The organism is Neorhizobium populisoli (assembly GCF_019430945.1).
GTDB lineage: Bacteria > Pseudomonadota > Alphaproteobacteria > Rhizobiales > Rhizobiaceae > Neorhizobium > Neorhizobium populisoli.
The window spans coordinates 633,086-679,691 of the sequence record NZ_JAHYCB010000004.1 but is presented as its reverse complement, the minus strand read 5'-3'; the positions used below and the strand labels follow the sequence as shown (position 1 = coordinate 679,691).

The 46,606-nt window shown below is 61.6% G+C and carries 37 protein-coding genes and 1 riboswitch (1 of these 38 only partly in view); of the genes, 17 read left to right on the top strand and 20 right to left on the bottom strand.

What is annotated here, in order from left to right; translation table 11 throughout:
• The first annotated feature begins 198 nt into the window (after positions 1–198).
• The gene (locus KX729_RS14240) at positions 199–1,212 is read left to right on the top strand and encodes an IS30 family transposase (RefSeq protein WP_219743108.1); all 1,014 of its coding nucleotides are present in this window, start codon (positions 199–201) and stop codon (positions 1,210–1,212) included.
• Positions 1,213–1,485: 273 nt separating this feature from the next.
• Here KX729_RS14240 and KX729_RS14235 read toward each other — a convergent pair whose 3' ends face one another.
• Entirely contained in the window at positions 1,486–3,534 is a 2,049-nt protein-coding gene (locus tag KX729_RS14235; protein ID WP_312991021.1) for a response regulator, read from the bottom strand.
• A 291-nt stretch (positions 3,535–3,825) separates the two neighbouring features.
• Positions 3,826–4,758, bottom strand: a complete 933-nt coding sequence (gene kdgD / locus KX729_RS14230; RefSeq protein WP_219743146.1) for a 5-dehydro-4-deoxyglucarate dehydratase — start codon at positions 4,756–4,758, stop codon at positions 3,826–3,828.
• 319 nt (positions 4,759–5,077) lie between these two features.
• Between kdgD and KX729_RS14225 the strand changes: the two genes are divergently transcribed.
• Positions 5,078–6,226, top strand: a complete 1,149-nt coding sequence (locus tag KX729_RS14225) for a mandelate racemase family protein (RefSeq protein WP_219743107.1) — start codon at positions 5,078–5,080, stop codon at positions 6,224–6,226.
• A gap of 959 nt (positions 6,227–7,185) precedes the next feature.
• On the opposite strand, the gene KX729_RS14220 is transcribed toward KX729_RS14225, so the two are convergent.
• The 11 genes from KX729_RS14220 to KX729_RS14170 form a co-directional block, all read right to left on the bottom strand.
• Positions 7,186–8,244, bottom strand: a complete 1,059-nt coding sequence (locus KX729_RS14220) for a dienelactone hydrolase family protein (RefSeq protein ID WP_219743106.1) — start codon at positions 8,242–8,244, stop codon at positions 7,186–7,188.
• The gene (locus tag KX729_RS14215) at positions 8,241–8,990 is read right to left on the bottom strand and encodes a FadR/GntR family transcriptional regulator (RefSeq protein ID WP_219743105.1); all 750 of its coding nucleotides are present in this window, start codon (positions 8,988–8,990) and stop codon (positions 8,241–8,243) included. Before KX729_RS14215 ends, KX729_RS14220 begins: the two co-directional genes overlap by 4 nt.
• Positions 8,991–9,016: 26 nt before the next feature.
• Complete coding sequence (locus tag KX729_RS14210; protein WP_219743104.1) at positions 9,017–9,775, bottom strand: ABC transporter ATP-binding protein; 759 nt, start codon at positions 9,773–9,775, stop codon at positions 9,017–9,019.
• On the bottom strand, positions 9,772–10,614 hold the full coding sequence (locus KX729_RS14205) for an ABC transporter ATP-binding protein (RefSeq protein ID WP_219743103.1): 843 nt from the start codon (positions 10,612–10,614) through the stop codon (positions 9,772–9,774). The genes KX729_RS14210 and KX729_RS14205 overlap by 4 nt, the downstream gene beginning before the upstream one ends.
• A 10-nt stretch (positions 10,615–10,624) precedes the next feature.
• Positions 10,625–11,530 (bottom strand): ABC transporter permease, encoded by a 906-nt coding sequence (locus KX729_RS14200; RefSeq protein WP_376775961.1) that lies wholly within the window; start codon positions 11,528–11,530, stop codon positions 10,625–10,627.
• Position 11,531: 1 nt separating this feature from the next.
• Positions 11,532–12,548: an ABC transporter permease gene (locus tag KX729_RS14195; RefSeq protein WP_219743102.1), complete on the bottom strand. Its 1,017-nt coding sequence runs from the start codon at positions 12,546–12,548 to the stop codon at positions 11,532–11,534.
• 66 nt (positions 12,549–12,614) lie between these two features.
• Positions 12,615–14,219, bottom strand: coding sequence for an ABC transporter substrate-binding protein (locus KX729_RS14190; RefSeq protein WP_376775960.1), 1,605 nt, complete (start codon positions 14,217–14,219; stop codon positions 12,615–12,617).
• Between the two features lie 335 nt (positions 14,220–14,554).
• Complete coding sequence (locus tag KX729_RS14185; RefSeq protein ID WP_219743101.1) at positions 14,555–15,448, bottom strand: alpha/beta fold hydrolase; 894 nt, start codon at positions 15,446–15,448, stop codon at positions 14,555–14,557.
• A 26-nt stretch (positions 15,449–15,474) separates the two neighbouring features.
• The gene (locus tag KX729_RS14180; protein ID WP_219743100.1) at positions 15,475–16,560 is read right to left on the bottom strand and encodes a tartrate dehydrogenase; all 1,086 of its coding nucleotides are present in this window, start codon (positions 16,558–16,560) and stop codon (positions 15,475–15,477) included.
• A 20-nt stretch (positions 16,561–16,580) separates the two neighbouring features.
• The gene (locus KX729_RS14175) at positions 16,581–17,495 is read right to left on the bottom strand and encodes an ornithine cyclodeaminase family protein (RefSeq protein WP_219743099.1); all 915 of its coding nucleotides are present in this window, start codon (positions 17,493–17,495) and stop codon (positions 16,581–16,583) included.
• Position 17,496: 1 nt separating this feature from the next.
• A complete protein-coding gene (locus KX729_RS14170) occupies positions 17,497–18,639 on the bottom strand; it encodes a DSD1 family PLP-dependent enzyme (protein ID WP_219743098.1) in 1,143 nt (380 codons plus the stop codon).
• Positions 18,640–18,728: 89 nt separating this feature from the next.
• Here KX729_RS14170 and KX729_RS14165 point away from each other — a divergent pair, with 89 nt between their 5' ends.
• The 11 genes from KX729_RS14165 to KX729_RS14115 all read left to right on the top strand — a co-directional run bounded on the left by KX729_RS14165 (position 18,729) and on the right by KX729_RS14115 (position 32,028).
• On the top strand, positions 18,729–19,643 hold the full coding sequence (locus KX729_RS14165) for a LysR family transcriptional regulator (protein WP_219743097.1): 915 nt from the start codon (positions 18,729–18,731) through the stop codon (positions 19,641–19,643).
• 39 nt (positions 19,644–19,682) lie between these two features.
• Positions 19,683–19,824: riboswitch (FMN riboswitch) on the top strand.
• A gap of 140 nt (positions 19,825–19,964) precedes the next feature.
• Positions 19,965–20,450, top strand: a complete 486-nt coding sequence (locus KX729_RS14160) for a 6,7-dimethyl-8-ribityllumazine synthase (protein WP_219743096.1) — start codon at positions 19,965–19,967, stop codon at positions 20,448–20,450.
• A 183-nt stretch (positions 20,451–20,633) separates the two neighbouring features.
• Positions 20,634–21,911 carry a hydroxymethylglutaryl-CoA reductase gene (locus KX729_RS14155; protein WP_219743095.1) on the top strand — a complete coding sequence of 426 codons (1,278 nt, stop codon included), beginning with the start codon at positions 20,634–20,636 and terminating at the stop codon, positions 21,909–21,911.
• Complete coding sequence (locus KX729_RS14150; protein ID WP_219743094.1) at positions 21,908–22,858, top strand: UbiA family prenyltransferase; 951 nt, start codon at positions 21,908–21,910, stop codon at positions 22,856–22,858. Before KX729_RS14155 ends, KX729_RS14150 begins: the two co-directional genes overlap by 4 nt.
• On the top strand, positions 22,855–25,305 hold the full coding sequence (locus tag KX729_RS14145) for a PEP/pyruvate-binding domain-containing protein (RefSeq protein ID WP_219743093.1): 2,451 nt from the start codon (positions 22,855–22,857) through the stop codon (positions 25,303–25,305). Before KX729_RS14150 ends, KX729_RS14145 begins: the two co-directional genes overlap by 4 nt.
• Positions 25,302–26,399, top strand: coding sequence for a BtaA family protein (locus KX729_RS14140; protein ID WP_219743092.1), 1,098 nt, complete (start codon positions 25,302–25,304; stop codon positions 26,397–26,399). The genes KX729_RS14145 and KX729_RS14140 overlap by 4 nt, the downstream gene beginning before the upstream one ends.
• Positions 26,396–27,730 (top strand): diacylglycerol/polyprenol kinase family protein, encoded by a 1,335-nt coding sequence (locus KX729_RS14135; RefSeq protein WP_219743091.1) that lies wholly within the window; start codon positions 26,396–26,398, stop codon positions 27,728–27,730. The genes KX729_RS14140 and KX729_RS14135 overlap by 4 nt, the downstream gene beginning before the upstream one ends.
• Positions 27,727–28,581, top strand: a complete 855-nt coding sequence (locus KX729_RS14130) for a hypothetical protein (protein ID WP_219743090.1) — start codon at positions 27,727–27,729, stop codon at positions 28,579–28,581. The genes KX729_RS14135 and KX729_RS14130 overlap by 4 nt, the downstream gene beginning before the upstream one ends.
• Positions 28,578–29,993 carry an AMP-binding protein gene (locus tag KX729_RS14125; protein WP_219743089.1) on the top strand — a complete coding sequence of 472 codons (1,416 nt, stop codon included), beginning with the start codon at positions 28,578–28,580 and terminating at the stop codon, positions 29,991–29,993. Before KX729_RS14130 ends, KX729_RS14125 begins: the two co-directional genes overlap by 4 nt.
• A gap of 53 nt (positions 29,994–30,046) precedes the next feature.
• The gene (locus KX729_RS14120) at positions 30,047–30,550 is read left to right on the top strand and encodes a TetR/AcrR family transcriptional regulator (protein WP_219743088.1); all 504 of its coding nucleotides are present in this window, start codon (positions 30,047–30,049) and stop codon (positions 30,548–30,550) included.
• Positions 30,551–31,260: 710 nt separating this feature from the next.
• The gene (locus KX729_RS14115; protein WP_219743087.1) at positions 31,261–32,028 is read left to right on the top strand and encodes an SDR family NAD(P)-dependent oxidoreductase; all 768 of its coding nucleotides are present in this window, start codon (positions 31,261–31,263) and stop codon (positions 32,026–32,028) included.
• 148 nt (positions 32,029–32,176) lie between these two features.
• On the opposite strand, the gene KX729_RS14110 is transcribed toward KX729_RS14115, so the two are convergent.
• The 7 genes from KX729_RS14110 to KX729_RS14080 are packed head-to-tail and all read right to left on the bottom strand — an operon-like array spanning position 32,177 to position 41,039.
• A complete protein-coding gene (locus KX729_RS14110; RefSeq protein ID WP_246617577.1) occupies positions 32,177–33,931 on the bottom strand; it encodes a sulfatase in 1,755 nt (584 codons plus the stop codon).
• Between the two features lie 36 nt (positions 33,932–33,967).
• The gene (locus tag KX729_RS14105) at positions 33,968–34,933 is read right to left on the bottom strand and encodes a formylglycine-generating enzyme family protein (RefSeq protein ID WP_219743085.1); all 966 of its coding nucleotides are present in this window, start codon (positions 34,931–34,933) and stop codon (positions 33,968–33,970) included.
• Positions 34,930–35,595, bottom strand: a complete 666-nt coding sequence (locus tag KX729_RS14100) for a TetR/AcrR family transcriptional regulator (protein WP_219743084.1) — start codon at positions 35,593–35,595, stop codon at positions 34,930–34,932. Before KX729_RS14100 ends, KX729_RS14105 begins: the two co-directional genes overlap by 4 nt.
• Positions 35,588–37,660, bottom strand: coding sequence for a dipeptide ABC transporter ATP-binding protein (locus KX729_RS14095; protein WP_219743083.1), 2,073 nt, complete (start codon positions 37,658–37,660; stop codon positions 35,588–35,590). The genes KX729_RS14100 and KX729_RS14095 overlap by 8 nt, the downstream gene beginning before the upstream one ends.
• A complete protein-coding gene (locus KX729_RS14090) occupies positions 37,657–38,520 on the bottom strand; it encodes an ABC transporter permease (protein ID WP_219743082.1) in 864 nt (287 codons plus the stop codon). Before KX729_RS14090 ends, KX729_RS14095 begins: the two co-directional genes overlap by 4 nt.
• A 2-nt stretch (positions 38,521–38,522) precedes the next feature.
• Positions 38,523–39,470 carry an ABC transporter permease gene (locus KX729_RS14085; RefSeq protein ID WP_219743081.1) on the bottom strand — a complete coding sequence of 316 codons (948 nt, stop codon included), beginning with the start codon at positions 39,468–39,470 and terminating at the stop codon, positions 38,523–38,525.
• An 18-nt stretch (positions 39,471–39,488) separates the two neighbouring features.
• Positions 39,489–41,039 carry an ABC transporter substrate-binding protein gene (locus KX729_RS14080; RefSeq protein WP_246617576.1) on the bottom strand — a complete coding sequence of 517 codons (1,551 nt, stop codon included), beginning with the start codon at positions 41,037–41,039 and terminating at the stop codon, positions 39,489–39,491.
• Between the two features lie 476 nt (positions 41,040–41,515).
• Between KX729_RS14080 and KX729_RS14075 the strand changes: the two genes are divergently transcribed.
• The 4 genes in view from KX729_RS14075 to KX729_RS14060 are tightly spaced (each overlapping or abutting the next) and all read left to right on the top strand, a layout consistent with a single transcriptional unit that may run on beyond the window.
• Entirely contained in the window at positions 41,516–43,315 is a 1,800-nt protein-coding gene (locus tag KX729_RS14075; RefSeq protein ID WP_219743080.1) for an IucA/IucC family protein, read from the top strand.
• Positions 43,299–45,023: an IucA/IucC family protein gene (locus KX729_RS14070; protein ID WP_219743079.1), complete on the top strand. Its 1,725-nt coding sequence runs from the start codon at positions 43,299–43,301 to the stop codon at positions 45,021–45,023. The genes KX729_RS14075 and KX729_RS14070 overlap by 17 nt, the downstream gene beginning before the upstream one ends.
• Positions 45,020–46,300, top strand: coding sequence for an AMP-binding protein (locus KX729_RS14065; protein WP_219743078.1), 1,281 nt, complete (start codon positions 45,020–45,022; stop codon positions 46,298–46,300). Before KX729_RS14070 ends, KX729_RS14065 begins: the two co-directional genes overlap by 4 nt.
• Positions 46,297–46,606, top strand: the beginning of a protein-coding gene (locus KX729_RS14060) for a DUF6005 family protein (RefSeq protein WP_219743077.1). The gene runs 986 nt beyond the window's last position; only the first 310 of its 1,296 coding nucleotides appear in the window; it begins with the start codon at positions 46,297–46,299; the stop codon falls past the right edge of the window. Before KX729_RS14065 ends, KX729_RS14060 begins: the two co-directional genes overlap by 4 nt.

Genomic DNA, 46,606 nt, shown 5'->3' with positions numbered 1-46,606 from the left:
CGCCCCGATCTGATCTTGCAACCGGTATCAGCCGGTCAGATCGGGGCTCGTCGATGGGCATTGTGACGACCCGTCGGACATTTCTACTTTGCAAACCGGCGGACATTTCAACCTTGCCGCCACATGACGCATTGATAGGGCAGATTCCATTTTCAAATGCAACGAGGAGAATAAAGGCCATGATATCAGGAGGATGGAATGTGCCGCTCTTTTGTGCAGTTGAGTATGGACGAACGTCGCGTGATTGCGCGGATGCATGAGAAGAAGATGAGCCAGGCAGAGATCGCTCGCACCCTTCGGCGCGACCGTTCGACAATCTGCCGTGAGTTGCGACGGAATTTCTGGCACGACCGTGAGGCACCTGTTGCCGAGGGATACTGGCACGTCACCGCACATAGCATGGCATCCGGCCGACGGCGCAAATATCGCAAGCTACTGCGTGATCCGGCTCTGCGCGCCGCCGTCATCGATCGGCTGAAGGATGGCTGGTCTCCAGAACAGATTTCCGGACGCCTGAGGCTTGTCACCGGCTCGTCTGCGAGGTTGAGCCATGAGACGATCTACCAATATGTCTACTCGCAGGAAGGCCAGGATCAGCAACTGGCTCGACACTTGCCGGAGCGGCGACGCAAGCGTCGGCCACGATACGCGCGCAAGCCCAGAAGCCTTGTCTTTCCAATGGAGTGCGCCATTCGCAACCGACCGGAATCGATCAATTCGAGAAGCGAGTTCGGTCATTGGGAAGCGGATCTGATGATCTTCAGGAAGGAACACGGCGCTGCCAACATCGCGACCGTCGTCGAGCGCAAGAGCCGCTATACCGTCCTGTTCCGCAACAACGACAGGCGATCGAAGCCGATCATGAGTCAGCTGATCCATCATCTGGCACCCCTGCCCGCGCCGGCCCGCCAGAGCCTGACATTCGATCGCGGACTGGAGTTCGTCTCATGGCGCGAACTGAAGCGTGGCATGGGAACTGCAGCCTGGTTTTGCGATCCGCAGGCGCCTTGGCAGAAAGGCACGGTGGAGAACACCAACAAGCGCGTTCGCCGCTACCTGCCGCCGGAAACGATCGTGCTGGATGTCAGCAACCAGGAGATACGTTCTCTATGTGACCGGCTTAACAGTACCCCGCGCAAATGCCTGGGGTTTCAAACGCCAAAGGAGATGTTCAGTCTGCATCTATTGGCTTTGGAACGGCAGGCCGTGTAGGTTTCCAACCAGCGTTGCATTCAACATGGAACCAGCATAGGGTAAAATCGAATGAGGCCCCCACTCACGCCGGATTTCCGGATGAGGCCGAATTGGGGACGATCAAAACGCGTCGTTACGCTGACTTCGAGCCAGAACCAATCGACTCCAGCACTGCTATGGAGGTTGTCATCAACTGCCCCACCAGAAAGACCACCATCACCGCTGCTTACACTTCTGGTCAGCGCCTCTCTCGCTCTGGGCATGACCTAGCCGCTACGTCGAGAGACGCAACTAACTGCGCGTTGGAAGCCCTAGCTGCACCACGTTATCCGAAGACCTCGCCCTGGCCGTATTAAACGCCCTGGCAAGCTCCTGATTGTCGAAAGGCTTTGCGACCACCGGCCGGGTGATTTCGACGCCGGCTTCCTGTTTGTCGCTGTAGCCGGTCATCAGGACGATCGGCAGGCGCGGATTTCTGCGGGCGATCTCTTCCGCGAGCTCGATACCGGACATTCCAGGCATCATGATGTCGCTGACGACGGCTTCGATCTGCGGATTGCGATCGAGGACGACAAGCGCCTCTTCGCCGCTTGCCGCGGTCAAAATTGTCGACACCAGCCCTTCCAGGCTGAGGCGCAGAGATTCCAGAGATGACGGCGTATCGTCGACGATCAGCATCGTTCGCGGTAGATCGATGGCCGGCTTGATCTCCTGGCGCGGCATGCGTGGTACATTCGATTTGGGAAGCAGCAATGTAAAGGCGCTGCCATGGCCGATCAGGCTCGTCACTTTCACGGCGCCGCCGCTGCCATGGGCGAAGCTATGCACCTGGGTCAAACCCAGACCCGGCCTCCCATCCTTCCTGATGGAAAAGAACGGCTCGAAAATGCGGACGATATCGCCGGGCTGGATGCCTGTGCCGGTATCGGTCACCGTCAGCGCGACGAACGCGCCGTGAAGACCGGGATCCTCGATGGCCGCCTCGGGAACATTGCGTGCAGAAATGGTGACCCGCCCGCCATTCTCCATCGCCTCCCGCGAGTTCGTGAGAAGATTTATCAATGCGATTTCCAGGCTCGCAGGATCGACATGCACGGGCCAGAGGTCGTCCGGCAGGCTGGTTTCCATCACGATCGTGTCGTTGACGGCCTGACGCAGAAGCGGTTCGAGCTCATTCAGCCGGACGTCCAGCTCGATATGCGCGGCACCCTGATTAGAGCGCCGGGAGAAAGATAAGAGACGTTGGGTTATCGTCTTACCCCGTGCGACCCCATCGCCCATATGCGACAGCAGTTGCGTCACGCGCTGTTCGTCATTGCGTCGGCGCTTGATGCCCTCGACACCGGATTGGAAGACCATCAGCAGATTGTTGAAGTCGTGCGCAGCCTGGCCGGTGAGTTTTCCGAGGGCATCCATCCGCTGCCAGTTGGCCATGCTTTCGCGCTCCCGGTTGCGGGAATGCAATTCTCGCTGGAACAGGAACGCTGCCGAGCCGGAAAGCAGCAGGGTAAAACAGCTTGCGGCAACGAGAAGGATCGTCGCATTGCGGGCGGGCCGGTCGTATTCGGCGATCGGCAGCCCTACCCTCACCCGCCACGGCGTCTCTTCCAGCGCCACTTCGGTGGCGCGCAGGTCGCCACCGGCCTTCAGCGCCGCCTCGCCGAAACCGTTTCCGGAAAAGCTGGCGAACTCGCCGGCCGGCTTGCCGGCAAGTCCGGGCGTGCCGGTTGATGCGACCAACCGATCCTGCCCATCCACCACCCAGACCGACCATGTGCTGGGAAGTCCGCCGGCGTAAAGCAGGTTGGTGACGATCGCCGGGCGAATGACGGCGGAAAGCACGGCACGTAGTCGATCCTTCCTCTGGATCGGCACCCTGATCGCGAAAGCCGCCTGTCCGTTCGGGCCGATAGCGATATTGCCGATGATCGGCGCGCCGCTGCGGATCACCGTTGCGTGGCTTTCGACATCGACCACACGGCGGCCGTCATCGTCCTGCAGCGGCGGAAGCGACAAAACCACCTCGCCTTGCTCGTCTGAAACCCGGATCTGCTCCCATGCCGGAACCCGTTCGCGCAGGCGGCGTGCCGTCTCAGCAAAGCCGGGGCGGGAAATCGGCGGATCGAGACGCGGCGAATCGGCAACCAGGGAAAGCAGCTGGATCTGCGTTTTCAGCTCACGCTGCAGAGTTGCAGCCATGGTGACAGCCCGGCTGCGCAGGTCGTCATCAATGGCCTTCTGCTGCTCGCTGATGAAGAACCACCCCATCGCTGCGGCGAGAATGATGACAGGGATGAGCGACGCGCTCAGAAGAAGGAGCGCAGGCCGGGCTCTACTCACGAGTCGTCCTCGAGTTTATTTTCACACCTATCAGATAAGCCAAGCGACAAAACCCGCAAGGTGCGACACCACCGTGATGGATCGATCCAGATTGCACTGTCTCCAATACAACACTTCTGCAACGGCTTGATAGCCACAGATGGTGTATCTTTTGGAAGCACACAGCAAATGTGGGCCTCCGGACCGCTCGAAGGGGCGGTCGGGACCGATACTCGGACTGATCCCGACGCCTAGCGGCATGTCATGCCGGCACGCGAGGTCGCGTGCCGGCTATTCGGAGATTGCAATTTCTTATTCGGCAGCCTGCGCGGCCGAGTCGGCATTGCGATAGGGCTCGCAAAGCGCCTCCAGCATCTTCACTTCTTCAGCGGTCAGATCGGTCAGCGGCGCGCGGACCGGGCCAGTGTCGAAGCCCATCAGGCGTACGCCCGCCTTGATCGCGGATACCGCATAACCCTTCTGGCGATTGCGGATATCCATGAACGGATAGAAGAAATCGATGAGGATCTTGTTCGTCGCGGCGGTGTCGCCGGCACGCAGCGACTTGTAGAACTGCTGTGCGAGCGCCGGAACGAAGTTGAAGACGGCGGACGAATAGGTGGTGACGCCCGCGCCGAGATAGGCATCTGCGAAGAGTTCGGCGGTCGGCATGCCGCCGAGATAGGTCAGCCGGTCGCCCATGACCGCGGTGATCTTGCGCACCGTGCCGATATCGCCGGAACCGTCCTTGAAGCCGACAAGGTTCGGGCAGACGTCGCAAAGACGCGCCAGCGTCTCAGCCGTCAGGATCGAATTGTCGCGGTTATAGACCATTACGCCGATGCCGACCGACTGGCAGACGGTCTTGATATGCTGGTAGAGGCCTTCCTGGCTGGCATCCATCAGGTAATGCGGCAGAAGCAGAATGCCGTCGGCGCCGGCCTTTTCGGCAGACTTTGCGATGGAGACCGCGATGCGCGTGCCATAACCGCAGCCCGAGACTATCGGCGTATTGCCGGCCGAAGCCTTGGCGGCTTCGATGATCTCAGGGATTTCGGAAGGCTCCAGCGAGAAGAACTCCCCTGTCCCGCCGGCTGCAAACAGCACCGATGCGTCGAAACCGGCCAGCCAGCCGACATGCTTTTCATAAGCCTTGCGATTGAAAAGGCCATCCTGGCCGAACGGCGTGACGGGAAAAGACAAGAGGCCGGCGCCGAGCGCGCGCTTCAATTCAATTGGATCCATCGACATGGCTAGTTCCTTCCTAGTTTGATGACGAGAAGCTACCTACTTATATGACAAGTGTCAATATTGATAATATGACTTCTAAATCATCGGACTTATCCGCCTAAGGTGATGGTTTTTAATAGAAATTCCGTAGATAAATTTATCCAAGGCAGGCACTAGACCTGCGGATTGAGACGACCTATGATGTATGATGACATAATAAGTTACGCCGCCGAGTTATATTCTTGAGGACATCGCCGCCTGACGGCGGCCTCTGCAACAAGTTCGGCATGCACTGGCGAAGGCTCACTCCTTCGTTTCTGACAGGAGGAAGTTCGTGAAGATCGTAGACGTCAACGTGCGGGTGTTTTCCCACACGACCCGCCGCCACCAGGACACCGCCGGCCATGCCCATCCCGGCCCGCCGCACAAGGTCAACCTGGCGATCCTGACGATCGTCGCTGACGACGGGACCGAAGGCTACTGCTTCGCGCCGCCGGAAGTCATCCGCCCTCACGTCATCGACAAGTTCGTCAAGAAGGTGCTGATCGGCGAAGACCCGTTCGCCCGCGAGCGCTTGTGGCAGGATCTTGCCCACTGGCAGCGCGGCAGCGCCATGCAGCTGACTGACCGAGCGCTCGCCATCGTCGATTGCGCCCTCTGGGACCTCGCCGGCCGCAAGCTCGACATGCCGGTCCACAAGCTGATCGGCAGTTACCGGGAAAAGATTCCCGCCTATGGCTCGATCATGTGCGGCGACGAGCTGGAAAACGGCCTTGCCACACCGGAGGATTACGGCCGGTTCGGTGAAACGCTGGTCAAGCGCGGCTACAAGGGCATAAAGCTGCACACCTGGATGCCGCCGGTTTCCTGGGCCCCCGACGTCAAGATGGATCTGAAGGCCTGCGCCGCCGTGCGCGAGGCGGTCGGCCCGGATATCCACCTGATGATCGATGCCTTCCACTGGTACAGCCGCACCGACGCTCTGGAACTTGGCCGCGGCCTGGAAAAGCTCGGCTTCGCCTGGATCGAAGAGCCGATGGATGAGGATAGTTCCGCTTCCTACGCCTGGCTTGCCGAAAACCTCGATATTCCTGTGCTTGGCCCGGAAAGCGCCGGCGGCAAGCATTTCAGCCGTGCGGAATGGATCACCACCAAGGCCTGCGATATTCTGCGCACCGGCGTGCATGACGTCGGCGGCATCAGCCCGGCGATGAAGTGCATGCATCTGGCCGAATCCTTCGGCATGAACTGCGAAATCCATGGCAATGGCGCCCCCAACCTGATCGTCGCCGCCTGCACCAAGAATGCCAAATGGTACGAACGCGGCCTGCTGCATCCCTTCCTCGAATATGATGACGGTTTCGAATACCTGAATGCCCTCGTTGATCCGATGGACAAGGACGGCTTCGTGCATATCTCGGACAAGCCGGGCCTCGGCGAAGACATCAATTTCGACTTCATCAACGCCAACCTTGTCGGCTAAGCAGCCGACCTGCCTCCCAAGCAGAAGAAGGAGCCCGGTCTCTATGAGGTCGGGCTTTTTCTTGTTCGCGGCCTCTTTCATGCACGCCAGATCTGCATCGCTGAAATTGATTTCGTCGAATTTCGACCTTCGGCCAGCACTTCGTATCCACGCGCGGTCTCCCGCCATGGTCATGTCAAAGATCGGAGAGCCCACACGAATGCGGAACCTCAAATAGTTTTAGTAATGGTGGCTCCGCATTCGCGTGGCCTTCGGCGTCTTTTCGGGACTTCCGGTCCCTACAGATGATTGCCTCGCCTTCTCTGCACGCAAGATTTCTCTCACGCTTGCACGGCTCAAACCGAACCCGGCCTGGCGGCCAGGGGGATGCTTGATAGGAACGTTGGCCTTTCGGCTTCCGCTCCATGGCTCTCACCTCTTCCACCTTTCCCGCACGTTACGGGTCCGATGAAAGCGCCGGCCTCCGCCTGCCCGCGAACGTCTCGCGAAACACTCCGGCGACGGAAGCAGGGGGATTGTAGGCGCAGGTTTGGAGGATGGGGATAAGTGGTAGGTTAAGTGGTTGAAGATGCTCGAATGACCGCGCTGTTTATCCCCGGGGCAGGCCTGAGAATGATCACAGCAGCCGATGTACCCCGCCCCACCCCCCTCTGCCCTGCCGGGCATCTCCCCCTCAAGGGGGGAGATTGGCTGGGAGCGTGGACTTTACCCAAACAACGAATGCTTCCGTTGCCGCTTGCCATAACCATGGCTGGTGCCATCGGTAGCGGAATCCTCAATCGCTTCGTGGAAGACGACAGATGTAACGAAAAGGTAGCGCCACGAGTCAATCTCCCCCCCTTGAGGGGGAGATGCCCGGCAGGGCAGAGGGGGGTATCACACGGAATGACATCAAACATCTGGGAGAGAAAACGGCAAATAGCAGCGTTTTTCTCAACCGAAGCATTACCACCCGCCACTCACATCACTCGAGCAAGCCAATCCATCGCATGATCCTGCTGATCGACGGGAAACGCATGCGCCGCCCCAGGCCAGAGCTGCGTTTCGACCCGATTGCCGGCACCTGACGCTGTCCAAATATCCCGCACCTGTTCATGCGCCGCCAAAGCGGCACTCTGCGGGAAATGCCGGTCCTCTGCGCCGCTGAAGATCAAAGCCGGCTTCGGCGCTGCCAATCCTGCAAAATGCGGATAATCCAGCTTCCCGGCGATCTGCGGGTGCAGCATGGTAAAAGCCGATTGTCCTCGCAGCTGGTTGTTGCCCGGCTGCATGAGGCCCTGCAACGTTCCCATCCAGCCGCCGGCGACACAGGCTTTCACGTCATCGGAAAGCGCCGCAAGCTGCCAGGCACGCGAGCCGCCCATGGAATAACCGAAGCTGGCAACGCGGCGAGCGTCCACGTCCGGCAGACGGCAAAGCATGGCAAGCGCCTCGAGGTCTTCCTGAAGGATCACCGAGGCATACGAAACCCCAAACTGCATGAGATTGGCGGCGAGCGCCTGTTGGGCCTCATAGCCGTTGCCCTTGCGGCTACCCCAGCCGAGCGCATCGGCGCAGAGCACAGTATAACCGCTGCGCGCGAGTTCGTTGCCGACATGTCGGCCGCCATAAAGTCTTGCCGTCCAGTGGTCGATATCGGCGGTGAGTTCCACGCTCTCGCCGGGCCGGCGGATCAGTTTCTCTTTGCCGATCGAAAAAAATGAACCGTGATCGTGCAGCAGAAGTGCTGCCGGTGTCGGCGCTTTGGTGTTAGGCCGAAGCAGATAGGCGCCGGTGGTTTCCCCGTTGGAAAAATGCAGCTGAAGCTCCTGCCCTTGGAGATCGTCTTCGCGCCATTCGCCGATCACAGAAACCTGGGCAGATGGAACGCGTTCGACGCCAAGCGCCGCCCGGACCTCATTGCGTGTACGGCCACTCCAGGCCGCAAAGTCTTCTTTTCCGGGATCGAAATTCCACGCGAAAGACAGGTTGTCGCGTAGCCTTCTGGCGAGGCCCGACATGTTCTCGCCATCGATCATGGCGTGTTTCGCGTCCTCGCAATCAGCCGGTCGCGGCTGTCGGTGAGGTGTCTGCGCATTGCGGCGCGCGCACCTTCGGCGTCATTGCCTTCGATCGCGGCGAATATCGCCTTGTGCTCATCGTTGACGCGCCGGAGATGGCCGGTGAAAATCTCATCGTCGACCTGATGTGCCTGCATGCGCATGCGCGGCATCAGCGTTTCACCGAGATAGTTGAAGATGCCGATGAAATGTTCGTTCTGGCTGGCGGCGGCGACAGCGCAGTGAAACTCGAAATCCGACTGCGTGTTGCGGTCGAGTTGGCTGATCGAGCGATCCATCGATTCAAATGCGGCGTGCATGGCCGCGATATCCACGGCGGTTCGGCGCTCGGCCGCAAGGGCTGCGGATTCGGATTCGATGCCGATGCGCAATTCCAGGCCCTTCAGCACGCTTTCGACGCGCATCATGTTCTCATCGGTCAGCCGGAAGGGCATAATGCCCGCATCCTCCCGCACGAAAACGCCGATGCCATGATGGATGGAGACATGGCCGCTGGCTCTGAGATTGGCGATCGCTTCGCGCACGACAGTGCGGCTGACGCCCAGCTCATCGATCAGCGCCTTTTCCGTCGGTAGTTTCGAGCCGCGCGGATAATCGCCGTTCTTGATGCGGTCGCTAATGGCACGCACCACCTGCGTGCTGAGCGTTTCCCGGCGTGCCAGAGGGGCTGCCGACAGAGCGGATTTTCCGGCTTCGAGCGTCATCGTGGCACCTCCCTGCCCTTTCAAACTTAGACGGCGTGGTCGTATTCGAGGCTCGCCTGGATCAGTTCGCGGGCATAGGGATCCTTGGCTTCGCCTGTCGCCAGCACATCGCGGCTCATGATTTCCACGACGCGACCGTGCTGCATCACTGCAAGGCGCTCGCACATATGGTCGATCACCGCAAGATCATGGCTGACGAAGAGATAGGTCAGGTTGCGTTTTGCACGCAGATCGGCAAGCAGGTTGAGCACTTCGGCCTGAACCGAGACGTCGAGCGCCGAGGTTGGCTCGTCGAGCAGCAGGATGCGCGGTTCGAGGATCAGGGCGCGGGCGATCGCCACGCGCTGCCGCTGGCCGCCGGACAGCTCGTGCGGGTAGCGGGCGAGGAAATCCGGGTTGAGGCCGACATCGATCAGCGCCCGTTCCATCCGCTCGACCTGCCGGTCCATACGATGGATGCGCAAGGGTTCCTGAAGCGCGGTGCGGATCGACTGGCGCGGATGCAGCGAACCGTAAGGGTCCTGGAAAACCATCTGCACCATGCGGCAATATTCGGCAAACGGCATGTCGTTGACCGAGCGTCCTTCCAGCTTGATATCGCCGTCCCAGGCATTCAGGAGACGGGCGATACAGCGCAGGATGGTCGATTTGCCGGAGCCGGATTCGCCGACAAGGCCGAAGGATTCGCCGGCCTCGACGGCGAAGCAGACATCTCCCAGAATGCGTTTCTTGGCGAGACCATAACCGAGATCGATCGAGAGGTTGCGGACGTCGATGGCGGTCATGCACTTACCTCCTTGATCTGCGTCTCGCGGTTCAGCACCGGGAGAGGCTTGCGGGAGCCGCCGATATGCGGCTGAGCGGCGAGCAGGCCCTGCGTATAGGGATGCGTGCAGTTCTTCATGTCGCGTGCCGCGCGCTCCTCGACCACTTCGCCATGGCGCATGACGAGAACGCGATCGCAGAAATTGCGCACGAGGTTCAGGTCGTGGCTGATCATGATCAAGCCGATGCCCTTGTTGGTGACGAGTTCGTTGAGGATGTTCAGCACCTGCATGCGCACGGTGACATCGAGCGCCGAAGTCGGTTCGTCGGCGATGATGATCTGCGGCTCGGGGATCAGCATCATGGCGATCATGATGCGCTGGCCCATGCCGCCGGAGACTTCATGCGGATAAAGGCCGAACACGCGTTCCGGGTCGCGGATTTTGACCGCTTCCAGCATTTCCAGCGTCTTCTGCTTGGCGATCTGAGCGGAAGCCTTGGTGTGGACGCGATAGGCTTCGGCGATCTGGTCGCCGACGCGGTGGACCGGGTTCAACGAAAATTTCGGGTCTTGCAGGATCATCGAAATGCGGCGGCCGCGGATCGATAGCATCTGCTTCTCGGTGGCGGAGAGAAGATCGGTGCCGGAAAAATCCATCTGGTCGGCTTCGATCTTCGCCGACGGCAGAAGCTTCAGAAGCGCCCGGCCGATGGTCGATTTGCCGGAACCGGATTCGCCGACGATGCCGAGCCGTTCGCGGCCGAGATCGAAGGAGACGCCTTTGACGACCGTGTTGTAGGACTTGCCGGCGCGGTAGCTGACACGGAGGTTTTCGACTTTCAGAAGAATGTTGTCCATGACCGAAATCCTAGTGCTGTTTCGGGTCTAGCGCGTCGCGCAGGCCGTCGCCGAGAAGATTGAAGGCGAGGCTGACAAGCAGAATGGCGCCACCCGGGAAGGCCACCAGCCACCAGTTGTCCAGCATGTAGCGCCGGCCGGTGGCGATCATCGCGCCCCATTCGGGCAGCGGCGGCTGGGCGCCGAGGCCGAGGAAGCCGAGGCCGGCGGCGGTGAGGATGACGGTCGCCATTGACAGCGTGATTCGCACTAGGACGGACGGCAGGCACATCGGCATGATCGACTTGATGATGATGCGCAGCGACGAGGCGCCCTGCATGCGGGAAGCGGAAATATAGTCGGCACCGCGGAAGGTCAGCGTTTCGGCGCGCGCCAGACGGGCGATCGGCGGCCAGGCGGTGAGGCCGATGGCGATGATCGCGTTTTCGAGGCCGGCGCCGAGTGCCGCCACGAAGGCGAGCGACAGGATGAGGCTCGGGAAGGACAGGAAGATATCGGTGATGCGCATCATGATCGTATCGTACCAGCCGCCGAAATAACCGGCGGTCGTGCCGACCAGCAGACCGATTGGGCCGACGATGACCGAGACGATGGTGATGATCGTCAGGCTGATGCGGGTGCCGTAAATGATGCGGCTCATGATGTCGCGGCCGAGTTCGTCGGTTCCGAACCAGTTCGCAGCGCTCGGCGGCTTCAGCGTGTTGGCGAGGTTGATAACGTTCGGATCATAAGGCGCGATCAGCGGCGCGACGATCGCGGTCAAGAGCAGGATGGTGATCACCACCAGGCCGAACCCCGAGGACGGATTGCCGAGCAGTTCGCGGATGATCACCAGGAACCGGTTCACGAACGAATTGGGATTTGAGCGACGACCGGACATAACGCCATCCTGCATGGAAAGAGAGTTCGCTGCCATATCACCGCGTCCTCGGATCGAAGATCTTGTAGAGCGCGTCGGACAGCAGGTTCAGCGCGATGAAGATGATGCCGACGAGCAGCACGCAGGTCATGACAGCGTTCATGTCGCCGATCAGCATGTTGTTGGTGATGTACTGGCCAAAACCCGGCCAGGAGAACACGGTCTCGATCAGCACCGCGCCTTCGAGCAGGCTGCCATAGGCAAGTGCCACGATTGTCACCAGCTGCACGCGGATATTGGCGAATGCATGGTGCCAAATGGTGCGGCCCTTGGAGAGGCCCTTCACCCGCGCCGTGGTGATATATTCCTGGTTCAGCTGGTCCAGCATGAAGCTGCGGGTCATGCGGGTGATATAGGCCATTGACGAATAACCGAGGATGCTGGCCGGCAGGAGAAGATGGTTCACCGCATCCCAGAAGACTTCCATGTCTCCCGCAATCAGCGCGTCGATCAGCACGAAGCCGGTCGTTTCCGGAACGAGACCGATATAATAATCCGACAGACGCCCGCCGCCGCCGACGAGATCGAGCGCGGCATAAAAGATGATCAGGCCGATCATGCCGGTCCAGAAGATCGGCATGGAATGGCCGATCAGGGTGAGGAAACGGATGACGTGGTCGACCGGCTTGTTGCGGCGCACGGCGGCGAGAATGCCGAGCGGAATGCCGAGACCGGCCCCGACGATGATCGCGAAGGTCGCAAGCTCGATCGTCGCCGGCATGACATGCAAGATGTCGTTGATGACCGGCTGGCCGGTGCGGATCGAAGTGCCGAAATCGCCGTGCAACAGATCGTTCACATACCGGAAGAACTGCTGCCAGAGCGGCAGGTCGGCGCCGATCCGTTCCGCGACCATGTTATACGTCGCCTGGTCGGCCTCTTCGCCGACGATGGCGCGGACCGGATCGACCGGCATCAATCGTCCGATGCAGAAGGTCAGGATCAAGAGCCCGATCAGGGTTGCCAGGATCGTGCCGGCCTGCCGCGTGAAAGCGGTGAGACGCTCGTTAGTCATAGTGCTTCCTCAGGATCGCCGTATTCCTTGCGGCGCGCCGGAAAGCGCGCCGCAGCGACAAGACGATTATCGTTCTTTCTTGACCGTGCGCAGCTGGGTCGACCAGGACGGGTTCAGCTCCAGACCCTTGATATCGGCGCGATACCCGACGCTGTCGACCACTTCCGAGAAGGGCTGGATCGCCGGCATCATGTCCGCATAGTAGTTTTGGATATCCTGGTATTCCTTGACCTGCTTGTCCTTGTTGCCTTCGACGAGGGCGTCATCGATCATCCTGTTGATCTTCTCGTCATAGAAGGACGTGCGCCAGCCCTGAAAATTGGTGAGCTTCGCCTCATCCGCATTGTTCGGATTGTAGACGATGGCGCGGAAGTTCGAGTCCGGATGCGGCAGCTGACCGCCGCCGCCACGGCCGACGACGAGCTCGTACTTGCGCTCGCGCATCGCGCCATAAACCTGGTCGCCGGAGCCGGTGAGAATCTCAGCCTTGATGCCGGCTTGCGCCAGCGTCGCCTGGATGGCGGTCGCAAGGCTCATGAACGGCACGTCGGAAATGGCGCGCAGCGTCGTCGAAAAGCCGTTTGGATAACCGGCTTCCGCCAGCAGCGCCTTGGCCTTCGTGACATCGAGCTTGTAGCCGGCATTCGGCAGCGCGCCGAACACGCCCTGCGGGACCGGACGGTCACGCAACTTGCCAAAGTAAGGCAGCACGCTGTCGTTCAGGCCCTGATAGTCGATCAGGTAACGCAGCGCCTCGCGGACCTTCGGCTTCTGGAACTTCTCGTCCTTCATGGAAACGGCGAGGTAATAGAAGCCGCTGCCGCCGTTGGTCTGGATCTTGACGTTCTTGTTGGCTTCGAGAGCCTTCAGGTCGGCAGCCGACATGGAGAAGGCAACGTCGATATCGCCCTTTTCCAGCATCAGTCGCTGGCTCTGGGATTCGGCCAGATGGCGCATCATGATGCGGCGCATTGCCGGCTTTTCGCCCCAATATTTGGCGTTCTGCTCAAGGATGACGCGCTCGTTGGACTGCCAGGAGCCGAGCGTGAAGGGGCCGGAGCCGGCGGAATTGTTGGTGAGCCAGGCCGCACCCTGATCGCCATTCTTCTCGTTCGCCATGACCGTCTTCTGGTCGAGGATAGAGCCTGGCCCGACGATGCCGAGCGTCTGGACGATGATTTCCGGATCGACCTTCTTCGGCAGCGTGACGACGACGGTGCTGTCGTCAGGCGCGGTGAAACTCGCATCCGCATTGGCGGCGGAGAAGCCGTGGGTCTTCAGGAACGACGCCTGCGCGAGGTTCAGCTTCATCAGGCGTTTGAAGGACCAGACGACATCGGCAGACGTGACCGGATTGCCCGAGGCGAAGGTCGCGCCCTTGCGCAGCTTGAAGGTGATCGAGCCGTTATCGTCGGCGATCTTCCAGCTTTCGGCCAGCTGCGGGTCCACCTGGGCGCGATTGACCGCGTTCAGCGACACCAGGTTGTCATATATGTTGGCGAGAACCTGTACGGTCTCCTTACCGGTGATCGCGGCCGGATCGAGCGTCAGGATGTTGTTCATCGAAAAACCGACGACCAGCATGGTCGGTGGGGTTTCGGCATAGGCAGGCTGGAAAAGCAGTGCGGAACCGAGCAGGGCCGGCGCCATAATCTTCATAAGCGGCTTCATGGCCGATCCTCCCTTGGATTGCCGGTTCTCCTCCCGGCAAATAAATAAGACAGGTAAGAGATATGATGTCTTACGACATGTGTCAATCTGATTTGCCGACACCTCTTCCGTGGCCCCACAACAAGTGAGCGGGACACCGCCCCAGTTCGTACTGGGTACGGTCTGAAAATGCAGAGGGGAAGAACGGGCGGGCAGGCCCCGCCCAAGGAGCGCCTGGAAACTCGTGTTGAAGACGGCACGAACAGCGCGACCGCTCTCGGCAAGGTCGCCTTCGTCTTTGAGATAAGGGGATTCCGGTCAATGCCGGTGGGGCGTCGGAGACGCCTTGCTCGCGTTTACAAAGCGGCCTTGAGCGCTTCAAGCAACGCATCGGGTGCCTCTTCCTGCGGGCTGTGTCCGCAATCGATGGCATGTCCGCGCACGTCGATGGCCTTCTCGCGCCAGGTTTCCAGCACGTCATACAGCGCGCCGACCGTGCCGCGACTGCCCCAGAGCGCCGTCAGCGGCGCCGCGACCCTCTTGTCCTTGTCGGCCGCATCGTGCTCCAGATCGATGGTCGCCGCCGCGCGGTAGTCCTCGCAGATCGCATGTCGGGTAGCGGGGTCCGCGTAGCAGCGGCGATATTCGGCCATCACCTGCGGATCGACCGAACCCTCTACCTTGATCTGCCCGGCAATATGCGTGTCGAGGAAAAAATCCGGATCGGCTGCAATCAGCCTCTCCGGCAGAGGATGTGGCTGGATGAGAAAGAACCACCAGAAATACCGCCGCGCAAATTCCATGTCGGTGCGGGCATACATGGTGGCGGTCGGGGCGATATCGATCAGTACCAGTTTTTCAATGGCTTGCGGGTGGTCAAGCGCCATCCGGTGAGCGACCCGCCCGCCGCGGTCATGCCCGACGACGGAAAAGCGATCGAAACCCAGAGCGGCCATGACCTCCAAATGGTCAAGCGCCATGGCCCGCTTCGAATAATTGACATGCCCCGGCCCACCCTCGGGTTTCCAACTGTCGCCGTAGCCGCGAAGATCGGGAGCGATAACGGTGAAATCATTGGCCAGGATGGGTGCGACCTTGTGCCAGGTCAGATGCGTCTGCGGATGCCCGTGCAGGAGTAACAGAGGCCGGCCCGAGCCACTGACCGCAGTGCGGATCGAGCCTTCGTCGGTTTCGATATCGTACCAGCGGAAACCCGGCATGATATCCGTGTGACCTTGCACCTCGCGCATCCTGCTCCCTCCCCTTCAGCCTGCGGCTACTCGATACGCTCCACCACGGCCCGGCCACAGGCATCGGTGGATAACGGACCGCCTAGATCGCGGGTGCGCAGGCTCTGTTCGGCAAGCGTCGCCTCGATGGCGCGCATGACGGCAACGGCGGCTTCCTCCTCGCCCAGATGTTCGAGCATCATCTTGGCCGCCCAGATCTGGCCGATCGGGTTGGCGATCATCCTGCCGGCGATATCCGGCGCCGATCCATGCACCGGCTCGAAGAGCGACGGAAACTTCCGTTCCGGATTGATATTGCCGGACGGCGCAATGCCGATCGTCCCGGTGCAGGCCGGCCCGAGATCGGAGAGGATATCGCCGAACAGGTTGGAGGCGACGACGACGTCGAAACGGTCGGGGTTCAGCACGAAATGCGCGCAGAGAATATCGATATGGTACTGGTCAACCTCGACGCCGGGATAGCGCTTGGCGGCCTCCGCGAAGCGTTCGTCCCAATAGGGCATGGTGATCGAGATGCCATTCGATTTGGTCGCCGAGGTCACCTTACGGCGCGGTCGCTTCTGCGCCAATTCGAAGGCGAAGTTGAGGATGCGATCGACACCGATCCGCGTCATGACAGTTTCCTGTATGACAACTTCGCGATCCGTGCCGGGGAACATCCGGCCGCCGATCGAGGAATATTCGCCCTCGGTGTTTTCCCGCACGACGTAAAAATCGATGTCTTCCGCCTTGCGGCCAGCGAGCGGCGCCGGCACGCCGGGCATCAGCTTGACGGGGCGAAGGTTGACATACTGGTCGAATTCCCGCCGGAACTGGATGAGCGAACCCCAGAGCGAAATATGATCCGGGACTGCCGCCGGCCAGCCGACCGCGCCGAAGAAGATCGCATCATGTGTTTCGATCTGCGCCTTCCAGTCCGTCGGCATCATCGTGCCGTGCTTGGCGTAATAATCGCAGGAGGCGAAATCGAAGTGGTCGAGCTGGAGATCGAAGCCATAGCGTTTGGCGGCGGCTTCGAGAACCCGCACGCCTTCCGGCATGACTTCCTTGCCGATACCGTCGCCGGCAATGACGGCGAGCCTGTGGGTGCGTTTGGTGAGGCGATCGGTCATCGGTTTCTCCTGAAATGGATTTATCCGCGAAGGCGGATGACCGCCTCGGCCATGTAGAGGTCCTGCAGTGAAATGCCGGAGCTGTCGAAAATGGTGATATCTTCCGCACCTGTCCGGCCGGCGGCCCTGCCGTCCAGCACTTCGCCGATCGCCGTCAGGTCCGCGCCAGCGACCGCATGCTGGAATTCGCCGATGCGGCGCGATTGTTCGGGCAGATCGCAGAACAGGCGGGATGTCGCAAACAGCTCCGGAGGCAGTTCCTGCTTGCCGGTGCGGTCCGATCCCATGCTGGAAATATGGCAGCCCGCCCTCACCCACTCGGCCTTGAACAGCGGTGCTGCTGCCGTCGTGGCCGTGACGATGATATCTGCGGCACGGCATGCCGCTTCCGCATCGGCCCGTTCCGCCGGAAGGCCCTTTTCGCGCAACACGGCGACGAACTTATCCGTTCTTGCCGCATCACGCCCCACGACGAGAACGCGCTGCAATGTCCTGACGCGGGCGATGGCCGCCGCCTCGTATTCCGCCTGATGGCCGGTTCCGAAAAGCGCCAGCACTGCCGCATCTCTTCGAGCGAGCGCGTCGGTCGCCACAGCATCCGCCGCGGCGGTGCGGTAGGCATTCAGCTTGCCGCCCTCAACGATCGCACCGATGCGGCCTTCGGCCTGATCGAATAGCAGCGTGATGGAATTATGCCGCGGCAGGCCCTTGGCGTCATTGGTCGGGAAATACGATCCGACCTTGAGACCCGTGACCCGCTCGTCCGTGGAAGACTTCACGGTAAACCGGTTCTGCGGATCGCTGGCATTTCCGAGCACGACCGGAAAGGAATGCGCTCTTGGCTTGGAGGCAGCGATCAGCGCGGCACGCACCGCCTCGAAGGCGAGTTCATGCGAGGCGATCGCAGCGGATTCCTGTTCGCTGATAAAAATCATCCTACCATCCTCCGAAGCGCGGCCAGACGGCCATGGAACCGCCATCGGCGGGAACGACGTGATAGCGGTCATATTGCGCGGCGGTGGCGCAGGCGTGGTTCGGCAAGATCCGCAGCCGCGTGCCGACCGGCAGATCGGGCGCAACCCCGGATGAGCCGGGACGGACCATGATGACGCCGTGCTCCTGGTTTGCCTGTGAGACGACAAGGTCCGGAATGATCGTGCCGTTCTCGTCGCAGACGAGGCCATAACCCTGATCGACCTTTTGCGGGGCAGTTCCGCGGTCACGCGACATGGCCATCCAGCCTGCATCGACAAGGACCCAGCCGCGCGCCCTCTGGTGGCCGATAACGGTTGCGAGAACCGAGATGGCGATATCCTCGGGCTGGCAGACGCCGATGCCCGCCATGACCAGATCGAAGAAGACATAAACGCCGGCACGCACTTCGGTGACACCGGTCAGGTCGCGGGCGGCATGCGCCGTGGGCGTCGAGCCGACGCTGACGATCGGGCATGGCAAACCGTCCGCTCTCAGCCGCTCGGCTGCAGTAACGACCGCAAGGCGCTCGCGTTCGGCGAAATCGGCATGAGCTTCCGCACCGCTCACGTTATAGCTCTCGCCTGCATGGGTAAGGACACCGCGAAGCGAGCCGCAGCCATAAAGAATGCGGCCGATCGCAAGAAGGGTGGCATCATCATCCGGCTGAACACCACCGCGATGGCCGTCGCTGTCGATTTCGATCAGCGATGGGATCGGGCCTCCCGACTTCGCGGAGGCTTCGGCGACGGCGCGTGCCTGTTCTTCCGAATCGAGGATGATTGTCAGGTCGCATCCGGCATCACGCAGCGCGAGGACCCGATCGAGCTTCTGGGGCGCGATACCGACCGCATAGAGGATGTCGCTGATTCCGGCGGCGGCGAAGACTTCCGCTTCGGCGAGCGTCGAAACGGTGGCCGGACCGTTGCCGCCGGTGAGCAGACGCCCTGCGACATCGACGGATTTGGCGGTCTTGAGATGCGGACGCAAAGAGACGCCGAGCGTTTCCGCGTGCCGGGCGAGCCGCGCGATATTGGCGTTCATCTTCGCTTCGTCCAGCACCAGTGCAGGTGTCTGGAGCGTTTTAAGACCGGTATCGGGCTGCATTGCCGCCTCCTCATCTGTTTAATACTTATTACCATCCCGATGGAAAGTTGCCATTCACGAGATGTGACTTTCGCATTAAGCTATGCTTCATGATCGATCTCGCCGACCTACGCTTCATCCAGGCCGTTTCGCGGGCCCCGTCGCTGGCTGCGACGGCCCGCGCGCTGGATGTCACGCCACCCGCCATCTCGCAGCGGCTGGCGCAGCTGGAGGCCCGGCTCAAGCTGAAGCTCGTGGAGCGAGGAACCGGCGTGCTACGCCTGACGGCTGAGGGCGAGATGATGGCGGCGCGGGCCGATGTGCTGCTGAAGGAGCCTGCCGATCTGGAAGGCGACCTTGCCGGGCGGCGGGGGGCTATGTCGGGTCCGTTGCGCATCGTTGCACCCTTCGGGTTCGGCCGGCTGCATGTCGCGCGGGTGATCGGCAGCTTCTTTCTGCAGAACCCGGAAGTGAGCCCGACGCTGACCCTGACCGACGATCCGCGCGGCGCGATGCGATCGGAAACCTGGGACGTGCTCATCCATGTCGGCCGTCTGCCGGATCTCGAACTCGTTCAGCGCAAGCTCGCCACCAATCGCCGGTTTCTCTGTGCTTCTCCTGGCTATCTCGAAACATCGGGGCGCCCCTCCGCACCGGCGGACCTCAGCCATCACCGTTGCGGCGTGATCCGCGAGAACCAGGCGGACGTGTCGCTCTGGACCTTCAGCGGCCCGGCGAAGAAACGCGTTTCCGTGCGGATACAGCCGGCCTTCGCCAGCAATGACGGCGAGGTGATCCGCGAATGGGCCGTTGCCGGCCTCGGCATCGTCGAGCGGTCCGAATGGAGCGTCGCGGGCGACCTCGCCACCGGCCGCCTGCAGCGCGTGCTGCCCGAATGGTCACTGCCGGATGCGGATATCGTGGCGCTCCTCAATCCGCGCTCCGTGCGGGCAAACCGGGTAGAGGCCTTTCTCGCCCATATGATGGAGACATATGAGCACGGCAAAGCGGCCGGTATCGAATAGACGGGCCTTGCAATTTCCCCTCGGGCCTTCGTATATCGGTATCGTTCTCAGGGCGGGGCGCAATTCCCCACCGGCGGTATCGGAAGCAATTCCGCAGCCCGCGAGCGCCTTCTTCGGAAGGGTCAGCAGATCCGGTGCGATGCCGGAGCCGACGGTATAGTCCGGATGGAAGAGAACACGCAGAGAAAGCCTCTCCGACAAGGAGAGGCCGACCATGCATGTTCGCCCAAGGGAAATTGGGGCTCGGCCGTCGAAACGCGATGGCGATCCCGATCCGAACTTGCCGGGCCACCGGCAATAACCCTTGAAAGGCAAGAGACCATGACCATTGCAGTAAAACCCGGCCAAAAGATCGCCGTCATCCGCGCTCGCTGGCATGCGGATATCGTCGACAACTGCGTCGATGCCTTCGTCACGGAATGGGAAAACCTCGGCGGCAGCCGTGACGACGTGACCATCTTCGACGTGCCCGGTGCGCTGGAAATCCCGCTTCATGCACAGACGCTGATCCGCACCGGACATTACTCGGCCGTTCTCGGCTGCGCCTTCGTCGTCGATGGCGGCATTTACCGCCACGATTTCGTCGCGAGCACCGTGCTCGACGGCATGATGCGCGTGCAGCTCGACACCGGCGTGCCGGTGCTTTCGGCCGTGCTGACGCCGCACAATTTCCAGGAAAGCGAAGCGCATATCCGCTTCTTCAAGGACCATTTCGTCACCAAGGGATACGAAGCGGCGATCGCCTGCAAGTCGATTCTCGCAGCCCGTGCCGATCTGGCCGCCGCTGTGCTGGCCCAAACGGCCTGATCGTTTCCCAAACCCCGCACCGCGACCCCAACTCCACATCTCGGGCTTGGGGTCGCCGGTACTTGTCGATAAGCTCTGAAATCGACGGCCGGAAGAATCGCTAAGAAGCCGCGCTGTTCGCCGGACGATTGTTAACAACTGCCAATTAATCACACATGCAACCTTTCGATGGTGGATGCATCCGTGAACCTACTACCGGCCAATGTCCGGGCGATGCTGGAATCGCTTCGGGAACGTGCAATTTCGACCGATTTCGCAGCACGGCTGCTCGGCAACACGACGCCGCCGGCACGCCGCCTGCGTCCGCGCCAGACAACCGACGCTGAAAGCGTCGCAGGCTTCTGGGCGCGCCTTCGGGAAGACGGATGTGCCGACGATGCCGTGCAGGCGGAACTCGCCGACGCTGCCGCCATCGAGCGTGCCGAAGTCTATGGCGCGAATATCGAAAACTATATCGGCACGGTGAAAATCCCGGTCGGACTGATCGGTCCCTTGCGGGTGAACGGCCTCAACGCCGCCGGCGATTATTTCGTGCCGATGGCGACAAGCGAGGCAGCGCTTGTCGCCTCCTACGGCCGCGGCGCCGAACTTGTATCGGCTGCGGGCGGGGTCACGGCCGCCGTGGTGCAGGAAGGCGTGTTGCGCACGCCGGCCTTCGTCTTCGACAACATGCTGACCTGCGGCCTGTTCGTGAACTGGGTCGCGGACAATACCGATGCGCTGAAGGCGGCCGCCGAAACCACAACGCGGTATGGCAAACTGATCTCCATCGAGCCTTTCATGGACGTCAACGTTGTCTTCCTGCTCTGCCGCTATTCGACCGGCGACGCTGCTGGCCAGAACATGGTGACGGTCGCGACCGAAGCCATGTGCCGCTATATCGTCGAGAACATGCCGGTTCCCGCCGTTCACTGGTTCATCGAGGCGAATTTCTCGGGCGACAAGAAGGCCTCCTATCTTGGCCTCCAGACCGGTCGCGGCCGGAAGGTAACGGCAAGCGTGACCGTTCCCTACGATCTCCTTCGCAAATATCTGCGGGCCGATCCGCAGAAGATGCTGGCCTATGGTCAGGTGGCGGGTCTCGGTGCCGTGCTGAGCGGCCAGCTCGGCGCGCAGGCACATTATGCCAACGGGCTCGCCGCCGTTTATCTGGCAACGGGCCAGGATGCCGCCTGTGTTTCGGAATCGGCCGTCGGCTTCACCCGCATGGAGCCGCGTGACAATGCGCTGTTCTTCTCCGTCACCATGCCGAACATCCTTGTCGGTTCGGTCGGCGGCGGAACAGGCCTGCCGAGCCAATCGGCCGCATTGTCGATCATGGGCTTGAAGGGTGCGGGCAAGGCCGCGGCGCTGGCAGAGGTCACCGCAGCCGTCTGCCTGTGCGGTGAAATCTCGATCATCGCGGCCATAGCGTCCGGCCATTTCACCCGCGCGCACCAGAAGCTGGCGCGGTTCAGATGACGGCTCCCGCGCGGCATCCACAGGCGGATGCGCCACTTGCGCAGCGGCTCTGGCTTTATCAGGCGGAACGTTTTCCGCTTCTCAAGACGTCGATCCTGCTGGCGGTTTTCTCCTCGGCCAGCATCAGCGTCTCGGCTCAGCTTGCAGCCAGGCCACTGCCACCGTTTGTGACCTTTGCCTTCATCTGGCTGGTTACCGTAATCATTTTCTTCCAGATGCGCGCCTGCGATGAATGGAAAGATTTCGAGGACGACCGGCGTTTTCGCCCGGAGCGGCCGATCCCGAGCGGGCTGGTCTCGCTTCGATTGGTCTTGGGCCTAGCCGGCGTCGGTGGCCTGATCGCGCTTGGGCTGACCGCATCCGTTTCCACGGCCCTCATCCTGCCGCTTGCCTTCGTTTGGGCGTGGCTGGCGCTGATGACCTTCGAGTTCTTCGCACCCGATTGGTTGAAGGCGCGACCTTTCCTCTATCTCGTCTCGCATATGGCGATCATGCCGCTGATCGATCTTTTCGTCACGGCCGCGGAATGGCTGCCGGCCGGCTTTTCGCCGCCGCAAGGGCTGTGGCTCTTCCTGCTGTTGAGCTTCACCAATGGCTGCGTGCTGGAAATCGGCCGCAAGGTCTGGGCGCCGGGAAGCGAGCGTGAGGGCGTCGAGACCTATTCGGCTCTGCTCGGCCCCCGCCGCGCCGCTTGGGTTTGGCTGACGCTCTGCGGCTTTGCCTGGCTGCTGCTGGCGGGTGTCGGGCATTTCGTCGGGGCGCTGTTCATCGTTGCCGGCCCGGGTCTTCTGGCGCTTGCTGCCATCGGCTGGGTCGCACGGTCCTTTATCGCTGAGCCGACGCCAGCACGGCAGAAGAAGGTAGATACCACCGCCGGCCTCTGGGTCTTCGTCTGTTATTGCCTGGCGGGCTTTGCGCCGCTCTTGAAACATTGGATGGCTGCATGATCGTCGGGATGCGGGATATCGGTTCGGCAAACCGCGTCGGCGGCAAGGCTGCGGCGCTGATGCGGCTGGCAGACCGGGGCTTTAATGTGCCGCGATTCGCCGCACTGCCGCCGGAAGCCTTTGATGAAAGCGGCATCAGACCGGCGGCGGAAGCGGCTCTGATGGCCGTGTTGCCCGAAATCGGTCCCGGCCCGTTTGCAGCCCGCTCCTCGGCCATGGAAGAGGATGGCGACAAACATTCCCATGCAGGGCAGTTCCTGTCGCTTCTCAATCTCGACGCTGCCGGCTTGCCGAGCGCCTGTGTAAGGGTCTTCGAAAGCGGCAAGCGCGACAGCGTTGCCGGTTACCGCGAACAGCACGGACTTACCGGCGAAGGTGGTGGCACGGCTGTGCTGGTGCAGCAGATGGTCAATGCCCGGGTGGCCGGTGTCACCTTTACCGCCGATCCGGTCAGCGGCAGGCGTGACCGTATCGTCATTTCGGCGATCGCGGGCCTTGGGGACCGGCTGGTGGGAGGCGAGGAGGATGGTGAGACCTATATTCTCGATCGCAGCGGCCGGGTCCTTGACCGGCCTGCTGGAGAAAGTGTCCTGAGTGATACGGACTTGTCCGCCCTCGCCGATCTTGCAGCTAAGGTGGAAGCGGCCTGCGGGAGTCCGCAGGACTTGGAATGGGCCTTCGAGGGAGAGGTACTTTATCTTCTGCAGGCAAGGCCGATCACCACCGCGCTGGCATCCGATGTCATCGACGACGAAACGCTGACCGTCTTCGACAATTCCAACATCATCGAATCCTATCCGGGGCTTGTTTCTCCCCTCACCTATTCCTTCGCGCAATATGCCTATGACCGTGTCTATCGCGCCTTCGTCCGCCTGCTTGGCGTCAACGAACAGGCGATTGCGGAAAATGCCGTTGTCTTCGACAATATGCTCGCCCGCATCGACGGGCGTATCTACTACAATCTGGTGAACTGGTACCGCGCACTGGCGCTGCTGCCGGGCTTCTCGATCAACCGCGCCCATATGGAAACCATGATGGGCGTCGATGAGCCGTTGCCCGCCGAGATTTCCAGCAAAATCGGCCCACCCCCGGCAAAGGGCCTGGCGCTGGTTGCGGCGTGGCTCAGCGTCAGCCGATCTGCCGGCCGGCTTGTCTGGGAAGCACTCCGCATCAAATCGACGACGCGCGGCTTTTATCGCCGGCTAGACAGCTCGCTCAAGGCGCCGCCCGCGACATTGGAAGCAATGCCGCTGACGGCGCTGGCGCGGGAATACCGGCGGATCGAGGCCGAGCTTCTCGACCGGTGGGATGCACCCCTCATCAACGATTTCCTCTGCATGATCGCCTTCGGCGCCTCGCGGAAAATGTTGGAGCGCTGGTGCGGTCCCGAAGGACTGGCGCTGCATAACGACATCATGATCGGCCAGGGAGACATCATCTCCGCCGAGCCCGCTAAGCGTATTCGCCGCATGGCGGCGATGCTGGAGGGCCATGACGAACTGCGCGGCACGCTTGCGGCGGGGAGTGGCGAAGGCCTTTCCGCTCATCCTGATCTTGAACGTGAGGTCGCGGCCTATCTTGCAAAGTTTTCAGACCGTTGCACGGAAGAGCTGAAGCTTGAATCCGTGACGCTGGACCGCGATCCGACGCCACTCTATCGCGCCATTGCCGCCGGGAGCGGTACTCACCATGCGATGACCAGCCGTGGCATGGAGGCGATCGATACGCTGCTCAAGGACCGGCCGGTGAAGAAATTCATCGCCCGGCATGTCATTTCCTGGACCAAGGCACGTGTCAGCGGGCGCGAAAACCTGCGTTTCGAACGCACCCGCATTTTCGGCCGTGCCCGACATCTGTTCCGCGCCGTCGGCCGCCAGTTCCAGGCCTATGGGCTGATCCAGGATGCGGACGACATCTATTTCCTGACGGTCCAGGAAATTCTCGGCACGATCGAAGGTTTTGCCGTTTCGACCGATCTTGCCGGGCTTGTGAAGCTGCGCCGTGCCGAAATGGAAGAGGCCGCCAAGCTCCCCGATCCGGGCCGGCGGCTTACCGTTCGCGGCGCTGCGCGGGCCAGTCGTGGGGTCGACAGTTCTACGCCCGCCAGCATTGCCGCAGGCGATACGGCAACCGAGCGTACCGGAACCGGCTGCAGCGCCGGCGTGATGACGGCACGTGCCCGCGTCATCCGCGATCCGCGGACGGAAGCGCTTGCCAAGGGCGATATTCTCATCGCACATCACACCGATCCGGGCTGGATCGCCGTGTTTTCGAATGCCTCTGCCATTGTCGTCGAGCGGGGCAGCCTGCTGTCACATTCGGCGATCGTTGCCCGCGAGCTTGGCATTCCCTGCGTGGTCGGCATCAAGGGCGCGATGGACTGGGTTATCGATGGCGAGACGATCGAAGTGGATGGCGGGACCGGCCGCGTGAGGAGGATGGCATGAGCGGTGCGGATATCGCCAGGCGAGCGAATTTCGACGATATCCGATACGCGCAGCTCTGGGAGGATGCCGATGTGCTGGTGGACGCACTTGGCGACCAGCCTGGCAAGACCCTGGTATCGATCTGCTCGGCTGGCGACAATGCGCTTGCCATGCTGACGCTCGACCCTGCCCGTGTCGTGGCGATCGATCTTTCACCAGCGCAGATCGCCTGCCTGTCGATCCGCATTGCGGCCTATCGCACGCTCAATCATACGGCCTTTCTCGAGCTTCTCGGAGCGCGACCCTCCACCCGACGTGGAGAGTTGCTGGATAGGGTTGCGCGGGAGCTTGATACCGATACCGCCAGGTTCTGGACGGCGCGGCGTGTTGAGGTGGAGAAATACGGAATAGGTGGCGTCGGCAAATTCGAACGTTATTTCCGTATCTTCCAGACAAGACTTCTGCCGCTGGCTCAGACACGCTCGACCATCGACGAGGTGTTCCGCTCGAAGCCGCCTGCCGCACGTGCGGCCTTTTTCGAAAGCCGCTGGAACAACTGGCGCTGGAAGCTGCTGCTCAAATTCTTCTTCTCCAATTTCGTGATGGGCAGGCTCGGGCGCGATCCGGCCTTCTTCGACCACGTGGAAGGGTCACTGGCGGAACATGTCGCCAGCCGCCTCTGGCATGCCGGCGTCGATCTCGATCCGGCCGACAATCCCTACCTTCACTATATCCTCAAGGGTCACCACGGAACCGCGTTGCCACTCGCCTGGCGGGCGGAGCATTTCGACACGATCCGCACACGGCTCGACCGGCTCGACATACGCTGCGGTGCGCTGGAGAGTTTCGTCGCATCCGGAGAGAAAGCGGACGGTTTCAATCTCTCGGACATTTTCGAATATATGGACGAGCGGATCTTCGCCGATGTCTATGGCTCGATCCTTGCGGCATCGAACCCGGATGCCCGGCTCGTCTACTGGAACATGATGGTGCCGCGACGCATGCCGAAAGAACATGCCCATCGCGTCGAGCGGCTGACATCCGTCGAAGAAAAAGGCAAGGCGAACGACAAGGCCTTCTTCTATTCCGATTTCGTGGTGGAGCGGGTGCTGTGAGCGAGAGCGTGCCGGTCAACTGGTGGGAGATCGGCCTCGTTCCGGTTGTCATCCTCGCCATCCTGGCATTGATGGCCACCGTTCGCCATGTCGCTCGCAGCTTCGCGCTTTCCGCCGAGATGCAGCGCAAGATCATTCACGTCGCGGTCGGTACATCCTCGCTGTTCTTCCCGCTGGTCTTTTCCAGCCCCCTGCCCGTGATCGTGCTGATCATCTGCGCACTGATCGTGATGTTCTGGCTCAGATGGTTCGGCCGACAATCCGGCGGGCTTGGCGACGTGCTGCACTCCGTCAAACGCGCCTCCTATGGCGAGATCTATCTGGCGCTTTCGGTCGCCTTTCTCTTCCTGATGTCGCAGGGCGCGCCGGTTCTTTATGTGCTGCCCCTTCTGGTTATCACGTTGTCGGACACCGCCTCCGCGCTGGTCGGTACGAGCTATGGGCGGATGCGCTTTGCTGTCTCAGACGGCTCGAAGAGCTATGAAGGCGTCATCGCCTTCTTCACGGTGACCTGGATCTGCGGCATGATCGTGCTGCTCCTGATGAGCGATACGGCCCGCCTCAACGTCATCGTTCTCTCCTTCCTGATCGCCGGCTTCTGCGCGCTGGTGGAAGCGGATTCCTGGCGCGGGCTCGACAATCTCTTCGTCCCGATCGGGGCGCATTTGCTGCTTGCCCGGCATATCGGAACCGATCCGATCATGCTTCTCGTCGTCAGCGCCGCCTTCGTCATCGCGGTTGCGGTGGCGATCCGCTATTCGGCCCGGCTCGGAATTTCGAGACATGCGGCGCGCGCCTTTACGATCAACCTCTTTCTGCTTCTGGCGGTCACCTCGCCCATCAATGCCGTCCTGCCCATGATTGCCATCGCGGCGCATGTGCTGGCGCGCCGGAACAACCCGTGCCGCAGCAAGACTCCCGATCTAGACCTTCTGGCCGCGTCGACCGGTGTCAGCCTCCTCTGGCTGTTTGCGGGAAGCGCGCTCGGGACCAGCGTTATCGTCCTCTTCAATATTACCTTCGTCGGCGTGGCGGTGATCCTTGCCGTTCTCGCAGTGATGGGAGACGGGATGAGCCGGCGCTGGCTTTTCGCATTGGTGGCTTTTCTTGTCGTCGTCGGGATTGTCGCCACCGGCGTGATCCGCGCTAATCCGGTTGCAGTCCAATGGTACGATCCCATCTGGCCGCCGGTCGTGGCTGAAATCGTCATTGCCGTGACCGGCGCCTTTGCGCTTCGCAGCTGGTTTGCCAAATGGCGCGCACCAAAAGCCTTCGGCATCGCGCTGATCCTGCCCGTCATCCTCTTCGTCGTCGATGGAGTGCTGAAATGAACAAGCCCGAACTGATCACATTGGACGGCGCCTCCGCCCGCGTCTACCGCCAGAGCCCGGCGCTCGACGGGATGAAGGCCATGGCGATCGGTGGCGTGAGGATTTCCGAGCCGGAGGCCGGGCTGGCGCTGCTCGAAAGCATCATCGGCAAGGCACGCGACGAAGGTTTCGAGGCGCTGATCGGTCCGCTCGACGGCGACACCTGGCACAGCTACCGTCTCGTGACTGACAGCGACGGTTCAGCGCCCTTTCTGATGGAGCCGACCAGCGGGCCGCACGATTTTGTCGTCTTCGAAAAAGCAGGCTTTACGGCGGTTTCGCGCTACATTTCGTCCACCGCCCGGCTGGAGGATACGATCGGCCCCGAGCCGGTGCAGGTAGACGGCGTGACGGTCAGCGCCTGGGACGGCAAGGACGGTGAAAAGCTGATCCGGCATCTGTTCGAGATGTCGAGCGGTTCGTTTGCCCGCAACCGCTTCTTCACGCCGATCGGCTTTGATGCCTTCATGGATATCTACAAGCCGATCATGCCCTTCATCGATCCACGGCATGTGCTCTTCGCTCATGGTGACGACGGCAGCTTGAAGGGCTTCCTGTTCGGCACGCCGGATCATTTCGCCAAGGACGGCAAACCCGCGGCGATCCTGAAGACTTACGCTAGTGGTATGCGCGGTGTCGGCCATCTTCTCGCCGATACCTATCACCGCCGCGCGCTGGAGCTCGGTTTCGAGAGGGTCATCCACGCCCTCATCCATGAGGACAACACCTCCCGCCAGCGCAGCGAAATGCATGGCGCAAAAATTTTCCGTCGTTATGCACTGATGGGCCTCAAACTCTCCGACCGGCCATGAACCTGATCTCCACCTTCATCGACACCGCCGGGCGGCTGGGCGACCGGGTCGCCATCGTCGAGGGGTCGGGCAGGCGCATCACATTCTCGGCGCTCGCCGAACGCTCCGCAGAGGTCGCCGGCACCTGGTCACGGCTCGGGATCGGCAAGGGTGACAGGGTGTTGATCGCCATGCCGGTCGGCATCGATCTTTACACCACGATTGCAGCGCTGTGGCGGCTCGGCGCGACGATCGTCTTTCCGGAGCCCGCCCTTGGTTTGTCCGGACTGAAGCATGCTGTGGGGATGACGAAGCCAAAGGCGGTCGTCACCGCCGGCTGGTACCGGTTGCTGCCTTATCTCGTCCCCGCGCTGTGGAGCATTCCCGGGCGATTGACGATCCCGACCAAGGCGGAAGCCCGTAATGTCTTAGAAACGGTCGGCCACGATCACCCGGCACTCATCTCCTTCACCAGCGGTTCGACCGGCATGCCCAAGGGCATTTCCCGCAGTCACGGATTTCTCGCAGCCCAAAATGCCTGTGTCGCGCAGATGCTGGCGACGTCGAACGAGGAGGAACGCGACCTTGTCGCTTTCCCGGTTTTCGTCATCGCCAACATGGCGCTCGGCATCACCTCCGTATTGCCGAACTGGAAATCGAAGCAGCCGGAAAAGGCGACCTCCGAAGGAATATCAAGCCTCGTCGCGCGGGAGAAAATCACTCGGGCCCTGATACCGCCAGTCATCTGCGATACGCTTGCCCGCGGCGGCATAGACCCCGGCCTTTCGGCGATCTTCACCGGTGGCGGGCCGGTCTTTCCCGATCTGATGCAGACGATGCGACAAGCAATGCCGGATACAGCGGTAATGGCCGTGTATGGCTCGACCGAAGCAGAACCGATCGCGCACCAGCAGGTGGAAGACATCACCGCTGACGACTGGCAGAGGATGGAAACGGGCGGCGGCTTACTGGCGGGACATCCGATCGAGCAAACGCGAGTGCGGATCATCGACGACGAGATCGTCGTCACCGGCGATCACGTCAACAAGGGCTATCTCGAAGGCCGGGGCGACGGCGAGAACAAGTTGAGGATCGACGGGGAGATCTGGCATCGCACCGGGGACGCAGGCAGGCTGGATGAAAAGGGCAGGCTCTGGCTGCGGGGCCGGCTTTCTGCCAAGGCAGGTAACGTCTATCCGTTCGAGGTGGAGGTCGCGGCCCGCACATGGCCCGGCGTTCGGCGTGTCGCCCTCGTGCCGAATACCGATCCGCCGGTCGTGGCGGTAGAGGGTGACGAACCTTCTCCCGGCCTATGGCGCATGAAAGGGGCGGAAATCGGCGTTGCCGATGTCCGAAACGTACCGGTCATCCCTCTCGACCGTCGTCATCGCTCGAAGATCGATTACGCCGTGCTGCGGGACATGTTGCGCTGATTGATTCCGGATAGGGAAAACTCTATCTACCGAAAGATAGAGCGAGATAGATCATGAACGACATTGCCGAAGCCATCATGAATGCAGCTGAGCGACGCATCCGCGACGCGGGTTACAATGGGTTCAGCTTTCGCGAGATCGCAGCGGATGTCGGTGTCAAAAGCTCCAGCGTCCACTATCATTTCCCGACGAAAGAGCGGCTGGCGGCAGCGGTCGCACGCCGATACACGGAGCGGTTTCAGGCTGCAGTCATCGCAGAATGCGAGGCGGGCGCCGATACTGCCGAAGCATGGAAACGGGTCTTCCGCCGCACAATCGTCGAAGACGGGCAGACGTGCCTGTGCGGTGCGCTTGGTGCTGCGGCCCGCGATCTTCCGCAAGAGGTCGCAGTCGAGGTAAAACGGTTCTTCACGAGTGGGATCGAGATGCTGACCGATGGGGGTATAGAGAGAGGCAACGCAATCAAATTGTTTGCCACTCTCGAGGGCGCAATGCTGGTGGCCAATACGCTTGGCGACACCGGTGCTTTCGACGAGGCGATGGCGGCAGCGCGATAACGAAACTGCCGTCGGGCTGCCGCCAGCCGGCTCCACACTCGCCCTGTTGACCCTCAGGTTTGAGAAATCGAGCCGTACCATGCACCGGTCGCCAAGAGGCTCATACCGTTTGTTGCAGACAAATGCCCGGCGTTTGGACGGTAGCTTCAGCCGATCGACATCGACGATATCCAATGCACGGCTATGGGTCGCAGGCCGTTGCGGCATGACGGGGCGAATCACCATCCTCCTTTATCGGATCGATATCCCAGACCTCCGGTCCCTCGACGGACAGAGAGAATGGCATCGTCCGATACATCCAGGTGGCGTAGCTGCCGAATTAGATGTGGTCGAGCGGATCCAGAGGCGTTTCCAGGCTACGACCCGCAGACGAAGGACGCGGATAAAGGCTGGGGCTGGTTAGTCCGGTCGCTGCCGTTGTGTCGTCGAGTGACGTGTTTTTGATATCCCCGCTTCCAGAAACATCGCGCGTGGTTAGCAGATTTCGGCCGGATTGAATATTCGGGGCCGTACCACCTCTCTTTCCAGTCTCTGTATTTTCAGCCAGGTATCCGCTGCAACACCCTCTTCAGGTTTGCTTCCCGATAGACCTTTGCAAGGCGAAAACCGCTTTGCAGCCTCTTATCTATCTTTCGATAGATAGAGGCTTGCAATTTCCGAAGTGCGCCGCTAAAGAAATTCTATCTACTGATAGATAGAAGGAGATACGCATGCGTTTTGAAAATAAGGTCGTGGCCATCACCGGTGGCGGTTCGGGTATCGGCAAGGAAGTGGCGAGCCGGTTCGTGGCTGAAGGAGCGAGGGTTGTCATCAACGGCCGCGACGAGGCTAAGCTGCAAGCTGCGGCCAACGAGATTGATCCCAGCGGGCGAAATATCATTGTCGCGGCAGGCGATATTGCCAATCCGGCCACCGGTGTCGCTCTGGTCGAAGCCGCCGTCTCGCGCTTCGGCAAACTTGATATCCTCATCAACAATGCCGGCGTGTTCAATCCAAAGCCGTTCATCGAACTGACCGAAGCGGATTACGACTGGTATCTGGACACGATCCTGAAGGGCAAATTCTTCACTGCGCAGGCCGCGGCCAAGGCGATGAAGGACAAAGGCGGCGTCATCGTCCAGACCGGATCGATGTGGGCAATCCAGGCGATCGGCGCGACACCTTCGGCGGCCTATTCCGCCGCCAATGCGGGCGTACATGCCATGGTTCGCAACCTGGCGATCGAGCTTGCGCCCTACAAGATCCGCATCAATGCGGTGGCGCCCGCCGTCGTCGAAACGCCGGTCTACAACACTTTCCTGTCGAACGATCAGGTCAAGGAAGTGCTGCCGACCTTCAACGCCTTCCATCCGCTCGGCCGCAACGGCCAGCCGCGTGATGTGGCAGACGCGATCCTCTTCCTGGCATCCGAACAGTCGTCTTGGATCACCGGCACGGTTTTGCCGGTCGACGGTGGCGTCACCGCCGGCCGCCACTGAGGGGGCAGCTCATGAGGTACATGCAGGACTGGAATGCCGCCCGCGTCTTCGATGCGACCGAGGCTCTGCCGAAGACCTCCTAAAATAACTAGGCAGCGGGGTTATCAAGCCTCGCTGCCTTTCAAAAACGTTTTTCCGTCAGCGCCGATCAGGCCGCTTCAGCAGCACCATCGAACTGCCGTAGCATATCCACGGTAATCACCGGCATCACGAACGACAGATGCCAAGGCGTCAGCTGGCCGAAGCGATCGAGCAGGGACGACGTCAGCTCTAAGTGAAATGTCTCCACGAACCGGGTCGCGAACCGCGCATCGCGAGCGATCTCCTTGAGCGGAAGAGCCACGCAGCCCCGATAGCTCGCCAGATCGTCGTTTCGCTGAGGCAGTTTCTGGCCATTCTCCACCTGCGCCCATTGACGTTTGATCAACAGGTGCTCGCCGCAGATTTCACCCGTTGACGGCAGGCCCAGCCGTTCGAACTGCGAGGCCGGGGCATGGTTGGCGCGCATGGCCGCGACGAGGAGGCCCGCCATACGCGCTTCCACCTCTTCGTCATGAAGAGGCGTCCTCTGTTTGGGATCGTTCTTTAGATCGAAGAGCAGGGTTCCGAACAGAAAGGGATTGCCGAGCGCTCTGGCCGGCAGCCGCATGACCTGCACATCTTTGGTGAAGGGCAGCGGTCCTGCAAGCGAGATGCTCCTGAGTTCCGCCGGCGCGAAGCGATGGTCCATATGCGTCGGCATCAGCGTATATTGCTCGAGCGGCTGGTTTTCCGGCGTCACGCAGGCACGCATATAGACGTAGCGCCCGTCCGTGATACAGACATGCCCGCCATGGCTGCCGAACAGGCCTGCCTCTCGCACCCTGTCGTAGGCGGAAATAACGCCGGAGAGCGGCTTGCCCTGCATGTCCGGCGTTGGCGAAACGCCGAAGAAATCCAGAAGGGTCGGGCCGAAATCGATGGTCTGGACCAGGCTTGAGCGTCGCTCGTCTTTCACATGCAGGCGCGGATCCCAGACGAAGAGCGGCGTGTGGATGTTTTCCTCATACCAGGGCTGCACGTTCTTGCCCCACCAGCCGCGCTCGCCGAGCAGCAGCCCATGGTCGGTGCAGACGATCAGCATCGTGTCATCCCACAGCCCATGCTCGTCCATAGCATCCAGAACCCGGCCGAGACTGTCGTCACACATGCTGAGAAGGGCGGCATATTCCATCCGCGCATGCTCGACTTCATCCGGGTTCTCGGTCACGGCCCGGTAATCCGGCCAGTCGAAATGCGGGCCGTTATAGTCGTGCGGATAGCGCTCCTTGTGGCGATCGTAGCTGAAGAAGGGCTCGTGCGGATCGAAACATTCGATCTGCAGGAACCAGCGATCCTCGGCGTGATTGGTCGCGATGAACTCGACGCCGGCGTTGAACGTCCTGGTTTGCGGATGATCGGCGATATCGGTCATGTACTGCCTGTTCACCCAGTCCTGCCGCCAGAGGCCGCCCGAGCGCCAGCTGACAGTCTCGGGGACCGGCGGATCGCCGACATGCCCCTTCCAGCGATCGCCTTCCTGGCCGCGGGAGAATTCATAGCTGCTGTAGCGGTTGTGATAGGTGGCGCCGCCGTCTTCCCAATAGTGCTGATGGTCGGTGACGAGATGGGTGTAGACGCCACTGGCGCGCAGCATTTCCGGCATGGAATCGTCGAAAGGCTCGAGCGGCCCCCAGGAGCGGTGCAGGAAATTGTAGCGGCCGGTATGCAGTTCGCGGCGGGCCGGCATGCAGGGCATGCTGCCGCCGTAACAATTGTCGAACGTGACGGTGCGCTGTTGCAGGCGGCGGAAATTGGGAAGGTCATTCCAGTCGGCACCATAGGCAGGCAGGAACCTGCGATTGAGGGTGTCGAACATGATCATGATCGCTTTCAAATCGGTACGTCCTGTCCTTATGCGCTATGAAGATCGGCGGGAAACGGTTCGGAAGCCGAGATTGCAGCTCGACGAACCCGGCGTGTTGGAACTGCGCGCCGCCACGCGGTAACGGTTGCAATAGGAGGCGTGGCAGAGATAAGAGCCGCCACGCATGACCCTTCTTTGCCCGCGTGCGGGACCTTCCGGATCGTCGGAAGGCGAATGCGTGTAGTAGTCGCGATCAAACCAGTCGGCGCACCATTCCCAGACATTGCCGGCCATCTGGTAGAGGCCGAAACCGTTCGGCGTATAGGTCTCGACCGGCGCGGTCGCCAGCCAGCCATCAGCGGCGGTATTGCGGGTCGGGAAAGTGCCTTGCCAGAGATTGGCATGGTGGCCCCCCCCCTCCTCCAGATCATCGCCCCAGGGGAAACGCCTGCCCGCAATGCCGCCGCGGGCGGCATATTCCCACTCCGCTTCGGTCGGCAGGTCGCGCCCGGCCCATTGGCAATAGGCAAGCGCATCGGCATGGCTGACATGCACGACGGGATGGTCCATCAGATCGTCGATACCGGAAAGTGGTCCGAACGGGTGGCGCCAGTCTGCACCGCGCACGGTAAGCCACCAGGGCGTACCGTGATAGCCCAGGATATCCCTCCGGTCGGCCGCGACGGCGAGCCGGAAAACGCTTGAATTGCCGTAGGTCTCCGCGTCGGTCCGGTACCCGGTCGCCTGAACGAAATCCGCAAACTGCGCCACCGTCACGCATGTCACGTCCATGGCGAACGGGCCAAGCGTCACCGCGTGGACAGTCCCCTCGCCATCCGCCGCATAACCTTCGCCGAAATGATCGCCCATCAGGAATGATCCGCCGGGCAGTGCCACGTCTCGGTGGATCGGTCGCGCGCCGGATGTCTGCGGCTCTATCTCGGCGGATACGACCTCGCCCCTCCCCTTGCGGGAAGCCGAGCAGCAGCAGGCATTTCCGGCGAGAACCGCATCGGTCATCGGCGTATATCTCCGCTCGGCTCATCCAGCGAGATGTGCATATCGGGGTCGCGCATATAGGGACGCAGGATTGCGAAGAACTGCATCAGCGACGTTTCGCGGCTGACTGACGTCGGCTCGAGCAGCCATTGCAGGCGAATGCCGTCGGCGACGGCCATGATCCACCGGGCGAAGGTTTCGAGCGTCATGCCGGGCGGCAGCTTTTCCTCGTCGAAGACATCCTTCAATTCCTCGGTCACGAAGGCCGCGACACGCCTGTAGCGTTCGACGAACCAGTCGCGCGCGGGATGGTCCTGAATGATGCTTTCGGCCGAAAGGATCGCGAAGAGCTGCACCAGCGCCGGCTTTTTCTCGTTGGCGCGCAGCGTCCGCAGGAATGTGCTGAGATAGTCGAAACCTTCGTCCAGACTGGCGTTTTCGGCCTTCTCGTTGCGCTCTTCGCGCTCCTGCAGGACGGCAAGCAGCAGCGCGCCCTTGGAGGGGAAATGATGCAGCATGCCGGCCTGGGTCATGCCGACATCGGCGGCGATATCGGCGATGCTGGCGGAATTGAAGCCGCGCTCGGCAAACAGCCTCAGCGCCGAATCGAGGATCGCCCTGCGCCGGATGTCTCCTCGCGGGCTCCTGCGCGTCGCCTTCTTGTCTGCTTCCGGCTTATCCATTCCCGGCCTCATCCCTTGTTCCGGCCTTGATCGGCGTGCCCGCGAAGTGACAGGCAGCCTTCTGTCCGGTAGCAGTTTCCTTGAGGTTTGGCGAACTGGTGGAACAGATTTCCCGCTCCGGAAAATAGGCCGGCCCGATCGGACAGCGGGTGCGGAAGCGGCAGCCGCTCGGCGGATTGGCCGGGCTCGGCATATCGCCGGCCAGCACGATCTTCTCCTGCCGTGCATCGAGCGCCGGTTCCGGCGTCGAGGAAATCAGCGCTGCCGTATAGGGATGCTGCGGCGAGCCGTAGACCTGTTCGGCCGTACCCATCTCGACGATCTTGCCGAGATACATGACCGCGACATTGTCGCTGATATGCCGCACTACCGAAAGGTCGTGGGCGATGAAGAGATAAGCGAGACCCAGCTCGTCACGCAGTTCTTCGAGCAGGTTGATGATCTGCGCCTGGATCGAGACGTCCAGCGCCGAGACGGGCTCGTCACAGATCAGCAGCTTCGGTTCGGTGGCAAGCGCGCGGGCGATGCCGACGCGCTGCCGTTGGCCGCCGGAAAGCTCGTAAGGGTAACGTTCGAGGAAATCCTCGTTCAACCCTACCCGCAACAGCAGTTCGACTGAGCGTTCTCGCGCCTTTTCGCCGTTTACACCGGCGACACCGAGCGCTTCGCCAAGCGATTGCGCGATGCTGCGGCGCGGATTGAGCGAGGCGAATGGGTCCTGGAAGACATACTGGATGGTGCGGACGATCGTGTCGCGATCTTCCGGGTTCATCGCGCTGACGTCGCGGCCAGCCACCGTGATCTTGCCGCCGGCGACCGGGCTGATGCCGACGATGGTGCGCGACAAAGTGGACTTGCCGCAGCCCGATTCGCCGACCAGGCCGAGCGTTTCGCCGGGGCGGATCTCGAGCGATATGCCATCGACCGCAAAGATCGGCTTCGCCTTGGAGAAGAACGAACCCGAACCGCGATTGACGTCGGTTCTGAGGTCTTCGATTTGGAGGATCGGATTGGCAGAAAGGGTCCGCCGGGCCTTGCGGACAAGGCCCTCTTCTTCCGGCGGGACGGACATGCGGTCAGCCGCGCTCACCCAGCAGGCGGCGGAATGGGCAGGCGCCAATTCTTCAAGCCGCGGCACCTCCGAGCGGCAGCGCTCCACGGCAAAACGGCAGCGCGGATGGAAGGCGCAACCCGATGGCAGCCGTGCCGGCGTCGGCGGCGAGCCGGGAATGGCCCGCAACTGGCTGCCTGTATTGCTGTCGATGCGCGGCACGGAATGCAGCAAGGCGGCGGTATAAGGGTGGCGCGGCGCGGAGAAAACGTCGGCGACCGTGCCGCGCTCCACCACTCGGCCGCCATACATGACGACGAGGTCGTCGCAGAGTTCCGCCACCACGCCCATGTCATGGGTTATCATGATGATCGACAGGCCGAGTTCGTCCTTCAGATCGCAGAGAAGCCGCAGAATCTGCGCCTGGATCGTCACGTCGAGCGCGGTGGTCGGTTCGTCGGCGATCAAAAGCGACGGTTTGTTGGCCAGCGCGATGGCAATCACCACGCGCTGGCGCATGCCGCCGGAAAACTGGTGCGGATACTGGTCGAAATTGCGCTCCACATCGGGAATGCCGACCTGGCGCAGCAGTTCGAAGGCCCGCTCGCGTGCCGCCGCCCGGCTTGCGCCGTGGACGACAAGCGCCTCGGCGATCTGCTCGCCGACGGTCATCACCGGGTTCAACGCCGCCTGCGGGTCCTGGAAGACCATGGCAATACGCTTGCCACGGATCTTGCGCATTTCGGCTTCCGGCAGGCCGACGAGGTCGCGGCCGTTGAACATCACCGTGCCGCTATCGACCCGGCCGGGATTTCGCAGCATGTCGAGGATGGAGCGCACGGTGACCGACTTGCCGGAGCCGGATTCGCCGACGATGCCGAGAACCCGGCGCGGTTTCACCTCGAAGGAAACGTTGTCGATGATGCGGATGGTCGCATGCCGGCCGGCGAAGGAGGCGGACAATCCTTCGACATTCAGCAGAGGTGCCACGGATTGGACTGCAATATCGGTCATTTGCGGTTCACCGTGGCGTTGAGCGCATCAGCCAGCATGCTGAAGGCAAGTGCGACGATAATGAGGATGACGGTCGGGCCGAGCACATAGGTCGGCGCTCGGCTGATATAGCGTATGCCGTTGTTGAGCAGCGTGCCGAGCGACGGTTCCGGCGGCTGCAATCCGAGCCCGACGATGCTGAGTGCGGCCTCGATGAAGATCGCTGAAACCACGAAGACGGCGCCCTGTACAATGATCGGATCGACGGCATTGGGCAGGATATGGCGAACCATGATCTGCCACTTGCCGACCCCGAGCGTGCGTGCTGCGATCACATATTCCCGTTGCTGCTGGGAGAGCAGCGTCGCGCGGGCCAGACGTCCGAAGCCCGGCAGGCCGGAAACGACGATCACCACCAGCAGCGCCGTCCAGCCGGCGCCAAGCACCAGCACAACGCAAATGCCGAGGATGAGGCCGGGAAAACCGACAATGATATCGAGGCAGCGCTGCACGAAACTGCCGAGCCGCGGCGACACCGCACCGATCAACCCAAGCAGCGTGCCGGCCACCATGCTGACCGGCACGGCGAAATAGACGAGCGCCAGGTCGGAGCGCAGGCCATAAATACTGCGCACAAAAAGGTCGCGGCCAAGTTCGTCGGTTCCGAAGAAATGAAGGAATGACGGCGCGCGCAACGATTCCCGCGATTGCACGTCGTAACCGCCGGGAAAGACGACCGGCGCCAGGAAGGCGAGCGCCGAGATGAGGATGATCGCCGTCAGCGCCGCAATGCCGCGCGTCGTGGTAAACGCCTCCATGTAACGGGCGATCGACGGGTTGAACCAGCGGCGATGCATCGGCTTCGATTGCGGCACGGTCATCGTCAACCCTCCAGCCGGATGCGCGGATCGAGCGCCGCGATGGTGATTTCAGAGAGAAGCTGGATGAGGACGGCGATCAGCACCGCACCCAGGATCAGCGCCTGCAGCACGAGATAGTCGCGGTTCTGGACGCTGGAGACCGCAAGCTGGCCGAGCCCGTTACGGGCGAAGATCGCCTCGATGACGATGGCGCCACCGAGCAGTTCGCCGGCCCGCAACCCGATCGCGACGATCGCCGGGCCAAGGCTGTTGCGCAGCAGATGGCGGCGCATCAGGCGGCCCGGAGGCACGCCCTTGGCCTTGGCGAGATCGATGAAATCCTCGCCGCGGACAGAGTTGATCGCCGTCGCCAGGAGCCTTGCCACGACGGCCGCCTGCGGCAGCGCCAGCGCGAAGGCCGGCAGGATGAGATATTGCAGGCCTTTCACCGGATCGCGCAGAAGGCCCATCTCGCCGCTGACGGGCAGGATCGGAAAGGCGATGCCGAGCAGCAGGATCAGCAGCAGGCCGGTGAGAAAGGGAGGCGTCGCGAGACAGATCGTGTTGACGACGTCGAGCGCTGCCTTGGTCGTCTGGTTGCGCAGTGTGGCCGACAGGATGCCGAGCGTGAAGCCGATGATGATCATCAGGACGAGCGCCAGCGCCGCAAGCTCGATCGTGCTTTCCAACCGGCTGGAGATCAATGTCGCGACCGGGCGGCGCATCGCGAAGGAGCGGCCGAGATCGCCATGCAGCAGGTTCCAGATCCAATGGAAATACTGCTCGTAAAGTGACCCGTTCAAGCCGAGTTGGTCACGCACGGCGGCGAGCTGCTCCGGGCTCGCGTCCGATCCCGCCAGCGCCACGGCGGGATCTCCGGGCGCCAGCCGCGGCAGGACGAAGGCGATCACCGAACTTGCGATCGCCACCATCACTACCGACGGGAGCTTCTTGAGGAAGAATGTCAGCATCTCGTTCTGCCGATCAGGTCATTCGGCCAGATAGGCCTGGCCGAACAACATCTGCGACCGAAGCGTCGCCTTGACGCCCTTCACCGTGTCCGAGAGGATCGTCTGGCCGGGCGTCTGCACCAGCGACAGGCTGAATGCTTCGTCGAGCATGTAATCGGACAGCGCCTTGACGGCCTTGTCGGTCGCTTCGGGCGAATTCGCCGCCGTCACCGCATTGCGCAGCGTCGCATACTGGTCCGACCAGAAACCGGACGGATTGCCCTGGCGCAGCGACGGCAGCGAGGAGAGCAGCGTCGCGGTGCTGAACCCGACCTGGCCGTGGATCAGGATAAACGCCGGGCCGAGATCGCCGGCGACCTGCCGCTTGTCGAAATCGGCGACATCGAGCACCACCGCTTCCGGCGCAAGGCCGATTTCCTTCAGATTGTTCTGGACGATCTCGAATATGCTGCGGTTGGCCGGGATGGAGGGCACGACGATCGGCACCTTGGCGCCCGTCGCTCCGGCCTTCTCGACCAGCGCCTTGGCCTTCTTCGGGTCGTAGCCATAATGCAGCGCCTGATCCTTGCCATAACCCGGCGAACCGACGCCCCAGAAAAGATCGGTCGGGACACCGATGCCGCCGAAGACCTGGTCGTTGATGCGCTGGCGGTCGATCGCATATCCGAGCGCTTGGCGGACTTCCTTCTTGTCGAACGGCGCCTTGGTGACGTTGACGCCGAGCGGAAAGATCGTGCCGCCCGAATTCACGAACTGATATTGCGGATTGTTGGTAAACTCGACCAGATCGTTCTGCGAAAGACCGGTGGCCATCACGGAACGACCGCTGCGCAGCGCCGAGACGGATGCCGTACTGTCAGTAATCACAGCGAATTCGATCGAGTCGAGATAGGGCAGGCTCTTGTCGCGGTAACTATCGTAACGCTCCAGCATGATCGAAGCGCCGGGCGACCATTTGGCGAATTTGAACGGGCCGGTGCCGATGACCTGCGAGCCGTCCTCGCGCTTGGCATAGGTTTCCTTGTCGATGACGTTGGCCTCTTCGAACAGGTCGAAGATATTGGCAAGCGGCTTCTTGAACTTGATCGTCAGCGTCGTCGCGCTGGTGACGTCGATGCTCTGGAATTCCTTGGCGATGAAGCCAACCTGGGCGGCCGTTTCCGGCAGCGCCATGGTTTCGAGCGTGAACTTGATGTCCTCGGCCGTCATCTTGCGGCCGGTGTGGAAGGTCACGTCGTCACGCAACACGATATCCATCGAAAGCCCATCGGCGGCCACTTTCCACGACTTTGCGAGCAGCGGCTTGACCTCGAAGGTCTCGGGATCCGTCTGGGTCAGCGTCTCGAAGACGTTCTTGACCCAGGGCGAGTTGCCGGCGCGCAGCGTGAGAATATTGCGCGGCTGGGCGTCCGCCGTCTGCGACACAGTTATGGTGCCGCCGCGAACCGGCTTGCCGTCATCGGCCCTGACCGAGGCGGTGGCACAGAGGCCGGCCGCCAGCACAACCGAAAAGATCATGCCGCCAATGGGGCGGGCATGGCGAATTGCAGGCAAAATCCTGATGGTCATCAATCTTCCTCCCGAGTTCGACCGGTCAGGCGCGACGCGCCTGCCTCCTCCGGTCCGAGGCTCTTAATTAAACCGAGCACTCGCTAGGTTTAAGGTGCGATGATTGCCCTTCGCTGTCAACCGGATTCGTCGGATGCGATCGCCGGCGAATAAAATTCCGGCACTCGCCGCGCAAAAAAGAGCGCGGGGGTGAAAAAAACGGAAGGCCGGGTCGTCTTCGATCCTGAATGCGCCGAGTGCCGGCGCCCGTCCGGATTATCGCAGCGAGCCCTACGAATGAAGTCCCAACTCCACGTATCTCCCGTCCGCAATATCTTCCGGCGTTTGGCGACCGCTGCCGTCGATCGCACCCGGCGCGTGTCGATGACCTCCGCCCGCTGTCGGTGAGCACCGGCGTCCGATGCGGATGAGCGCATGCTCCCCGCTGATCGCAACAGCGCAATAAATTCGTTGCCTCGTGCAACGGGGATGGAAAAATGCAATCGTCAAGGCAAGCGGCAGAAACGGCGACGTTCCAGAGTTTTGCGAACTGCTACCTGCGCGAGGTCGATGCCGGTACGCCGGTGACCCACCGGACACCGGGCGGGCCGGTGAACGGCATCGAATGGGCCCTGCCCCGCCAGCAATCGATGCTGCGTGCCGAAATCACGTCCACCTCCCTATGCGGCCCGCAGCATTTTGGCCGGTTGTGGATCAAGGCGACATCCGACACGGCCTGGCGACCGAGCGAGCCGCTTTCCGCCCTGCATCTTCTGATCCACGAGGCCTACCGGCAGATCGAAGAGGGCCGCCCCGAAACCTCGCGAACCGAAACCCTGCGCAGTTTCGAGCTGGAATTACTGGTGCGGGTTCTCGACAGCTACCAGCAGATGGCGCTCTATCTCGATAAGGCGACGCCTGCTCCGAGAGGCGAGGGCCATTTCATCGAGGCGGAGCAATCGCTCGTCTTCGGACACTGGCAACACCCGACACCGAAAAGCCGGCAGGGCATGACCTTCTGGCAACAGGAACGGTATGCGCCGGAGCTCCGCGGCCAGTTTCAGCTGCATTATTTTGCAGCCAAACATGCGGATATCCGCGAAGCTTCGGCGAGAGGCCTGCAGGCATCCGAGATTATCCGCTCCGGGCTCGGCGCATGCGCTGATCAGCTCGACATCGCATCCGACGAATGCCTCATCCCGATGCATCCGCTTCAGGCGGAAGCGCTGCTTTTCGATCCGGACGTGCAGGCGATGCAGCGCGATGGGCAGTTGCGCCATCTCGGCCCGGCGGGATCGCTGTTCACCGCGACCTCGTCCGTCCGCACGGTCTACAGCGCCGATAGCGAGTGGATGCTGAAATTCTCCCTGCCGGTGCGGATCACCAATTCCGTCCGCATCAACCGCCGGCCGGAGCTCGAAGCGGGTGTGGCGATGGCAAAGCTGATGCAGGGCATCGGTTTTGCGGCGCGTTTCACGAACTTCCGCATCATCGAGGATCCCGCCTATATCACCCTCGACATGCCCGGCCGCGAGGAAAGCGGTTTCGAAGTCATCCTGCGCGAAAATCCCTTCCGGGGCGACGGCGCGCGGGGCATCGTCACGCTTGCCGCGCTGACCGCCGATCCGCTGCCCGGCGACCTGTCACGACTGGAACGGATCATCCGGAAGCTGGCGGCAAAAAGCGGCGACGGCATTTCCAATACGGCGCTCGCCTGGTTCCGGCATTATCTCGCCTGCGCCGTCGAGCCGCTGATCAGGCTCTATGACGAACACGGCGTCGCGCTTGAAGCCCATCAGCAGAACAGTCTTCTCAACATACGCGCCGGTTACCCTACGGCCAGCTATTATCGCGACAACCAGGGCTTCTATCTCTCCGAAAACCATCGCGGCCGGCTCGCTGCCTATGTGCCGGAAACCGAGACGATCGCATCGCTCTATTTTTCCGACGCGGAGATCCGCGACCGCTTCGCCTATTACCTGATCGTCAACCAGGTGTTTTCCGTCATCAGCCGCATCGGCCATGATGGTCTGTGCGATGAAGGCATTCTTCTCGTGACGCTTCGCGCGCATCTGGAAGACTGCGCCGCGACGATGTCCGGCGCCGGCCGCGACTTTGCCCGTCACGTGCTCGACCTGCCGACGATCACATCCAAGGCGAACCTCACCACGCGCCTCTTCGATGTCGACGAACTTCAATCGAGCAGCGGACACGGACTGTACCGGTCGGTTCCCAATCCGCTTCGCGTTCCGATCGCGCTTGCAGCGCCGAGAGCAGACCATGCCATTGCCTCTTGAAACACCGGGCAATGCCCGCGACCGCGTGCTGCGCCAGCTGGTGGCGGCCCTGCTTTTCGAGGGGGTCATCGAAGCCCGCGAAACTGCTGGCTATTTCGAATGGTCGCTGGATGGCCGGGCATTTCGCTGCAAGGCGGACGTCGGGCCGTTCGGACGTCTTCGGATCGGCGAGCAGTCCGTCGAAATCCTGAGCCAGAACGGCCGTTGGGAAACCGCGCCGCTCGGTGCGATCGTCGCGGCACTGCCTGGAACCGGTATTTCGCATGGAAAGCTGCTCGCCGAACTGGAGCAGACGGTTACGCTCTGCGATTGGAACCACCGCAACATCTCCCGCGGCTCCCGTCGCGACATGAACTTTACCGCACTGGAAGGCGCAGTCGACGAGGGGCATCCTTATCATCCGTGCTTTAAGGCCCGCACCGGCTTTTCGCTGACGGACCATGCGATCTATGGACCGGAGACAGGCAGGCCTTTTCGGCTCGGCTGGCTCGCCATCGCCCGCAAACATCTGAACCAGGTGCTGCCACAGCAGGACGAGGCGTTCTGGCTGAAGGAACTGGGTGAGGAGACTTTTACGAGCCTTCTGGCAAGGCAAGGCAGTTTTGGGCTTTCTTCCGATGAATTCGGCCTCGTGCCGCTGCATCCCTGGCAGTGGAAGGCATTTGCCGAGACATCTCTGTCCAACTGGATCGCGGCCGGCGAAGCGCATTATCTCGGAGAATACGGCGACCGCTATGTGGCGACACAATCGGTGCGCTCGCTCCTGAACGTCGACCGGCCGTTCGCCGCCAGCGTCAAGCTGCCGATGAACATCGTCAGCACGTCGTCGCGCCGGACGCTGGAGCCGCATTCGGTCTGCACCGCGCCGGCACTTTCCGCCTGGATCGCCGGCATCGTCCGAAGCGACCCGCTGTTCGCGACGGACTATCCGCTCACCATCCTGCAGGAATATGCCGGCATTATCGCTGACCGGGAGGGGCCGCTTTCGGGCCAGATCGGCGCGATCTGGCGGGAGAATGCGGAAGCCACGCTGCAGCCCGGCGAAGCGGTCATTCCCTTCAACGCCCTGATGATGATCGAGGCGGATGGCAAGCCGTTTGCCGATGAATGGATCGAGCGTTTCGGCCTGATGCCATGGATGAACCGGCTTCTGGAAGTCGCGATCCTTCCCGTCTGGCATCTTCTCGTTCACCACGGCATCGCGGTAGAGGCCCATGGGCAGAACATGCTGCTCGTGCATCGCGATGGCTGGCCGGAACGGCTCATCCTGCGGGATTTCCACGAGAGCATCGAATTCTCATACGACTTTCTCCGCGAGCCGGAAAGGGCTCCAAATTTCCTGTCCCTCAACCCGATCTACCACGACGCCGAACCGGACCAGTATTACTGGACCGACAATCTCGACTCGCTGCGCGAACTGGTGATGGACACGCTCTTCGTCTTCAACCTCACCGAGATCTCGCACCTGCTCGAGGTCTGCTACGGACTGCCGGAATTCCGCTTCTGGCAGCGCGTCGAGGCGCTGATCAGCACCTATGCCGAGGAACGCGGCATGCAGCAGCGTCAGGCGCAGCTCGGCCACGACCGGCCGTTTATCCTTACCGAATCCCTCATCACCCGAAAGCTGTTGGCGCTGAAGCCGGAATATCACCACGAGGTTCCGAATGCCTTGGCCGCGCCGGCATCCGAACGAAGGAGAAAACCATGATCCGTATCGACGGAGAGTTTTACGATCGCGCATATTTCGAGGAGGCGGGAAGCCGCATCGCCGCGCAGGTAGGGCTGACCGAAGGAAGTTCGGACCGCTCTGCAGTTTGCTTCAGCAATACGCCCGAATGGCTGTCCTTCTTCTTCGCCATCCGCAAGGCAGGCGCCAGCGTGCTGCCCATTCATCCCGGCACGCCCTATGCCGCAGCCCGCAAGCTGGCTATGACCGCAAACTGCGATCGGCTCTATTACAACAGCCTGACAGCCGAGGTGCTTGAGACCAGAGAAGAGCCGATCGGCCCCGGCCGGCTGCTGCATATGAGTTCCGGCACGACGGGTGCTGCCAAATGCATCGCCCGCCCCTGGAGCGAGATCGACCGGGAGGTCGAAAGCTATGTCGCGACTTTCCGGGAACCGGAAGACATGACGCCGGTCATTGCCTGCCCGACCACCCATTCCTACGGCCTGATCTGCGGCATCCTCGTCGCGCTGAAGCGCGGGCAGGTTCCCGTCATCGTCGAAACCGCCAACCCCAAACACCTCCTGAAAGTGCTTCGCGAGACCGAACGACCGCTCCTCTATTCCTCGCCGGCCATCCTGCATACACTCTCGCGCCTCATTCCTGAGGGTGAAAAGCTTTATGCGGCGATGACCTCAGGCACGCTGCTGCCCGACCCATGGTTCACCCAGATCCGCGCCAAGAGCGAGTGGTTATTCCAGCAATATGGTTGCTCGGAATCGGGCTGCATCGCCATCAATCCGGATATGCAGGCTGCAGGCGACATGGGCTTCGTGCTACCGCATCATGCACTCTCGACCGGAACCAGTGCCGAAGATGCCGGCGAGATCATCGTGCAGGACGAAGGCGGTCCGGCAATCCATACAAGCGATCTCGGCTATCGCCGCGAAGACGGCATGCTGGTCTTCCTGTCGCGCATGGATGACATGATCAACGTCTCGGGCCTCAACGTCTATCCGGGCGATGTCGAGGATGCGGTCATGGCCATGCCGCCGATTGCCGATGCGGTGGCCTTCCGCAAGGCGGACCGCTTTGCCGGCGAGCGGGTGGCGCTGCTCTACAGCACTCATCAGCCGGTAACGCCGCAGGATATCCGCGAATGGTGCGGCCGACACCTCGCCAGCCACCAGCTGCCGATGGAAATGATCGAGGTCGCCGAAATCCCGCGCCAGGCCAACGGCAAGATCAGCCGCCGCGAGGTTGCCGCCCGGCATGCGGCCGGCGAATTCAACACTTTGGCCGCAGGAGCCGCGTCATGAGCCGCGACGAAATTTTGGCCGCCATTCAAACGCTGCTAACCGAGCAGATGGCCCATCCGCATATGCAGGGTTTTGCCTTTGAAGCACGACTAAACGAGGACCTCTATCTCGATTCAGTGCTGATCCTGCAGATCCTGCTCAATCTGGAGCTGGAATATAATCTGGCCATGCCGGAAGAGGCGATCGCCAGCCAGGACCTTGAAACCGTGGCGGACCTCGTCGGCCTATACCTGCCGAAACTTGCGGTTCCGGCTTTCCCGATGACCGGCGGCACGACGGATGAAGGCGTTCACGGCGAAGCCTATT

Excerpts from the sequence above, each read along its gene's own strand:
- KX729_RS14240 (WP_219743108.1), top strand. The coding sequence starts at position 199 with ATGTGCCGCTCTTTTGTGCAGTTGAGTATGGACGAACGTCGCGTGATT.
- kdgD (WP_219743146.1), bottom strand. The coding sequence starts at position 4,758 with ATGGATCCAATTGAATTGAAGCGCGCGCTCGGCGCCGGCCTCTTGTCT.
- KX729_RS14220 (WP_219743106.1), bottom strand. The coding sequence starts at position 8,244 with ATGATCGATGGCGAGAACATGTCGGGCCTCGCCAGAAGGCTACGCGAC.
- KX729_RS14215 (WP_219743105.1), bottom strand. The coding sequence starts at position 8,990 with ATGACGCTCGAAGCCGGAAAATCCGCTCTGTCGGCAGCCCCTCTGGCA.
- KX729_RS14210 (WP_219743104.1), bottom strand. The coding sequence starts at position 9,775 with ATGACCGCCATCGACGTCCGCAACCTCTCGATCGATCTCGGTTATGGT.
- KX729_RS14205 (WP_219743103.1), bottom strand. The coding sequence starts at position 10,614 with ATGGACAACATTCTTCTGAAAGTCGAAAACCTCCGTGTCAGCTACCGC.
- KX729_RS14200 (WP_376775961.1), bottom strand. The coding sequence starts at position 11,530 with ATGGCAGCGAACTCTCTTTCCATGCAGGATGGCGTTATGTCCGGTCGT.
- KX729_RS14195 (WP_219743102.1), bottom strand. The coding sequence starts at position 12,548 with ATGACTAACGAGCGTCTCACCGCTTTCACGCGGCAGGCCGGCACGATC.
- KX729_RS14190 (WP_376775960.1), bottom strand. The coding sequence starts at position 14,219 with ATGAAGCCGCTTATGAAGATTATGGCGCCGGCCCTGCTCGGTTCCGCA.
- KX729_RS14185 (WP_219743101.1), bottom strand. The coding sequence starts at position 15,448 with ATGCGCGAGGTGCAAGGTCACACGGATATCATGCCGGGTTTCCGCTGG.
- KX729_RS14180 (WP_219743100.1), bottom strand. The coding sequence starts at position 16,560 with ATGACCGATCGCCTCACCAAACGCACCCACAGGCTCGCCGTCATTGCC.
- KX729_RS14175 (WP_219743099.1), bottom strand. The coding sequence starts at position 17,495 with ATGATTTTTATCAGCGAACAGGAATCCGCTGCGATCGCCTCGCATGAA.
- KX729_RS14170 (WP_219743098.1), bottom strand. The coding sequence starts at position 18,639 with ATGCAGCCCGATACCGGTCTTAAAACGCTCCAGACACCTGCACTGGTG.
- KX729_RS14165 (WP_219743097.1), top strand. The coding sequence starts at position 18,729 with ATGATCGATCTCGCCGACCTACGCTTCATCCAGGCCGTTTCGCGGGCC.
- KX729_RS14160 (WP_219743096.1), top strand. The coding sequence starts at position 19,965 with ATGACCATTGCAGTAAAACCCGGCCAAAAGATCGCCGTCATCCGCGCT.
- KX729_RS14150 (WP_219743094.1), top strand. The coding sequence starts at position 21,908 with ATGACGGCTCCCGCGCGGCATCCACAGGCGGATGCGCCACTTGCGCAG.
- KX729_RS14145 (WP_219743093.1), top strand. The coding sequence starts at position 22,855 with ATGATCGTCGGGATGCGGGATATCGGTTCGGCAAACCGCGTCGGCGGC.
- KX729_RS14140 (WP_219743092.1), top strand. The coding sequence starts at position 25,302 with ATGAGCGGTGCGGATATCGCCAGGCGAGCGAATTTCGACGATATCCGA.
- KX729_RS14130 (WP_219743090.1), top strand. The coding sequence starts at position 27,727 with ATGAACAAGCCCGAACTGATCACATTGGACGGCGCCTCCGCCCGCGTC.
- KX729_RS14125 (WP_219743089.1), top strand. The coding sequence starts at position 28,578 with ATGAACCTGATCTCCACCTTCATCGACACCGCCGGGCGGCTGGGCGAC.
- KX729_RS14120 (WP_219743088.1), top strand. The coding sequence starts at position 30,047 with ATGAACGACATTGCCGAAGCCATCATGAATGCAGCTGAGCGACGCATC.
- KX729_RS14115 (WP_219743087.1), top strand. The coding sequence starts at position 31,261 with ATGCGTTTTGAAAATAAGGTCGTGGCCATCACCGGTGGCGGTTCGGGT.
- KX729_RS14110 (WP_246617577.1), bottom strand. The coding sequence starts at position 33,931 with ATGATCATGTTCGACACCCTCAATCGCAGGTTCCTGCCTGCCTATGGT.
- KX729_RS14105 (WP_219743085.1), bottom strand. The coding sequence starts at position 34,933 with ATGACCGATGCGGTTCTCGCCGGAAATGCCTGCTGCTGCTCGGCTTCC.
- KX729_RS14100 (WP_219743084.1), bottom strand. The coding sequence starts at position 35,595 with ATGGATAAGCCGGAAGCAGACAAGAAGGCGACGCGCAGGAGCCCGCGA.
- KX729_RS14095 (WP_219743083.1), bottom strand. The coding sequence starts at position 37,660 with ATGACCGATATTGCAGTCCAATCCGTGGCACCTCTGCTGAATGTCGAA.
- KX729_RS14090 (WP_219743082.1), bottom strand. The coding sequence starts at position 38,520 with ATGACCGTGCCGCAATCGAAGCCGATGCATCGCCGCTGGTTCAACCCG.
- KX729_RS14085 (WP_219743081.1), bottom strand. The coding sequence starts at position 39,470 with ATGCTGACATTCTTCCTCAAGAAGCTCCCGTCGGTAGTGATGGTGGCG.
- KX729_RS14080 (WP_246617576.1), bottom strand. The coding sequence starts at position 41,039 with ATGACCATCAGGATTTTGCCTGCAATTCGCCATGCCCGCCCCATTGGC.
- KX729_RS14075 (WP_219743080.1), top strand. The coding sequence starts at position 41,516 with ATGCAATCGTCAAGGCAAGCGGCAGAAACGGCGACGTTCCAGAGTTTT.
- KX729_RS14070 (WP_219743079.1), top strand. The coding sequence starts at position 43,299 with ATGCCATTGCCTCTTGAAACACCGGGCAATGCCCGCGACCGCGTGCTG.
- KX729_RS14065 (WP_219743078.1), top strand. The coding sequence starts at position 45,020 with ATGATCCGTATCGACGGAGAGTTTTACGATCGCGCATATTTCGAGGAG.